The following is a 57,671-nucleotide window of genomic DNA, read 5'->3' as shown; positions in this document are numbered from 1 at the left end:
GCTCGAACGTGAAGGATTCGCCCTTCTTGGAGTCGCGGCCCACAAGGGTCTTGCGCGCCCTGAGCGGAGCATCGTTGGGATCACTCGGAAGCGTCACGTCCGCCGGGTCGTAGGAGTTGTTGAACTCAGGGGTCTGCCCCTCGGGCAGTGGCTCCTCCTTGTCGCCGTCCACCTTGTAGTAGGAGATGGCAACCTCGACGCGGGCCTGGTCGCCGACACCGTCAAACGTCACCTGGAACTTGGCGCGATAGACCGTCGGGTCGTACGTCATGCCGTTCGCGGTAAAGTTGTTCTCGGCGGTCGCCCCGCGGGGGATGACCTCGCTGATGTCATACGCGTACGTATAGCCCACATGCTCATCACCAAACGTGGCCTGTGCAAGCGGGATCTCCTCGCCCTGGTTCTTCACGAAGAGCACGCCATCGCCATCCGGGTCCGCATCCTCCGGAAGAGGCGCGCCAGGAGTCTTGGACTCGACCTTGAAGGTGAACATATCGCTCTTGAGCGCGGTTCCCTCACCACCGTGATTCGTGTAGCGCTTGTACGCCACCGGTGCGGCACTCGTGGACTTCGCGTTGAACTTGTTGACAAAGACCGCGGTCTTGTTGGAGATCTCCTCAGGCGCGGCAAGGTTGCCGCCCGCATCGTTGGAGACCTTGGTCATCGTGTTGGACGCGACCGTGAGGGTACCATCGCCGTTGTCCTCAACCACAACGGTCACCTTATAGACGGCCTGGCTGTAGGTCACGCCAGGAACCATCGTATCGCCGGCGGGCTTAACCTCGCTGACGGTGTATTCGAACGTGCCAGGGCGGTCGAAGACGATATTGCCAAAGCTGCCGGTGGGGTGCTGCTGGGTCGCAGGCGCGATCTTCACACCGCGGTTATCGGGTCCGTAAATAGAGCCCTTGGGCATGGGATTGCCCGCCTGGACCGCATGAAGCTGGATATCAAAGGCTTCGGCGACCTCCCACTTGTCAAAGACCTTCTGGTACTTCACAAAGTCATCCGACGCAATCGGCTTGGCGGCCACGTCATACGTGTTCTCAAACTTTGCATGGGCAACCTCGTTGGCCGTGATGGTGCCCTTATTGTCCGTAGCGTTCGTCTGGGTAAAGCCCGCCGGAATCTCCTTCTCGGTCACCGTGTACGCGGTATTCGCATCGAGACCGTAGATGGTGAGGGTCTCGTTGTCCTTGAGGGTCTGCTCGCGCTTGCCATCCTTGTTGAACACCATGTCGAAGGCCTCGGAAACAACCTCGCCCTGAGCGTTCTTGACGTCGGCCTTGAGGGTCTTGCCCGCGGCGGAGGGAATGCTGATCTCAAATTTGAACTGCTTGCCCTCGAGCACGCTGGGATCGATGTTCTTGCCAGGCGTGATACGAGCGTCTTTGGTGATGGACAGGGTACCGGGCATCTCAACGGAGAGCTTGCCGTTGTTGCCAAGGTTAACGTTGATTTCGTAGGGGTTGTTGATGTTATCCCAACGCGGGTTGATAACCTCGGTGGCCGTGCCGGTGAGGTTCTCCTCTTTGCCGAGCGTCAGGGCGTCGATGCGCGTCAGGCGCGGGGAGCCGGCCTTGATGAAGTAAGTGCCGTCGGGAGCCTTGCCCCAATACGTCGTAAGCGCATCAAAGTTCGCGCCCTTGAACTGAGTGATCGCCCAGTCCTTTGTGGCGGTCTTGCCGTCCGCGTTCTGCTTGTAGTACGCACGCTTGTAATAGTAGGTCTTGCCCGACTCGGGCTTTTCGCGGAGAGGATTCGCGCACGCGTCGTCGGTGTAGAGCGTCGTGTCCTCGGTGAAGTAGTAGAAGCTGTTGACCTTGGAGGGCACAAAGGTGGCAGTCGTGTTGCCGAGGAGCTTATTGCCTTCGACGTTGGCGCCGTCATAGAGGTTGGAGTAGAAGGCGGTCTTACCACCCTCGTCGCTGTTGTTCTTGATGTATGCGCGCAGTGCGTCATCTGCCGTGCCACTGAGGACCGCGTTACGCACGCCAGGCTTGATGCTCACGCCGTAGAAGATGCGCAGAGGGTAAGCCTCGTCAATCCCCATGTTCGCCGCACCGTCGTTGGACTCAACCTTAAAGTTGCGCAAGGGAATGAGGGACGCGGGGATCTTGACCGTCACGATATCGCCCTTGGCAAGGTCGTTGCTGCGCTTGACCTGGACGACGATGTCCTTCACGTTGCCATCGGGATAAAGGGCGTTGCCGCCCGTTCCCTCGTAGGCATAGGTGTCGACGAAGCCATCGGTCGTCTTCGACTGCAGACTAAACTCCTTATCTGCGAAGATGAGCGTTTTGAATCCGTCCACCTGCATGTACGCGCCAAGCTCATCGGTAAAGGTGATGTAGCCGGACTTGTTGGCCATACCATCGATCGTCTCGGTCGGGGTGCCGGTGCCGCTGTTAATCTCGTTCGAAATCTCCTGGAAGATGCTGTTCAACTCGTCCGCATCTGTTGCGGCCTTGTAGTAGTCGGAGTTTTCGGCGCGGGCACCGAGGTTGTTCCACTTCGTGGCCTTGGGGTAGTTGCTCGACATGGCGTGCATGTAGGCGTTGAAGCAGTTGTTGGTGGTCGCCTCGTCCTTAGACGGGTCGGCTCCTTCGAAAATGCCAATGGAATAAACGGTTGCACCGTCATCCTTCAGCCTCTTGGATCCTGTCACGCCACTGTTCGCCAAATCAGCGTTGAAGTCATCTGTTCCAGCGGGCGCCGGGTTGCCGTCTGTAAAAAAGACCACAACCTTGCGGGCGTCAGTTCGAGGCGCGGCTCTAAATGCAGTGGCAGCCTTCTCCATTGCCTTTCCGGGATAGGTGTCTCCACCCCTGTTCAGCCGCCCCACTGCCTGCTTGATGCCATCCTTAGTGCCGTCGGTACAGGCGGTTAACGACTGCACAATGCTCGCATCGCTTGAGAACGATACGATTGAAACTCGATGCTGCTTTTCGGGGTTCGAAATTGCGCCGTTCGCCTTCGCGGTCGAATCGATAAAACCATATGCGGCATTCTTGAGAGCCGCAAGTCGAGTGGTCCTAGACACTGTCGCGGTGTAGAACTGAATACGACCGGGAGTCGCATCCGATGCGCTCTCCAACGGAGCGACCTTTGCGCCATCAAGCTCCCAATGGTCGAAAGTCTCGATAATGAAACCTGTTGTCTTTCGATCTATTTTTTTGAACTTGCCGTTGGGGAGCTTGGCGTAATAAGTCTTGAAGCCGCTCGTATTGATGCTGTACGTTGGCTCGTACGTCGTAGACGTAATGTTCTCTCCCATCGAACCCGAGACGTCGAGGACGAGGACGATATCGAGCGGCTGCGCCGAAGTCGTGGTCGTGATTGTGTTGGAGGTCGACGAGAGGGCAGACAAGCCGACCAGGAAGTCGGAGTCGTCCTTCTTGATGACAGACTCGATACCGCCGAGAAGCTCCACATCCTCATTGAAGACGCTCTTATCCGTCCAGATGCGGCCGACGTTGGCGGTGTCGTCCTTGGCGACGCCCTCCCACGTCGTAATCGTAGGCTCATCGACGACCACAGTCTTATCGCCCGCAGCCCACGGCGTGGGCTCGGCATCAGCCGGAGCTGCCTTCGCGGCAGGAGCCACCGCCGTCAATGCAAGCGCTGCGCCCAGCATGGCCGAGGGCAGCACCCTGGCCAGGCGCCTTACCGCTGAACGCATGGTACCCCCCCCGTTACACGAGAGCAGCGCTCCGCCGTCATGCGATTCCGCTCACACAACATTCGATCCCCCAATTCACTCGCAACAACAGCTCGTTGGCTACACACAACCGACTCCCATAGGAGTGGCTTTATAAATGTAATGATACTCCATATATTTTGAGCGTGCGCAATTTAAGACACTATTTTGATTGCCATTTGGCGCTTCCCGATGGCGAGGACAGTTAATCAGCTATGTATTTACATTGTGATATGGCCTAATACCTGGAACTTTGCGTTACCTGCCGTCTATATTGATGGGTTTTTAATAACCTGAACAATTTGTAAAGAGTTCGTAAGGATTCGGCGTATGCAAAAAGCCCGGAGGCGAGTGCCCCCGGGCTCCTAAAAATCGGCGATCCGCGCCCGCGCCCCTACAGCGCGCAGGCCGCCTGGCAGCCAGCCTCGATGGCGTCGCGCGATATCGAGGCAGCCTCGCGTCCGTCAGGTGCCATGGGCGGATAAGCCATGCCGGTTTACGCCCAATACGGGATATAGCGCCGGTATTTATCTCCGGCATCCTCGTCTTCGTCCTTGATGAGCCCCTCGTCGCAGCACTCCTTGATCAGACGCGAGATCGCAACGGTATCCTTGCGCGAGTCGCTCAACCCAAAACGCTCACGAAGCGATTGATTGCCCATCGAATCATCGCGCGCATACATGAGGCACGCGTGCCAATACACGGCCTCCCTGCGCTCAGCTTTCTTCATGCGCGAATAGGAGTCGCCAGAATACAACGTCACGCTCGTCCCAAGACCCTCGTCGCTCTCCACCTTGGGGGCGGCCATATGGAATGCCTCGCACGACGCAACCACGATATCCCAGCCACTGCCCTGCTCCTCACACAGGTGCATCTGGCGCAGCAAGCCCGCGAGCGCCGAGTTCCTGCTCTTCAACCAGCAGTGCGCCGAGATTCAAAATGGAATATCGACCATTATCTTGCTTGCGAATGAGATCCTGCTCCTCGAGAAACGGCAAGGCGTCCTCAAGGGCCGTCGGCCTGCGAAGTCCGAGCAGACCGAAATACGCATCGATGTCCAGTTTCGACGGCAGCTCGTCGAACTCCACGTCTCGCTCCGCAACCTTTAGCTCAAAATCCCCCGCCTGCAGGTGCTCCCACAAGCGAGCTTCTTTTGCCGATCCGGGCTGCAGTCGGACCGCGTTACTCCCCTCGCGTATAAACGGGGTCTTGTCAAAACAGACGGGCTGACCCACTGCGGCATCGACCTCAAGAACGACAAACCTCAGGCCATTGCGTTCTATGCAGCGAAACTCGTAGCTGGCGCGCAGCGACAGAAAGAGGCGAAGCCAAATTTGCAGATCTTGATTGCCCTTTCACTTTGCATGGTAAGGGTCGAATTGTATGCCGACGAGCGCATGGGCGTCATCCTCAGCACCCCAGATCTTATAGGCGCGCGGACGGCCCAGATACGCCGCGAGGTTCGCCAGCGCGGAAATATCCCGGCCGATTCTCTCGGGGTCGCTGTTGCGCTCCTTGAATTCAATTCACTCAGTCTCGTTTGGATAACCAATAAGCGAGTAGATAAGTTCCATATCATCCGCTTCGCCCACATCGACCCCCGTTCAGACGATTTGATAACTAGAAGGCAACTAAGAGGCAACTAAAAACGTTACACCAGAATCACAAAACCGCAGGTAGATAACACGGCAGTTTTGCCGCCCACCGCGATTTGTGATTCTGGCGCAACTAAAACTCCCAACGAAGGAGCGATATCAATGAGGTCTGAACCCGACTGGACCAAAAATCAAGCGGCCTCGCCGCAGGAGCAACCAGTGTCCCGAGTGAAACGGATGACCCTTACAGCTCGCAAGCCGCCTTGTAACCGGCCTCGATGGCGTCGCGTAGGTTGCCGCACTGCTTTGAATCACCCAGCACGTGGCAGGCAAAACCCGCCTCGGCCAGTGCGTCGGCGAGCGCGGTGTTGGGACGGTAGCCCAACGCGAGCACCAGGGTGTCGGCGCCCTCGATCACGTGCTCCTCGCCGTCCTTCTCGTAGGAGATGGTGTCCTCGGTCACGCCCGTGAGCTTGGCCTCGGTGAGCACATGGACGCCCTTGTCCAGGATGTGGGTCACGAGCACCGCGCGACCGGCACCGCCCTCGTTGGCGGCGAGCGTCTTGGTCATCTCGATGAGGGTAACGTCGCGGTTGGACGGTGCAAGGTCATTGACCAGCGGGGCCAGGTAGTCGGCCGTCTCGCAGCCCACGGAGCCGCCGCCCACGATGACGATCTTCTTGCCCGGGAACGCGCGGCCGGCCAGCAGGTCGTCGGCGGTCATGACCTGCTTAAAGCCCGTCATAAAGCCGGGGACGATGGGCTCGGCACCATAGGCCAGGACAACCTCGTAGCCCGCGAAGTCGCGCTGGATGTCCTCGGCCGTGAGCTCGACGCCCGTGCGCACGTCCACGCCCGCCTCGGCCAGACGGCTGAACTGGTACTTGATCACGCGGGTAAGCTCCTGCTTCGCCGGCGGGACCGCCGCGATGCGCAGCTGGCCGCCGGGCTGGTCCTGCTTATCCACGAGCACCACGTGGTGACCGCGGCGCGCGGCGATGTAGGCGGCCTCCATGCCGGTGGGGCCGGCGCCAACGACCAGCACGTCCTTCTTCTCAGCGGCCGGCTCGAAGCCCGCCTCGTCGTGCTCGACGTCCGGGTTGACCGTGCAGGAGATGGGCTTGCCGAACATGATGCCGTTCAGGCAGCGCAGACAGCCGATGCAGGGGCGGACCTCCTCGGCGCGGCCCGCGGCGGCCTTGTTGCAGAACTCGGCGTCGCACAGATTGGCGCGGCCCATCATGCAGATGTCGGCGGCGCCGTCCTCGATGAGCTCCTCGGCGATCCAGGCCTCGTTGATACGGCCCACGGTGGCCACGGGGATTTTCACATGCTTCTTGATCTCGCGCGAGAGGGCGGCGTGGCTGGCCTGCTTGGTGCCCGCGGCGGGGATGGCCGAACCGCGCTTGATGGTGGTACCGCCGGAAACATGGATCATGTCGACGCCGGCCTTCTCCAGGCGGCGGGACACGTATATCATGTCGTTGAGCGTGAGGCCGCCATCGGTGTACTCGTCACCGGAGATGCGCACGTCGATGATGAAGTCCCTGCCGCAGCGCTCGCGGACCTCGGCGATGACCTCCAGCAGGAAGCGCATGCGTGCGTCCAGGCTGCCGCCGTACTCGTCGGTGCGCTTGTTGTACTGAGGCGAGAGGAAGCCGCCGAGCATACCGTGGGCGTGCGCCGCGTGGACCTCGACGCCGTCGACGCCGGCTTTCTGCATGCGCTCGGCCGCATCGCCGAACTGGCGGGTGAGTTCGTGGATCTCGTCGATGGTGATGGGACGCGGCGCCTCGCGGGCATAGGACGGGCCCACGAAGGACGGGGCGATGAGGCGCGGCGTGCCGGGCACGTTGAACGCCATGTAGGCGGGGTGGAACAGCTGCGGCATGATCTTGGCGCCGTACTGGTGGACGGCGGCGGCCAGCTTCTCCCAGCCGGGGATGAAGGTGTCGTCATAGCAGCACATGTCGCCGGGCAGGTAGGTATAGGTGGGCTCCACGGTCACGACCTCGGTAATGATGAGGCCCACGCCGCCCTTGGCACGCGCCGTGTAATGGTCGACGAGCGCGTCGGTCACATAGCCGTGATCGGCAAGGTTGGTGGACACGGGCGGCATGAACACGCGGTTCTTGACCTCCTGCGTGCCGACCTTGATGGGGCTGAACAGCATTGGGTAAGCCTGGGATTCCATGAATCTCCCCCTCTTTCGCAAAGAGAAAACAACAAATGTGCGTTTACTGCCGCAAATACTGTAGCGCAAAAGAGGGAGGACGTAGACGGTCCTCCCTCCCGGATGGCTGGGCTTGCACGGCCGAGGCGGCCTGATTTGCGGTTCTGGCGCAACTAAAGAAGTGCGGCATTACTGCGACAAGGGTGCGACATTACTGCGAAATAGGTGCGAAATAGGTGCGAAATAGGTGCGAAGCCTATCGCATAGAATAGTACTGCCCCGGATCGTTGACAGCCGAGCCGTGCCACTCGAGCGGACCGGAAGGACCCGAAATTCCTTTGAGAACGTTCCCGGCCGTGCGGCGAGTGCGCCCGATGTGGTCGGCGAGCTCCCTGGCGGTCACTTTGCCATTCGTAAACGCGAGCCGAACCGCGGCCAACTCGTATTCGTCGAGGGAAGCCAGTCTCTCAGCTGAAAGCTTGTCCTCGAGCGCTTCGCTCCTCCTGACGGTCCGCGCCACGATGTTGTTCTCAAGCGTCAGCTGAACCCTCGTCCCGCCGGGCTCCGTGTATACCGGGTCGTTGAGCAGGGAGTCCTGCATCTCGGTATAGATGCGCTTGACGCCCTCGTTCAACTCTCGAACCCATCCGAATTCGACCAACGTGCGCGCGATGCGCGGGTTGCGCGAGTAGCGGGTGGTCCTCATGTTGTCGAGCGTCACGATGTTCGGGAGCGCCCCCGGGCTGACGATCTCAAGGCGGTCATCAAACATCGAGACCCGGATGTAATCGCCCCGGAACGAGTAGTCGCGATGGGTCACCGCGTTGACGAGCCCCTCAAACCAGGCAAACTCCGGATATTCGGGCACAGTTTGGAATTTCCCGTCGGGCCCCAGGAACTGGAACTCGCGGAGCATGCTCGAGATGAGCTCGTAGGCGCCCTGGATGACCTTGGGCAGCGGCCCGCAGAAGCTTCGTTCCTTCGTGATGTTGAGATGCTCGCCCGTCTCCATCTTGATGCCGTCGTAGCGCAGGACACGGACCCGGGCCTGCGGCATCATCACGGAGGGGTCCTGCGCGAAGAGCAGCGCGCCGGCCACGGTTAGCCTTCCATCGCGCATGAAGCGGCGGCTCCTGAGGACCTGCTCGTCGGGGGCATCGGTTCCCAATATTTCCTTGTACCGGTCAAGCACCTCATGGTCCACGTCGTCCAGAGAGGAATCCTCGATGACCTCGTCCTCGAAGACCCTCTGCCCCTTGTCGTATTCCAGGGCGAGGACCTGTTCACGATTGAGCCTCACGCTCCTATCGTTCTGCCGCAAGAACACCTCGTCATCGCTCGTGCGAGACACGACGCGATTGGTAGACGCCTCGATATCTAGAACTAGGATCGCATCGTCTTCACCAGAGGAATTAACAACAGCGACGCGGCTCCTGTGAACTATTGGACTCGGAGAACACGTTGTCAGCGCAGCGCGCTCAAAATTCTCAATGTCTCGCGCACCGTTTCGCCTGAAGCCCGATATCTCACCATCATCTTCGATTCCAATAACCAACTTGCCGCCACCCGCATTGGCAAATGCGCTGATGTGTTTGGCTATCTCCTTGTCGTCCTTTCGGGCGCTCTTACGGTCAAAGTATTGGCTCTCGGCAAGCACGGAAAAAAGGCTTGGGTCGTTAGCTGCTATCGGCTGCTGCATCGGAATCCCCCATCACCGTTCCAACTAGACTACCTCATACCAATCAAAATACTTTGGATATGAAAAAACCCGGAAGCTTTCAACTTCCGGGTTGCAGTTTCTTGGTCGCGGGGGCAGGATTTGAACCTACGACCTCCGGGTTATGAGCCCGGCGAGCTACCAGACTGCTCCACCCCGCAATGTCTGGACGCACCGTGTGCGCAAGGAGTTATATTACGCAGGCACCCATGCATCTGCAAGGCCGGCGGCGCCTCTCCACAATTCCATCACGCAAACTACTCGACGCACAACCTGCATCGCCGGGCTCATAACCCGGAGGTCGTAGGTTCAGCTCACCCAAAGCCACCAGGCACGCCCGAAGCTGCCATAATACTAAGGTCAATACATTCGCATTGCGCCGACGCTAGGAGACCCATGGCGAACACGTCTCTCACCACGCACGACACGCCCCAGCACGAGTTTTACGCGAGCTGCCCCGAGGGCTTCGAAACCGCACTCGCAGACGAGCTCCGTGGCATGGGGCTGCGCCAGGTCCGCCCGCTCAAGGGCCGCGTGGCGTTTGTCGGCTCCCCCGCCGACGCCGAGCGCGCATGTCTGTGGTCCCGCCTTGCCAGCCGCATCTTTGTGGTGCTCGGCCGCTTCGCCTGCACCGACGCCGAAGACCTGTACGAAGCAACTCGCTCCATAGCCTGGGAACGTATCCTGCGCGCAGGCGCCACTATCGCCGTAACCGCGCGCGGCACCAATGACGAGCTGCGCAATTCCCACTTTGCCGCGCTCCGCGTAAAGGACGCGCTATGCGACCGCATGCTCGAGGTCGAGGGCCGTCGCCCCAACGTCGACACGGACGACCCCGACGCGCGCATCTCCCTCACCCTGCGTGGCAACCGCGCGAGCATCCAGCTCGATCTCTCCGGCGACCCGCTGTTCAAGCGCCTTCCGCGCGAGGCCACGCGAACGCACGCCGCACACGTCCTGCGCCCCGACTACGCGGCGCTCACCTGCGCCCAGGGCAATTGGCAAGAGATCTGCTCGGCCGCACTCACTAATACTAAAGACGCGATGCGCGATGGGGATACCGCCGCGTCGGCCGACGGCAGCGTTCCGGCCAACGGCAGCGCTCTGGCCGGCTCCACCGTCGAGCGCCCCACCCCCACGCTCCCCGTCCTGATCGACGCCTGCTGCGCGGGCGGCGGCGTGGTACTCGAGGCGGCCTCGATCCTGGCCGACCGCGCGCCCGGCCTCGAGCGCCGGAACTGGGGCTTCCAGAGCTGGTCTGAGCACGACGCTGCCACATGGCGCGAACTCATCAACGAGGCCGATCGCCGCGCCGAACTCGCAAAAGGCCGCGTCGCCCGCATCGTCGCCACCGACCCGTCCGGGGACGCCGTCGCCTGCGCGCGCCGCATCCTCAAAGCCGCCGGCCTCGCCGACCGCGTGATCTTTGCCCAACCCGACCTCGACAAGATCTCCCGCAAGCTCATGATGCCCGCATGCTGCGGCGGAGAGCCGCGCGGCTTCGTCTTCCTCGACACCACCGAGACCGCCATTTCCAAGATGTCCCGCGTGCTCGACCTCGCCACGAGCCTGCACGCCGGCGCCTGTGGGGCCGACCCCGTCCGCGCCATGCTGAGCATCATGCCCACCGTGGCCCTCACCCGCGATGACCTGCTCATCCGCACCCTCGGCGAGCCCGCGCGCTCCCTGCGCGTCATGCCGAACAATGAAGAAGCCGAGCTCGCCGTCTTTTCGGCCGCGAACGGCGCAATCACCGCCGGAGAGGGCAACGTGGCCGCCGAGGACTCCGCTCCCGCGGAAGACGCCGTCGAATCCGACGTCGCCCCCTCCCCCGCCACCACCCTCATCGACCTGGGCGACGGCAAGCCCTGCCCCGTCCTCATCCCCGAGTCCGAGCAGTTTGCCCGTCGCCTGCGCAAGGTCGCCAAGCTGCGCCGCAAGTGGGCGCAGCGCGAAGGCGTGACCTGCTACCGCGTCTACGACGCGGACCTGCCCGACTACTCCGCGGCCATCGACCTGTACGAGGGCAGCGCCGCCACCCCGGGCCGCTGGCTCGTCATCGCCGAATACGCCGCACCTCGCGAGGTCGATCCCGCCCTGGCCGAGGCGCGCCTGCTCGACATCCTCACACTCGCCCCACGCATCCTGCAGGTCGACCCCGACAACGTCTTTGCCAAGGCGCGCATCCGCTCGCGTGGCGGCTCTCAGTACGGCAAGCAGGCCGGCGGCTCCAACCCCGGCAAGGGAGGCAAGCCCCGCGGCGGACGCGGCGGCTCGGCATCCAACCGCCCCGGCCAGGGCGCGGGCTCGGGCACCCCGAGCGATATCCGCACCCACAGGCTCCCCCTCATCGAGGAGGGCGGCCTCACCTTCGCCGTCAACTTCAACGATTACCTGGACACCGGCATCTTCCTCGACCACCGCATCACCCGCGGCCTCGTGCGCGAGCACGCCCGCGGCAAGCGCTTCTTCCTCAACCTGTTCGCCTACACCGGCACCGCGACCTGCTATGCGGCCGATGCCGGCGTGGAGGAGACCGTCACCGTCGACCTCTCCAACACCTACCTGGACTGGGCCGAGCGCAACATGGAGCAAAACGGCTTTGTCGGCCCCGACCATCACTACGTGCGCGCCGACGTCATGAGCTGGATCCGCGACATGAGGCAGACCCGCAACCGCTGGGACCTGATTTTCTGCGACCCGCCCACCTTCTCCAACTCCAGCAAGATGGGACACCGTACCTGGGACGTCCAGCGCGACCACGTCGAGCTGCTCGTCGGTTTGTCGCGCCTGCTCTCCCGCGAGGGCGAGGCGATCTTCTCGTGCAACCTGCGCACGTTCCGCCCCGATATCGAGGAGCTTGCGCGCGCCGGCGTGGTCCTCACCGACATCACGGACGAGACCATCCCCGAGGACTTTGCCCGCAACAAGAAGATCCACCATTGCTACTTGGTCAAGCGCTACACGTCCGAGGAGGCCATGCGCCGAATCGGCATGAGCGAGGATGCGATTCGCGAGCGCACGCGCGAGTTGCGCGAGGTCTCCGCGCGAAAACCTGCCGACACAAAGCGTTTTCGCAGGTAGAGGCATATAGCATACGCCCTGCGTACAGCCTATAATGGCTGGAACGTTAGATGGCATGCATATGCCTCTCGGCGCGCTGGGGGAAGGCCGGCGCCGGGTCATCTTCGCCAAGGAGCAATACCGCAATGGCACACTCAACTGAATCATCCGAGCACGGGCACGGTTCTGCCGCGATCCCGGTAAGCATCGGCGCGATGCTCGTCACCCTGGGCGTCGTGTACGGCGACATCGGCACGTCGCCCATGTACGTCACCAAGGCGCTGCTTGCGGGCCAGGGCGGCATCATGACCGTGACCGAGGAGTTCATCCTCGGCGCGCTCTCGCTCGTCATCTGGACGGTCACGTTGCTGACCACCGTCAAGTACGTGCTCGTCTCCCTCAAGGCCGACAACCACGGCGAGGGCGGCATCTTCGCGCTCTACAGCATCGTGCGCAAATACGGCAAATGGCTGATCGTGCCCGCCATGCTCGGCGGCGCCGCGCTTCTGGCCGACGGCATCCTCACCCCTGCGGTGACCATCACCACGGCCATCGAGGGCCTGCGCACCATCCCCGCCGTGCACGACATCATGGGCGACAACCAGATGAACGTCGTGGTCATCACGCTCATCATCGTGTGCCTGCTGTTCGCGGTGCAGCGCGTGGGCACTTCCAAGATCGGCCATGCCTTCGGCCCGGTCATGACGTTTTGGTTCCTGTTCCTCGGCGGCGCGGGTCTCATCTACGTGCTCGGCAACCCTGTTGTCCTACTCGCGTTCAACCCGCTGCGCGGCATCAGCTTCCTGCTGTCTCCCAACAACCATGCCGGCATCATGATCTTGGGTAGCTGCTTCCTCGCCACCACCGGTGCCGAGGCCCTCTACTCCGACATGGGCCACGTCGGCCGCGGCAACATCTACGCCACTTGGCCCTTCGTCAAAATCTGCCTCATCCTGTCCTACCTCGGCCAGGGCGCTTGGCTGCTCGCCAACGCCGGCAACCCCGAGCTCGCCCTCATCGAGGACCTCAACCCGTTCTTCCAGATGCTGCCCGAGATGGTCCGTCCGTTCGGCGTCATCCTCTCCACCTGCGCCGCGATCATCGCAAGCCAGGCGCTCGTGACCGGCGCGTTCTCGCTCGTGTCCGAGGCCAGCCGCCTCGACCTCATGCCCCACATGCAGATCTTCTACCCCGCCGAGACCAAGGGCCAGCTCTACATCCCCATGGTCAACAACGTCATGTGGGTCGGCTGCGTTGTCGTCGTGCTGCTGTTCCAGAGCTCCGCTCACATGGAGGCCGCCTACGGCCTAGCCATCACCATCACGATGATCTGCACCTCCGTGCTGCTCTTCTTCTACCTGCACGGCGTGCGCAAGATGAAGGTCTTCCCCTGGGCCTTCGTCATCTTCTTCGTCGCGCTTGAGGGCTTCTTCTTTGTGTCCTCCCTCACCAAGTTCTTCCATGGCGGCTACTTCACCATCCTGATGGCCGCGCTCATCATGGGCATCATGGTCAGCTGGTACAACGGCAGCCGTGTCGAGCGCCGCCAGTACACGATGCTCCCCGTGCGCAAGTACATCGACCAGCTCGATCGCCTGCGCAACGACTCGCACTACGAGACGCTCTGCGACAACCTGGTCTACCTCACCAACAGCACGTCGACCGACATGCTCGACCGCGACATCCTGTACTCGATCTTCGATAAGCACCCCAAGCGCGCCCGCGCCTACTGGTTCCTGAACGTCGAGGTCACCGATGAGCCGCACACCTTCGAGTACTCCGTCGAGAACTACGGCACCGACTTTGTGTACCGCGTGCACCTCTACCTGGGCTACAAGGTCAACCAGCGCGTGAACGCCTACCTACGCCAGATCGTTTCCGACCTGTCCGCGTCCGGCGAGCTGCCGCCGCAGGTGCACGATTACTCCGTGTACGACAAGCCCGGCGTGATCGGCTCCTTCCGCTTCTGCCTGATCCGCAAGACGCTTGCGCCCGAGTCCGACGTCGAGCAGCGTGAGCGCCACGCCATCGCGATGAAGTACGCGATCCGCCGCTTCGCCGGTTCTCCGGTGCAGTGGTTCGGCCTGGAGAACTCCAGCGTGTTCTACGAGTACGTGCCGCTGTTCACCAAGTTCAAGCCGGTCGACCGCATCGCGCGCGTCGCCGTGGAGGAGCGCTGCTAACGAGCGCCTCCGTTATCGCGCTGAATGCCAAATGGGCCCATCCAATCGGATGGGCCCATTTTGTTTGCACATGCAGATGTCACGCACACCGCCGCCCTTAAGCATCGGTTACGCTTCTTGGCCCATTCTATGGAAACGACGGATACCTGCAGCTTATCGACTAAATCTCGACAATCCGTGGGTAGTATGTTCCCTTGTCGCCTTCCGCGCGTAGCACATGTTTATCAAGGCCGGGTAAGCGCTGTCCAGGATTTGGGTACGCAGCCCGCTTCAACATCCGTTGAGCGAAGAAGAGGTTGTCGTATGTTCACTGCCATCGTATCCATCGCGGGGCTTGTCGCCTCCGCCTACTTGGGCCGTCGGGAGCTCGCCCGTCGCAAGGAATCGGGTGATCGCTCCGGCATGGGCTGGGGCATCACGTTCTGCATCATGCAGGCCATTGCCGTCGCTCTGGGCTTTCTCGGCATGGCGCCCGACGACATCCTCTCCCCCATCATCCTGAACGCCGTGCTCACTGCCTGCGCTTGGGCCTCTTTCGCACGCGACATCACCTGGGCGCATATCGAATCCTACATGCGTTTCGGCGACGAACTTGCCGCCCGCACCTTCCGACCCGACTGCGGCGCATGCGGCAAGTACGATGCGTGTGCGCATCGCATCACCCGCGACGAGGACCTCTCCCGCATCGGTCGCCTGGGCCGCAAGCTGCGCGGCCGCGCGCGCGAGCTCCGCATCGCGCTGCACCGCCCCACCGCGGTCTGCGTGATGCTGCTCTTGCTCGCCGGCCTGTTCGCCCTGCTCGGGCTCGAGATCCCCTCCAACCATGACCTCACCTGGTGCTACCCGCTGTGCATCCTGCTTGAGTGGGCGCTCATCACCGCCGTCATGGTCGGCCTGTTCTATCTGTTCCAGCGTCGCGGCGGCGCCCCGGCGTTCACCGCCTTCCTGTGCTGGGGCATCGGCATGGCGCAGTTCTTCGTCATCACGTTCAAGTCCATGCCCATCCAGCCCGCCGACCTCTCCGCCCTGGGCACCGCTGCCGCAGTGAGCGGCGGCTTCACTTACATCTTTAGCGCGTTCGGCCTGTACGGCATGGCCTTCCTGGCCATCTCCATGCTGCTGTGCTCGCTCGCCGGCGTCTTCCGCCCCGAGCCCGCCAAGCGCAACCGCCGCCTCTTCCTCACCAACCTGCTGATCGGCGCCCTGTGCCTCGTTGGCGTTGGCGCCCACGTCACGCTCATCGACTACTACAACACCCTCAACATCACCGTGTACACCTGGCGCCCGCTCGAGAGCTACTACCGCCAGGGCTTCATCCCCACGTTCATCTCCTCAGCGCAGACCATCAAGCCGCCCGTACCCGAGGACTACGACATGGCCAAGGCCGAGAAGCTCGAGAAGAAGCTCGCCGGCGAGTACGACGAGACCACCGGCAAGACCTGGCAGCGCACCGATGCCGAGACCCAATTCGCCGAGGAAAAGCCCACGGTCATCGCCATCATGAACGAGACGTTCTCGGACCTCTCCATCTACCAGAACATGCATGCCGGCTATAACGGCCCGCAGTTCTTCAAGAACCTCCCCGACGCCCTCTCGCGCGGCACCCTCTACGTGAGCGCGTACGGCGGCGGCACCTGCAACACCGAGTTCGAGTTCCTCACCGGCAACTCCATGTCCTACCTGGGGTCGGGCGTGTACCCCTACACGATCTACGACCTGCTCGACACCAAGAATCTCGCCGAGCAGTTCAAGGACCTGGGCTACACCACCACGGCCATGCACCCCAACCACGGCACCAACTGGAACCGCGAGAACGTCTACTCCGCCTTCGGCTTCGATCGCTTCATGACGATCAGCGACTTCCAAAATGCCGAGAAGCTCCGCGGCATGGTTTCCGACGCCGCCACCTACGACAAGATCCTCGAGATGCTTGAGTCCGATTCCGCGCCTCAGTTCATCTTCGACGTGACCATGCAGAACCACTCCGGCTATGACACCGGCCTGCTCCCGCCCGACAAGCTGAACAACTACCTGATCGACGGCGCGGTAAACAACGAGGTCAACGAGTATCTGTCGCTCATTGAGGAATCCGACCGCGCGCTCAAGGAGTTCGTTGGCAAGCTGCGCAAGCTCGACCGCCCCGTCGTGCTCGTGTTCTTTGGCGACCACCAGCCGTTCTTCCCCGACAAGTACAACAACCGCTGGTTCACCAATGAGGACAAGGCCGAGCACAACATGCGCCTGTGGACCACCGACTACCTCATCTGGGCGAACTACGATGTTGCGGGCAACGACCAGGACAGCCATGTGGACAACCTCTCCACCAACTACCTGGGCACCGAGATGATGAACATCATCGGCGCGCCGCTCAACGACTACCAGAAGGCCCAGCTCACCCTGCGCAGCGCGCTGCCCGCCATCAACACCACCGGCTACCTTGACGCCACCGGCACCATCTACCTGACCAGCGTCAAGGAGGATGAGAACGGCGGGGATGCGCAGACTTCGCTGCAAAAGGCGCTGCAGGCGCGCTCCGAGTACGCCACGATTCAGTACTACGAGCTCTTCGGCGACGGCAAGGATGTGTACACCAAGCTCCGCCAGAGCGCCGCGAACGAGACCGACCCGAACCTCGCGCCCGGTACGACGCAAATCAAGTAACCCGGGCGGAAGGTCGAAAGGCAAGCGCTCGACCCGCTTCTGCATATCATGTCGTCAAAACCCCTGCATGTGATCAAAACATGCAGGGGTTTTGCATACGATTGCCGTCACCGTTTTTCACTTGAGGGACTTTTGGTAATTACTTTCCGACCTTGCCCGGTAGACAGCCCCAACGCCAAAACAAATCCGCAGGTCGGGCTCCCAACTTCTCACCCGCTGCTTCTTGGATTCGATTTCTAATTACCAAAAGTCCCATTCATGAACTTTCCGACGCACCGTACCCCCGCGAAGCGATCAACCAAACCTCAGCCGATGCGCAATCCGATCGAGCACGGCAACGGGCACCTCGGCATGACCCTCCAGATACTCCCGGACCGTTCCGTAGCGCTCGTGCAGATGCTCAAGCGTCAACTCCATCTCAGCGGGAATCGCCTCGAACAGACAACGAGGAGCTCGACGGCACAAAAGTGCCGAAACAGCCACGCGCTGAGCGCGCAACCCCCGCCCGAGATACCGCTGCGTAGCAGCATAGTCCGCAACGATGTCCTCATCCGAGACCCCGGCGAGCCCCAGCAGCAACATCGCCACAACGCCCGTCCGGTCTTTGCCCGCCCGACAATGAAACAGCGTGCAGCCATCCTGCCCAAAGGCGTCAATCGACTCCATCACGCGTCGGATGCTCGAAGCGTGATTGTCAAGTAACCCCTTGTACACCGTCGACATGCGATCCGGCAGTGCGTCGCGAAACTTTCCCGAATTGAGCTGGTCGAGCATCTGAACATGCACGTACGTCACACCGTCTCGGCCGCAGGCATAAGGATCGGGCCAATGACCAACCTCAAAATCGCTGCGCAAATCGACAACACACTTCAGACCCTCTCCGTACTCCCGCAGATATTCATAGTCTCCAGGCGTCAATTTGCGAAGAGACGGACCGCGAAGAAAGATGCCATATGCTGTTTCCCCTTGCGAGCCGTCCTCCGCCCTATACGCATACCCGCCCAAATCGCGCACGTTCCTCACGCGGGCAAGCGGAAGCTGCTGGGGGCCGGCGGAATGAACTGCGGCATCGCGCCGCTCAGTTGCAATTACCATATGCGCCAATCCACCTTGCGAATCGAGGCTCTCATACACTGGATATTGCCATACGGTTTGTACACTACATCGTATCGCTCGGTGTTCGCCACTTGTTTACGCAACGCTTACGGCATCCCGCTCCGCTTCGGGATGCCCGAATAGCCAAAACAAAGGGGCGGATGCCTTTGCACCTGCCCCGCTCTCTCAAGTTGCAGATAGTCCCCAAACTGAAGCCGTTTGGCGTTGGGGACAGTCCCCGAATTGAAGCCGTTTGGCATTGCGCACCCTTACAGGTCGCGCGCTTTGTACACCCGCAAAGAGACCAGCGCGCTCACGACATAGCACGCCACGCCAAAAATCAAAGCTCCCACGGCAAACGACGTCAGGCCCTCAGGCGTTTCCGCGAACGAAAGCGCCTGCTGCATGGCCATAATGGCATCCTCGCCCATAAAGCCGACCACCATGAACGGCGCAACTCCCAAGAACATCATGATGAAGGGCAGCCATTGCGTCGCCTTGGTCTGACCGAATTTGAAGAACACCGGCATGGATACCGATGCAATCACAAACCCCATGGCACTGCAGAACGCAAGGGTGAACACCCCTGTCTGAATCATATCCGCATCGAGGCACACCGCGTTGGCGACCAGCTCGGGAAGCAGTGAAGCCTCGCCCATCCAGGACAGCAGGCACACCACTACGGCAACGAGCAGCGACACGGCCAGCGCAACCGCCACCACGAACAAGTAGCGACCCAGCACCACGTCCCTGCGTGACACAGGCATGGTCAACCTAAACGCAGCCCAATCGTTTTGCTCGTCATAATGACTCGCGCTATTTGACAGGCTGAACATCCCCATCATGAAAATGATGCCCGGCAACGCGGAAGTGCTGCCCTTGCCTGCCGTGAAACACACCGCCATGAACAGGATGGTGAGCGCCAGCTGCCTGAGATATTGCCCGAACACCGCGAGCTCCATCTTGAGCATGCGCATCATCGCGCATCACCGCCTCCCTGGGCGCGGGCACGCGGATGCAGAACCGCGCCCTTGAGGACGAGCGCCATGTAGTCGTCGATCGACACGCGGTCGCATGGGATCTGCGGGAACGCGCGCATGAACTCAAAACGATCGGGAACAAGCACGTCCACACCGTAGTCGTGGTGCAAGACGCGCACTTGCGAAGGAGCCTGGTCGCTCGCCAGCACCTGCTCGACCTCCGTCGCACGGCACCTCGCCACTCCCATGAGATCGCAGATTTCGTCCTTGTCGCAGGCAAACACGATGCGCCCGTCATCGATGCACACCACCGTGTCGGCGATCTTGTCGAGGTCACTCGTAATATGGCTGCTCATCAGAATCGCATGCTGCGGGTTTCCCGCGGCATCCTCCACCGCCACAAACTCGCGCAGCATGTCGAGCACCTCATCGCGCGCCATAGGGTCGAACCCGGCGGTTGCCTCGTCCAAGATGAGCACCTGCGGGTCGTGCGCCAGGGCGCAGGCCAGGCTCAACTTCATGCCCATACCGCGAGACAGCTCTTTGATCGCCTTCTTCGGATCGAGTTTGAACCGATGAAGACACCCTTCGAACACGCGCGCATCCCAATTCCGATACGCGCGCTCCATAAGCTTTCCGACCTCGGCGATCTTGATGTGCGGCGGCATCGAAACGGTGTCGAACACCACGCCGATGCGCTCCTTCACCGCGGTGTCGGCTCCGGACAGCCCGCGCGCGTCGACGCCCAAGATCCGGGCATCTCCCGCATCGATGCCGATGATGCCGAGCAGAGCCTTGATGGTTGTTGATTTACCCGCACCGTTCTGTCCGATAAAGCCCACGATTTGCCCCGGTTCCACCGTGAGGGATACACCCTGCAGCGTGAAGCCGTCGTAATGCTTGGTGATGTTGCGAGCCTCGATAAGAGGTACGCTCACCCGTGATGATGTCATTGCTAGTCGTCACTCTCCAAAAGGGTCCTCATCATCTCAATGAGCTCCTCATCGCCCAAATCGAGCGCCCTACCAGCTTCGATGGCCTGAAGCATGCGCTCTTCAATCTCGCGCAGGCGTTCCTCGCGCAGCATCTCGGCGTTGGCGTCGGCGACGAAACTTCCCTTGCCCTGCACCGTCTCGATAAAGCCTTGCGCCTCCAAGTCCGCGTAGGCGCGCTTGGTGGTGATGGCGCTCACGCGCAGGCTGTTCGCAAGCGCGCGAATCGAGGGGAGCTGCTCGCCCGCCGACAGGTCGCCAGCCATGATCTGACTCTTGACCTGTCGGACGATCTGCTCGTAAATGGGCTGGTTGCTCGAATTCGAAATGATGATTTCCACGAATCACTATCCCTTTCCCGTTTGCGCCTTGGGCGTCCCCGCGGCGCCAAGGTCGCCCCAGACGTCATGGCGCGACCAGACCGAGCATACTGTGTATACTCGATAGGTACAGTATATACACACTTATACACAGTGCAAGATATTTCAGGCCTCAATGAGAGAGGGCGGCAAGACACCCGTCTTGCCGCCCTCCCAGGCAACGCCGTGCGCAACCCGCACTGCTATGTGTAATTTGCACCCGTCCCCAATTGCACACTAAGACAGACGCAAGCCAACCTCCTTGGCGGCGGCGGGCTTATCGAAGTTGCCGTTCGTCGCGGCAGTGAGAGCACCCATCACGCGACCCATGTCCTTCTTGGACGTGGCACCCAGCTCGGCGATCGTCTTCTCGACCAGCGCCACGAGCTCATCGCCGGAAACCTGCTGCGGAAGCAGGCTCTCGAGCACCGCCACCTGCTCGCGCAGATTCTCGGTACGCTCGGCGTTGTTGCCGGCCTTCTCGGACATCTCGAGCGTCTCGCTCGTCTGCTTGAGCGTGCGCTTGATCTGGGCGGTCACCTCTTCCTCGGTGATCTCGTGCGCGCCGCCGCGGGAGGCGGCGTTCTTCAGCTCACCCAGCACCAGGCGCGCAACGCCCAGGCGGACCTTGTCCTTTGCCTTCATGGCGGCGACCATCTCGGCATGCAGCTCTTCGTACGTCATGGGATGCCTCCTCGCATCCGCCTACTTGGCGGAATCGTCCTTCTTCTCAGATGCCTTCTTCATGTCCACGTTGTAGGGCACGTTCTCGGGCATGGGGTTGATCTTGATCTCGGCCTTCTCGGTGTAGTCGGTCAGCCACTCGCCATAGGCCGTGGCCACCGCCTGGGACTCGAGCATGTCGGAAACATATGTGCGAATGCCCTCGGGCACCTCGTCGAGAGAGGTCACGGTCTGGACCTCGAACAGCTCCGTGCACTTGATGATGTGGTAGCCATAGGTGGTCTTCACCAGCCCGCTGACCTGGTCGACGCCGAGCTTGGAAAGGGCGTCCTGATACTCGGGCACAAACGTGGTGAGCTTGTCCCAACCCACATCGCCACCCTTGTCGGCGGAAGAATCCTCAGAGTACTTCTTTGCGGCCTTGGCGAACTCAAGCTCGCCCGCGTTGATCTGGTCGAGCACCTTCTGGGCCTCGGCCTCGACCTTTGCGCGCTCCTCATCGGTAGCGTCCTCGGCGAGCTTGAACAGGATGTGCGAGGAACGGCGGGCGCCGTTGTAGGTGGAGAGGTTCTCGTTGAGGTAGGTAACGACCTCCTCGTCCGAGGGCTTCTCGGCGGGCGCGACCTCGTCCTTGAGCTTCTGCTGGGCCAAGGAGCTCTTGATGTTCTCCAGGTACGTATCCTTGGTAAAACCAACCTGCTCGATCATCTCGACGAAGGCCTTCTCGTCGCCGCCGTAGTTCTTCACGGCGTCCTTCCAGGCTTTGTCGAGGTCCTCCTGGGAGACGGTGATCCCGTACTCCTTCTCGGCCTCGACCAGCAGGTACTGGCGGGCGATACCGTCGATGACGTTCTCGCGATATGACTCGGGCGTAAGGCCCTGGCTCGCGAGATAGGCGGCCCAATCGGCGTCCTTGTCGTAGGAGCCCTTGCGCAGGCTCATGATCTGGTTGGTAACGGTGTCCTCCTTGATGTTGACGCCGTTCACCGTGGCGGCCACACCGCCGGTGAGCTCGTAGGGCTCTTCCTTGTTGACCTCGTTGAGCACGCCGGAGCACGCCATGGCGGTCACAGACAGGAGCATGGCGAGGATGCCGATGACCACGAGCACGATCTTGGCGGTTTTAGAGAGCTTCTCCTTGCGCGCCTCCTTCACCTGGCGCTTTGTGGGAGCCGCCTCGGACTCGGGCTTCTCGCGCTTGATTTTGGCGCTCTTCCTATTCACTGCCATAACGAGGGCCTTCCTTCACTTGTGACGGGCCGCGCGGAGCGGCTCTTGTACACGCATATCGTTGTATTGTCTCACACCGCATCGCCAGGCGCCTCTGCATCGAGTCGGTTTTTGGCATATGAGTGCCGTTCGAACACGCCTGTTTCATGCGAGGACGCCGAGGCCATGAACGAACCATGGCCCCGGCGTCCATCATCGATTGCCTCGACAAGAAGCGCCCGCGCACCCCAAGGGCACGCGGGCGACCTCTCGCTAGACGATGCTACTTGCCGGAGCGGCGGCGCAGCGAAACGAGCTGCAAGGCGCAATGCGAAACGCATTGTGCTCGGCCCGCTACGCGAGCGAACGCACCTCGACCGTGAGGTTCTCGCGCACATGCACACGCCCGTCGGCCAGCATCTGCATGACCTCCGGATACAGTACGTGCTCGATGGCGTGGATGTGCTCCTCGAGCGTGTCCACATCCCAATCCTCCTCGACCACGAGGGCGCGCTGGGCGATGATCGGCCCCATGTCGTACACCGCGTTGGCGATATGCACGGTCACGCCGGTCACCTTGACGCCGCGGTCGAACGCATCCTGGATGCCATGGGCACCTTGGAAGCTCGGCAGCAGCGCGGGATGGATATTGATCACGCGATTGGGGAACGTGGCGAGCAGCGGAGCATGAACCATGCGCATGTAACCGGCCATAACCACATACTCGCAGCCTGCCGCAAGCAGCTCATGGGCAATGACCTCATCCGCCTGGATCGGATCGGCGTAGATCTCCTTGGACAACGTGAGCGTCTGGATGCCCGCCGCCTCGGCGCGCTTAAGGCCAAAGGCAGAGGGACGGCTACCCACAACGAGCTTGATCTCGGCATTGAGCGTACCGGCGTCGATGGCGTCGATGAGCGCCTGCAGGTTGGTGCCGGAACCAGAGAGCAACACGCCGATGGGCAGCGGTGCGCGGTCCTCGCGAGCAAGGGCTGCGCGGACGTCCTGCAGCTCGTTGATATCGGGCATGCCGGAAACACGGGCAGCCGCCGCGACCTCTGCCACGGCGGCGTCCAGGGACTGCTCGTCCTTACTGCTCATCGGTGTACTTCACCTCGCCGGAGCCCGCGATGCAGGTGCCCACGCGGAACGGCTTCTCGCCCATGGCGACGAGGGCCTCGGTCACGGCGGACTCGTCCTCGGCGGAAACGATCAGCATCAGGCCGACACCCATGTTGAAGGTCTTGCAGGCCTCGTTGGGCGTGAGCTCGGCATTCTCGGACACATAGGTAATGACGGCGGGAACATCCCAACCCATCTTGGAGCCATCGCGCTCCACAAGTGCGTCGACATTCGCGGGCAGGGCGCGGTTGAGATTCTCGGTGATGCCGCCACCGGTGATGTGGGCAATGGCGTGAACGTGCTTGCCAGCCTCGCCGCGGAGCAGCTCGAGGATGGGCTTCACGTAGATGCGGGTCGGGGCAAGCAGGCCGTCGGCCAGGGACAGACCAGGCGTGAGCTCGATGGACTCGAGCTCGGCCTTCTTGGCCTCGGCCTCGGGGGTGCCTGGAACGATGCCGTCGACACCGATGACCTTGCGGACCAGCGAGTAGCCGTTGGAGTGGACGCCGGTGGAAGGCAGACCGATGATGACGTCGCCCTCACGCACGTTGGCGGGGTCGATCATCTTGGGGCGATCGACAACACCCACGGTGAAGCCGGCCAGATCGTAGTCGTCCGGACGCATGACGCCGGGATGCTCGGCCATCTCGCCGCCCACGAGCGCACAGCCCGCGAGCTTGCAGCCGTCGGCCACGCCCTTGACGATCTTGGCCATGTGCTCGGCCTCGATATGGCCGATGGCAACGTAATCGAGGAAGAACAGCGGCTCGGCGCCGGAGGCGAGGATGTCGTTCACGCACATGGCAACGAGATCCTGGCCGACCGTCTCGTGGCGGTCGAGAATCTGAGCGAGCACGAGCTTGGTGCCCACGCCGTCAGTTCCGGAGATGAGGATCGGGTCCTCCATGTCTTTGAGCGCGGCGGCGGAGAACAGGCCACCGAAGCCACCGATGCCGCCGATGACCTCGGGGCGGTTGGTCTCCTTGACCATCTGCTTGATCGCGTCGACCGCGCGGCCACCCTCGGCGGTATCGACGCCGGCGTCCTCGTACGTTACGTGCTTGCTCTCGGCCATGTGAGGTTCCTTTCGACCCAGGGAATTCCTAGTACAGCATGATAGCAGGGCCAACGTCTCATTTGGGGGCAGGTACAAATTGAGACGCCGGCGCAGCGCCGCCCCGCCACCCCGGCACGAAAAACGCCCCCGGCGCCGAAGCGCCGAGGGCAGACAAATCGCATGTTGGAACGCGGCTACTCGCCGTGAGCCTCTTCCCAGCTACGGTCCTCGGCCTTGTCGGCAACGCAGTGACCGGTGATGGGCTCGGGTTTGCTGAGGTTGCGCGGCACATAGCCCTCGATGAACTTCTCGCGGCCGAAGCTCTCCGGAATCGCAACCGGGTACTCGCCGGTGAAGCACGCGGTGCAGTAGCCGCCCTTGGGAACGCACTCGAGCAGCGCATCCACGGACAGGAACGCGAGCGTGTCGGCGCCGATGAACTCGCAAACCTCCTCGACGGATTTGGTCGCAGAAATGAGCTGGCTCTGCTCGCCGGTGTCCACGCCGTAGAAGCACGGCCAGATATCCTCCGGGCAGTTGATGCGGATGTGAATCTCCTTGGCGCCGGCCTGACGCAGCATTCGCACGAGCTGGACCATGGTGGTGCCGCGCACGATGGAGTCGTCCACGACCACGATGCGCTTGCCCTCGATCACATCCTTGAGCGGGTTGAGCTTGAGGCGCACGCCCATGGCGCGCAGCTCCTGCGTGGGCTCGATGAAGGTACGGGCCACATAGCGGTTCTTGATGAGGCCGGTACCGTAGGGGATACCGCTCTCAAAGGCGTAACCCTCGGCCGAAGGCAGACCGGAGTCGGGCGTGCCGATGACCATGTCGGCCTCGACCGGGCACTCGAGTGCCAGCTTGCGGCCCATGTCGTAACGGCAGGCGTAGATGGACTTGCCGTCCACGATGGAGTCGGGACGAGCGAAGTAGACCTGCTCGAAGATGCAGTGCGCGCTCTTCTCGGCGGCGGGCACGCCCTGCTCGGACACGAGGCCCTCGGCGCTGATGCGCAGGATCTCGCCGGGGCGGATATCGCGCACATACTCGGCGCCGATGATGTCGAGCGCGCAGGTTTCGGAGGCAACGACCCAACCGGCGGTGGAGGCCACGACCGCGTCGCCCACGAGGTCCTCGGCGGAGGCGGCGTCGCTGGGCATGGCGGAAGCTGCCGCGGCGGCGTCGGCGGCGGCCACGCCCTCGTCGTTGGTCAAGCGGCCGAGCACGAGCGGACGGACGCCGTGCGGATCGCGGAAGGCGTACAGCGCCTCCTCGTTGATGAGTGCCATGGCGTAACCACCGCGGATGAGCTCCATCGTCTTGCGAATGCCCTCGCGCAGATGATGCGTCTCCTGGGTGAAGTAGCCGATGAGCTTGACGGCGACCTCGGAATCGGAGTTCGAGTTGAAGGGCACGCCGAGCTCGATCAGCTGGCGGCGCAGCTCATCGGTGTTCACCAGGGTGCCGTTGTGCGCGAGGGCCACGATGACCTCGCCGATGGTGGAAAGGTGGGGCTGGGACTCCTCCCAGCTCTTGGCGCCGGCGGTGCCGTAACGCACATGGCCGACGGCCAGCTGGCCCTGCAGGGCGTTGATGTCGGCGTTGGAGAACACACGGCTCACCAGGCCGAGGTCCTTGCGGACCATGACCGTGCCGCCGTCGCCCACGGCGATGCCGGCAGACTCCTGGCCACGATGCTGCAGCGCGCGCAGGCCGAAGTAGGTCAGGCGAGCGACGTCGCGATCGGGCGCCCAAACGCCGAACACGCCGCACTCGTCATGCGGGTGGTCGGTGTCGGAATCGAACGCGGTGAATTCGGACAGATCGGCGTCAAAAGACATGCGAGTTCCCCTCTTGGTTGCCATGCACGGCCATACGGTGGAAATTATACGCGCGCAACGTGCGTACCAAATGCACACGCTGAATCGACACGGCTTTGCAATGAAACGCACCCCGGTCTCAACTCGGAGACCTCAATTCAGAGACAGTCCCCAAATTGAGGCCCCAGCGCACCGTGCCGCCGCGAGCAACTTCAAATAGGGCCTCTCCCCAAATCGAGGCTTGGCTGGGCATGGCGGAGTGGTGAAGAGGGCGCGCTTTCGGCGCAAAGCCGTGCACACAAGGCAGACGTTGACCATACAATTGCGTTATCGAACCCGCTATTCAACGAGGTGTTCATGGACGAGCAGACATCCCAGCCGCGCCCCGTCATCGGAGGGACGCGCAAGCACATGGGGGTCGCCACGAGCGACCCGACCTACCTGCCGCCCGTGGATAACCCCAACGCACCCGCATCGGACCGCAAGGCGCGCGTCCCCGTGCGCAAGGTTTCGTACGGCAGCGGGGGCTCCGCCCAAAACGGCATCCCCTCGAGCCAATCGCCCTCGCGCATCCCGGTCACCAGCCCAACGCTGCAGGTCCGCACGCACGAAGGTGGCGGCAATATTTCCCCGAGGCGCAACTACATCTCAACGCCCAAAAAAGGACGCGCCATCTTCACTTCCCGCCAGGACCGTCAACGTAGGCGAATCAAGATCGCCCTCGGAATCATGATCGTTGCCGCAATCGCCCTCGCCCTGTTCTGGTTCTTCGTCCTGCGCTAAGAGATTCGACCATCGCCCATGACCGACATCATGCCCTACATCTATGCCGACAACGCGGCCACCACGCCGCTCTCGCCTCGCGCGCTCGAGGCCATGACGCCCTATCTCACCCACTCGTTCGGCAACCCGAGCGGAATCCACCGCATGGCGCGCGAAGCTGCCGTCGCGCTCGGGGAGGCGCGTGGCACCATGGCCCGCCTCCTTGGCGCCGAGCATGCCGACGAGATTTACTTCACCAGCGGCGGCTCGGAATCCGACAACTGGATCCTGCGCGGAGCCGCACGCCGTTTCCGCGACGCATATGGCGACCGCGCCGTCCCCCACATCGTGACCAGCGCAATCGAGCACCACGCCATCCTGCACTGCTGCCAGGACCTTGAGGCCGAAGGCGTTCGCGTCACATATCTGTCGGTCGACGCGCAAGGCCGCGTTCACCCCTCCGAGCTTGAACGCGCACTTGCAGAGCATGACGCACGCGAGGCGGGAGCCGGCACGAACGCCCCTGCGGCACTCGTTTCAATCATGCTCGCCAACAACGAGGTCGGTACCATCGAACCCGTTCGCAAGCTCGCCGCCATCGCCCACGCGCACGGCGCGCCCTTCCACACCGACGCGGTGCAGGCCGTGGGCCACATCCCCGTCGATGTGCGCGAACTCGACGTCGACGCGCTCTCGCTCTCCGGCCACAAGTTTCATGGGCCGCGCGGCATTGGCGCCCTATACCTGCGCGAAGGCTTTTCCATCCCGCCGCTCATCGCCGGCGGCGCCCAGGAGCGCGGTGAGCGGGCGGGCACCGAGAACCTCGCCGGCATCGTTGGCATGGCAGCGGCACTCGAGGAGGCGTGCGAGCACCTCACGGCCGACATGACACGCATTTCCACCTTGCGCGACGCGCTCATCGGCCATCTCGTGGAGCACGTCGACGGCATCCGGCTCACCGGCGCGCCCATCCCCGCGGGCCTCGACGACCGCCTTCCTTCAATTGCATCCTTCACGTGCGACGACGTCGACGGCGAACTGCTTGTGGTCTTGCTTGACCGAGCAGGCGTTGCGGCCGCCACGGGCTCGGCCTGCTCAACCGGCTCCACCGAACCATCGCACGTCCTCACCGCCATGGGCATCCCCGCCCCAACGGCACGCGGCGCCCTGCGCCTTTCCCTTGCAAGCAACGTCACCGCCGAAGATATCGCCCTGCTCAGCGAGCGCGTTCCCACTTGCATCCGCAAGGCGCGCCTCATCAGCGGAATGCAGTAGGAGCCTCCGCGCCATCAGGCGACGCCATGCCATAAATCGACGCTTGCATAAGGCCATGTGCGCCTTTTCAAGCGATTCTTCCGCCGTTCGACCCCTCCTGGCACACGGGGAGAACACGCCCGTTTTTCGCACAAAAAAGCGGGTCGCCCGCAGATGCAGACGACCCGGCTTCAGTCCCGGCGGATGCGCAAAACGCACCCGTCCCCAATTACACACGGCTGCCTTGCTCCGTGGACCTCAATTTAGGGACAGTCCCTAAATTGAGGCTGGAACGCTAGGACAGCAGCTTGCGGCCATCCTCCTCGATGGCGTCGATGAGCGCATCGGCGGCAGCCGCGTCCTCGCCCTTGGCAAAGATGTACAGCTTGATCTTGGGCTCGGTGCCGGAAGGACGCACGATGGCCTTGTTCCCACCCTCAAGATCGAACTCGATAACGTCGGCCTTGGGCAGACCGTTCACGCATGTGGCGTAATCCACCACGGCCTCGACCTTGGCGCCGGCGATCTCGGCAGGGGCCTCGGCGCGCAGGCCGGCCATGATGCCGGCCATCTTGGCGGCACCATCGGCGCCGGGGTAGCTCAGCGAGACGGTCTTGTTGTGATAGAAGCCGTGCTTCTCGTACAGGGCGCGCATGGCCTGGACCAGGTTCTTGCCCTGCAGCTTGTAGTACTGAGCCATCTGGCAGATGAGCATGGAGGCGTTGACGGCGTCCTTGTCGCGCACATGGTCGCCGGAGAGGTAGCCGTAGCTCTCCTCAAAGCCAAAGATGAAGCGGTCGACCTCGCCGGCGTCGGACAGACCGGTGATGATATCGCCGATGTACTTGAAGCCCGTGAGGCAGCGACGCAGCTCGAACCCGTACTCCTCGGCCAGGGCATCCACCATGGCGGAGGACACGATGGTGGTGACGGCAACCTTGTTGGACAGGTCCTCCCCGCGCTCGGCGCGCATCTTGCAGATGTAGTCGAGCAGCAGAACGCCCATCTCGTTACCGGTCAGCAGCGTGTAATCGTCGCCGTCGGCGCAGGCAACGCCCACGCGGTCGGCATCCGGGTCGGTCGCGAGCAGCAGGTCGGGCTTGACCTCCTGGCACAGGTCGATGCCCTTCTGCATGGCCTCGCGGATCTCGGGGTTGGGATACGGGCAGGTCGGGAAGTCGCCATCCGGGTCGCGCTGCTCGGGAACCACGGTGATGTCGGTCACGCCCACCTTGTTGAGGACGGTGGTGACCGGGATCAAACCGGTGCCGTTGAGCGGGGTGTAGACGAGCTTGAGCGGAGCGTTGGCGATCTGCTCGTCGGTGAGGTTGTTCACCGACTTATCGGCCACGGCGTCGTAATAGGCGTCGAGGACCTCGTCGCCGATCCACTTGACCAGGCCCTGCTCCACAGCCTCATCGAAATCCATGGTCTTGACGTCGTGGAACGGGTCGCAGGCGTTCATGGCCGCGGAGATGGCATCGGCCGCCTCGCTCGTGATCTGGCAGCCATCCGGGCCGTATGCCTTGTAGCCGTTATAAGCAGCCGGATTGTGGCTCGCGGTCATGCAGATACCGCCGGAGCACTCGAGGTAGCGCGTGGCCCACGAGAGCGTAGGCACGGGGGAGATCTTGGGATACACGTACGAAGTCACGCCGTTGGCAGCCAGGATCGCCGCAGTGGTCTTGACGAACAGCTCGCCGTTGTTGCGGCTGTCGCGCGCGATGGCCACGGTGGGGTTCTCGAAGTTCTTCACCAGGTAATCGGCGAAGCCCTGCGTAGCGCGACCGACGGTGTAGATGTTCATGCGGTTGGTACCGGCGCCGAGCGTACCGCGCAGACCGGCGGTGCCGAACGCGAGCTCCTGGAAGAACGCGTCGGTGATCGCCTCCTCGTCGCCCGCCTCCTTCATGGCCTTGAGCTCCGCAAGGAGCTCCTCATCTTTCACATTCTCGATCCAGACGGAGAGAAGCTCGTGCACATCTGCCATGGTGAAACCCTTCCCGATGTTGGTTACGGTGCGGGAGCGCCGCCAGCGCACGAGCGCCCCGCACCTGCATAATACGCCCTCGAGCGGCCTTCGCGACCAAATTCCCGTCTCAACTCAGGATTATTCGGCGAGGGGTCAGAAAGTCTCAATTGGGAACAGGCACCAATTGCAACACTTCGCCCATCGATCCGCCGGCGTCCAGCACCGCCAGCGGCCCCACGCCCGCACACAGGCACAATTTGTGTCTGTCCCCAATTGCGCAATCGCACACGCCGCAACCAGTGCTACCCTGTACCCGTACGCTGGTCCATAAGTCCGCGGAAAGGAAACCGAATCATGACCAAGCTTTATCAGCGCGAAGGCGCGTACATCCCGCGCGTCGCGGCCGTCCACGACATGTGCGGCTACGGCAAATGCTCCCTCGGCGTGGCAATCCCCGTCCTCAGCGCCGCCGGCGTGGACGTCTGCCCCGTCCCCACGGCCCTCTTCAGCGCCCACACCAAATTCCCCGTCTTCCACATGCACGACACCACTTGCATGCTCGAGGCTTACCTCGACGCTTGGCGTGAGGAGAACGTCGATCTCGACGGCGTCTATTCCGGCTTCCTCGGTTCGGCCGAACAGGTCGCCGTCATCCAGCGCCTCTATCGCGAATACCCGAGCGCCCTCCGCATCGTCGACCCCGTCATGGGCGACGGCGGTGTGAAGTATCCCACCTACACCGACGAGCTGTGCGAGGCCATGGCGGCCCTCGTCGACGGCGCCGACGTGCTCACCCCCAATCTCACCGAGGCCTCCATCCTCACCGGCATCCCCTACGAGGGCCAGGACGTCTCCGTCGAATTCGTCCAGAAGAACGCCAGCGCCCTGCTCGACATGGGCGCCAAGACGGTCGTCATCAAGGGCATCGTCCACGGCGATGAGCCCATCATCCGCAACTATCTCGCCAGCGCCACCGAAGGTGACCAGGTCGAGGAAATCTCCAGCGAGCTGCTCCCCTACATGTTGCACGGCACGGGCGACCTGTTCGCCAGCGCCCTCACCGCCGCGATCTACACCGGCCGCACCACGCGCGAAGCGGTTGATTTTGCCGGCGAACTCGTGCGCGACGCCATGCGCATCACCCGTGAGCAGCCTGATTTCGAGATGCGCGGCGTATCCTTCGAGCCCACGCTCGGCAAGGTTGCCGCACTGCTGGCGTAAGCCACGCGGGACGCACGGCCTTCCCATTTCCCCGAACGTAAAAAGGGCATCGACCTTGAGTCGATGCCCTTTCTCATAATCTGCGCGGCAGCCCGGCTATTCAAAGAACAGCGCGGCCTCCTCTTCACGCAAGCGCAGGTCTTCGTCGATCTCGGCCTGCGTGGCGCCCGGGTCCTCGGCCAGCGAGCTTACCGAGTTCACCTGCTTTTGAATCGCCTCGGCCAGATCGTCATCCATGCCGATGATCTTGAGCTCCCAATCGATGTTGGACGGCGTGGCGGACTGCGTCTTGGTCCACACGAAGGTGAGCATCGCTCGACGGGCACCGCGCGCCGGCAAGAAGCCGAACAGGCTATCGTGCTGGAACGCGCCGCTGTCGTCCACAAGGGCGTACACGTTGTAGACCACTCGATTGATCTTCTCGTTGAGCAGGGCGTTCGTCGCCAAAGCCGAGGCCTGGATCTGCGAGTTGGACAGAAGCTCGAGCTCGTTGCGCGAATCGGCATCAACCACGGAAACCTCGATCGTCCCCGTCTTCTCGCTCGCCTCGTTCACCGTGAACTCGCGCGGGAACTGCGTGAAACCGTTGCCCCACTCCACACCGGAGTCCATCGCGTGCGACACCGTCTCGGCGTTCGCGCGGTCGGACAGGTTGGCGGTGTTGAGGCGGCGACTCACCCCGTAGACGATCTGCATGCCGAGAACGAACACGAACACGCCCATGATCACCAGCACGGCCGTGCGAGAGATGGTCTTGCTCACCTGCGAGCCCGAAGGGTCGTCATCGGAAAGCGGGTCGATCGCAGCGCGCTGCGCCTCTTTCTTCGCCGCCCTCTTCTTCGCCCTGCGACTGCCAAAGATGCCGCGAGAGGATTGTTCGCACCCGGGGGCATCGTCGGGATCGAGCACGCCCGATGCGTCGAGCTCGGCGAACAGGTCGCGCGCCTCTTCCGGTGTCATTTCGTGCTTTTTGCCCATCGCCTACCTCACGTCACGCGCTCGCGCGCCTTCGAACTGCATTCGATAGTACCGAGCATACGTGCCGCCACGAGCGAGAAGCTCCTCATGGGTGCCGCGCTCCACAACGCGACCACGCTCCACCGTCGCGATCTCATCCGCGTTTTTGATGGTCGAGAGCCTGTGGGCGATGATGATCGTGGTGCGATCGGCGGCGAGGCGCTCGAGCGATTCCTGCACCGCCTCCTCGCTCTCGTTGTCCAGAGCCGAGGTGGCCTCGTCCAGGATCAAGATCGCCGGATCCTTGAGGAAGACGCGGGCGATTGCCACGCGCTGCTTTTGTCCACCGGACAGGCGGCTGCCGCGCTCGCCCACCACGGTGTCGTAGCCTTCGGGCAAGCTCGCGATGAAGTCGTGGATGTTCGCCTTGCGGGCGGCGTCTTCGATCTCGGCGTTCGTAGCCCCCGGACGGCCGTAGGCGATGTTGTCGCGCAAGGTACCGTCGAACAGGTAAACATCCTGCTGCACCAGACCGATCGCGCTGCGCAGGCTGTGCTGCGTGACATCGCGCACATCCTGACCGTCGATGGTGATCGAGCCGCTCGCAATATCGTAGAAGCGCGGGAGCAGCGCGCAGGTCGTCGACTTGCCGCCACCGGAGGGACCCACCAGTGCGATCGTCTCACCGGGTTTGATGGAGAGGTTCATATGGTCGATCACCGGATGCACCTCGGCACCCGCCTCGGCCGCCTCGCCCTGCTCGTAAGAAAAGCACACGTCGCGATACTCGATCGCGCCCTCCGTCACTTCGAGCGCGCGTGCGCCGGGCTTGTCCTGAACGTCGGGCGCAGTGGCAAGCACCTCGTCCATGCGGCGGAATCCCGCAATGGCCTTTTGGAACATCTCCGTTGAGTTCACAAGCGTCTCGATGGGCCCGGTGAACAGGCTGATGTACAGGGCGAACGTGGCCATATCGACGGCCGTCATCTGACCTTGCGCCACCAGGTACCCGCCGAAGAGCACGATAGTGATGTAGTGCATCGCCGTCATGACGGCGCTGGTCGCCTGATAGCTACCCATCACCTTGTACTGCGCGACCTTCGAATCGAGGTATCGGTCGTTCGCCACGCGGAACTTCGCACGCTCGGTCTCCTCGTTCGCGAAGGACTTCACCACGCGCATGCCCGCCAGGGAGTCCTGAAGCTGCGAATTCACCTCGGAGATCTTGGCGCGGTTATCGGCAAACACGCTGCGCATGTGCAGGTTCTGGCGAACCATGAGCGCCACGAACACAACCGTGACCAGCGTGAGAGCGCCCGCGAGCTCAGGCGAGATGGTGAAGAGGATGGCCAGGGCGCCGATGATCTTGATGCCGCAGATGATAATCCACTCGGGCAGGTGATGCGCGCCCTCGCAGATGTCGAAGAGGTCGTTGACCACGCGACTCATCATGTCGCCCGAGTTATGGGCGTCGAAGTAGGCGAAGCTAAAGCGCTCGTACTGGTCGAACAGGTCCTCGCGCATGCGCGACTCCATACGCGCGCCCATGATGTGCCCCTGTGCGGAGACGAAATAAATGCATGCCGTACGGACGATATACAGTCCCACGAGCCCGAGCCCCAGGAACAGAAGACCGTCCATGATGGCCGCCGCGCCCTCGGTGAACAACCCACCCGTCAGCGCGCGCAGGATAATCGGAAACGCCAGGTCGATCCCCGCATACGTCAACGCGCAGACCGTGTCGGCGATAAACAGCCCCTTCTCGGGCCCGTAATACGAAATGAAGCGTTTGAACATAGGCATCTTTCCTGCAACAGAATTCATTTGCGAGCATATCGGCTCATGTGAGGTAGGCCCCGAGAGGGGTCAAGGGTTTGGGCGATTCCGCGGGAACGAGGACCAGCCCAAACCCTCGACCCCTCTCGGGGCCGGCGGGACGAATTAGAGCCTATGCGAGATCGCATCGCAGGCAAGCGCGCCCACAACGGTCTTGGCGTCCTCGATTTTGCCGTCGAGCACCGCATCAATCAGCTCTGCCAGCGGCACCAGATCCACATTCACGAACTCATCGTCATCGGGATTCGCGCCGCTGAAGGTGAGACCCGTTGCCATGTAGATATGGATGACCTCGTCGCAAAAACCGGGAGTCGTGGCGATGGTGGTGAGGTACTGGATGCGGCCGGCGGAGAACCCGGTCTCCTCGAGCAGCTCGCGCTTGGCGCAATCGAGCGGATCCTCGCCCGGATCGAGCTTGCCCGCGGGAATTTCCACGGTCACGCGGTCGATCGCGGTGCGGTACTGACGCACAAGGACGATCTTGCCCGTCTCCGTCAGCGCGACCACGGCGGCAGCACCGGGGTGGCGCACCAGGTCGCGGCCCGTCACGCGGCCGTTCGGCAGCTCGACCTGCGCGCTGCGTACATCGAGGAACTTGCCGTGCCATGCCTGCTCTTCCGAGATGATGCGCTCGTGGAGCCCGGCGTCGCGCGGGTCGTCGTCACCCAAGATGAGCGTCTTCTCGGCCTCCTCGACTGGCTGCTCCCCCTCGATGACCTCGGCCTCCCCCACGGGTCGCCCGTTCTCGATGACCTCGGCCTCGAATTCCTCGTTATCCATGGCTCTCTCCCTGCCCGCGCATACATGCGCTTTGAAATATGGGGTAGGAACGTCAAAAAACCCGCTGGAAAATCCAAGCGCCTTTCGACATTCCTACCCTCTAAACCAGCATTCGCACAGTCCCCGGCTTCGGCGCGTGAAACCTTTGCGCGGGCGCGGCGCAATCGCGTTTTATGCGTCCCAAGCGTCGCGGCCGCGAAGGGCGCGCAGGCCGATATCGCGGCGAAGGGTCTTGCCCTCAAAGGCGATCTTCTCGCAGGCGGCATACGCCAGGTCGCGGGCAGCCTCGAAGGTCTCGCCGAGCGCGGTCACGTCGAGCACGCGGCCGCCGGAGGTGACAAGCTCGCCATCCTCGTTCACGGCGGTGCCGGCGTGGTACACGGTCACGTTCTCCATGGCCGCGGCATCCTCGATACCGGTGATGACCTTGCCCTTCTCGTACGAACCCGGGTAACCGGCGCTCGTGAGGACCACGGACACGGCCCACTCGTCGCACCACTCGAGCTCGACCTCGTCCAGGCGCTGCTCGGCGCAGGCGAGCATGACCTCGACCAGGTCGCTCTTGAGGCGAGGCATCAGCACCTCGGTCTCGGGGTCGCCAAAGCGGGCGTTGTACTCGATGACCTTGGGGCCCTCAGGCGTGAGCATGAAGCCGCCGTACAGGCAGCCGCGGAAATCGATGCCCTCGCGATTGGCGGCGGCGATGGTCTCGTCCAGGATGCGGCACATCTCTGCGTGCTCCTCGTCTGTGACGATCGGCACGGGGCTGTACACGCCCATGCCACCCGTGTTGGGACCGAGGTCGCCCTCGAGGGCGCGCTTGTGGTCCTGAGAGGTCGCCATGGGACGGACGGTCTTGCCGTCCGTGAAGGCGAGCAGCGTGCACTCGGGACCGGTCAGCATCTCCTCGATGACGACGGTGCTGCCCGCAGCGCCAAACGCACCGTCAAAGCACTCGTGCACGGCCTGCAGGGCCTCGTCGAGAGTAAGGGCCACCACAACGCCCTTGCCGGCGGCCAGGCCATCGGCCTTCACAACCACGGGGGCACCCTGCTCGCGAACGTAAGCGAGGGCGGACTCCTCGTCGGTGAAGGAACCGTAGGCGGCGGTGGGAATGCCAGCGCGGGCCATGAGCTCCTTGGAGAAGCGCTTGGAACCCTCGAGCTGCGCACCCGCGGCACCCGGGCCAAAGCAGGCGATACCGGCCTCGCGCACGGCGTCGGCCACGCCCTTCACGAGCGGGGCCTCGGGGCCGATCACAACCAGGCCGCAACCGGTCTCACGGGCAAAATCCGCAACCGCAGACGGATCCTCGGCGTCGAGGGCGACGTTCTCGCCCAACTCGAGCGTGCCGCCGTTGCCCGGGGCGATGTAGAGCGTGCCGCAGCGCGGGGACTCGGCGAGCTTGGCAGCCAGGGCGTGCTCGCGACCGCCGCTACCCAGCAGCAGGATGTCGATGGTGTTCTCGGTTGCGCTCATGCGTCCTCCTCTAGAGCAAGGCGCCGCCCAACCGGACGGCGCGCTGACTTGGCTGAATTACTTATTCCAGTCGCGAACGATCGTCTGCTCGCGGTCAGGGCCCACGGCCACGAAGCTCACCTTGCAGCCCGCCAGGTTTTCCACGTAGGTCACGTAGTCCTGGGCGGCCTGGGGCAGCTCCTCGAACGTGCGGCACCCAGTGATGTCGCACTTCCAGCCGGGCAGCTCCTCGTACACGGGCACCGCATGGGCGAACGCCGCGGTGTGCTCGGGCACGCTGGTGTAGCGCACGCCGTCGCAGTCGTAGGCGACGCACACCTTGATGGTGTCGAACTCGGAAAGCACGTCGAGCTTGGTGAGCGCGATGTCGGTCAGGCCGTTCACGCGGGTGGCGTAGCGGGCGATCACGCCGTCGAACCAACCGCAACGGCGACGACGGCCGGTGGTCACGCCGTACTCGTGGCCGACCTCGGTGAGGGTGCGGCCCTCGTCGCTCGTCTCATAGTCGAGCTCGGTCGGCATGGGGCCGGAGCCCACGCGCGTGATGTAGGCCTTCATGATGCCCAGCACACGATCGATGTTCTTCATGCCCACGCCGGAACCGGTCACGGCGCCGCCGGCAGTGCAGTTGGAAGAGGTCACGAACGGGTAGGTGCCATGGTCGATGTCGAGCAGTGTCGCCTGGGCGCCCTCGAACAGGATCTCCTTGCCCTCCTCCACGAGGTTGTTGAGCAAAAGGCCCGTCTCGCAGATATAGGGGCGCAGGCGCTCGGCCATGGGCAGATAGGTCTCGCAGATCTGGTCCACGGTGTAAGCAGGCATATCGAAGATGCGCTCGAGCTGCGGGTTCACGCGGGCGAGGGCGATCTCGAGCTTCTCGCGGAAGGTTGCCTCATCCATGAGGTCCTGCATGCGGATGCCGATGCGGGCCATCTTGTCCTGATAGCAAGGGCCGATGCCGCGCTTGGTGGTGCCGATGTTGTTCTTGCCGAGCAGCTCCTCGTACGCGCCGTCGAGATCGACGTGGTAAGGCATGATCACATGGGCGTTGCCGGAGACCTTGAGGTTGGCGGTGGAGATGCCGTCGCCCTCGAACATGTCGATCTCCTCGAGCAGGACAGCGGGATTGACCACGCAGCCGTTGCCGATCACCGACACGCAGTCGGGGTACATGATGCCCGAGGGGACCTGGTGCAGGCCGTACTTCTTATCGCCCACCACGATGGTATGCCCGGCGTTGTTACCGCCCTGGTAGCGGACGACGCAGTCGAACTCGGGTGCGATCAGGTCGCAGATTTTGCCCTTGCCCTCGTCGCCCCACTGGGTACCCACCAACACTGTTGACGGCATGGCCACTCCTCAATTCAATCGCCCGGGCACATCGACCCGGACAGGTCTTCGAACATATCGGACGAGCGTCCGACCGCGGGGTCAAACGACCCAGCCCTCACATTATAGGCGCGAAGCGCCTACCTCGCATTACTCAACCGCGTGTTCGTCAATCTCATAGAACTTGGTCGAGGCGGGCAGGAACATCAGGTCCACGTCGCCAACCGGGCCCGAACGGTTCTTGGCGAGGATCACGCGCGTGATGCCAAAGTCCGGTCGGTCATCGCGCTCGGCCTCCGCCTCGGTGCTCGAGCGGTCGAGCAGCATGATGATGTCGGCGTCCTGCTCGATGGAGCCCGATTCGCGCAGGTCGCTCATCTGCGGGCGCTTGCCGGTACGGCCCTCGAGAGAACGGTTCAGCTGGGAGAGCATGATGACCGGCACGCCGAGCTCCTTGGCCATGATCTTGAGGCCACGGCTCATCTCAGAAACCTCGACGGCGCGGTTGCCGTTGTAGTTCTTACCCGCAGGCGGGTTCACGAGCTGCAGGTAGTCGAGGATGATGACGGCTTTTTCCTTATTGTGGAGCATGCGGCGCGCCTTGGCGCGGATCTCGGTGACCGTCGTACCTGGGGTGTCGTCGATCAAGATGTCCAGACGCCCCAGCTCGTTGATGGCCTCGTTAATGTTGGCCCACTCCTCGGGCGAGATGCGGCCCGTACGGAAGTTGGACATATTCACCATGGCCTGGGCGCAGATGAAGCGCTGCGCGATTTCCTTGCCGGACATCTCCAGAGAGAAGAAGCCCACCGTGTACCCATCCGCGGCGGCGTTGAGGGCCAGGTTCAAAGCGAACGAAGTCTTACCAACGGCAGGACGAGCGCCGATAACGACAAGCTGGCCCTCGCGCAGGCCCATGAGCATGCGATCGAGCGTCGGATAGCCCGTGGGCGCACCATGGACGTCGCCGCCGGCGCGCGCGACCTCCTCGGCCTCCTGATACGCCTCGGCCATAAAGTCGCCGAGTTCGCGATAAGAGCTCTTCACCTCTCGCGCCGTGACGGAAAGCAGCATGGACTCGGCGCGCTCGATTACCTCTTTCGTGTCGATCGGAGCGTCATAGGCCAAAGCGCTGATCTGATTGGTCGCCCCGATGATCTCACGCAGCATGGCGTCACGACGGACGATGCCGGCATGATGCTGCCAGTTGGCGAGCGCGAGCGTGTTTCCCATGAGCTCGAGGACATATGCCTCCCCGCCCACGGCCTCGAGCTTGTCGATGGAGTTCAGATAGTCGATGAGGGAGATGGAGTCGATCGGAATCGAGCTCTCGTACATCGCGCTCATAGCGACGAAAATCGTCTTGTGTGACGGGCGGTAGAAGTCATCGGGCATGAACTCGACGAGGGCCTCCTCGACAACCTCGCCCGAGAGCAGCATGGCGGATAGAACCTTTGCCTCGGCATCGATGTTGTTGGGCAGCCCCTTCAGGGCACCGCGGTCAATCGAGGCAGAGGGCTCCCACCCAAAATCGTCAGCTCCGCTCATCGCACTCCTTTCCTAGCCTCATGGCACACGCGCGCTGCATGGCGCGTCCACCGGGTCCTGGGACACACAATGGTAGGGCATCTGAGACCGAGTTCCCAGCGTCACGACCCCAGGTAGACCGTTTTATCGACGAGAGGCCCAACCCGCTCCAGCTGTTGATAACTCACCGTCTTGAGCTGGGGACAATACGGTTATCAACGTTTTCAACAATGTGAATGACTCGTGAGATTGGAGTTATCCACAGAGATGGGCGTGACCTGCAGGTTTGCAGTGAACGTCCAGCGCTTACTTTTTCTTAATACAGTGTTTACTTGCATGTTTGTTATTTTCGCAGGTAGATGCCTATGTAAAGATCGAACGTCATGTCCTGGGAAATTTCGGGGCAAAGCTGAAGTCACCTGCCTTTCGGCTCGGACAAACTCGCTTATCTGGGTTTTCGACTGTTATCGCAATCGCAGTCTGTGGATTTCTCAATATCTGCCGACATGCACCCAACCCCACCACCAACGTTTCCTGCGAAACCCCCGCGCCGCCCCCTTCTCGAACATAAAATGCACTTTAGCCCAGAACAAGCAAATCCACCCCCTCCAACCAGCAGAAACTGATTCCGATCCTCCTCGCAGCATCACCTCAGGTTTAATCTGTCACTGATGCCCAAATATGCCGCGCGGGCGCCGGACGCGCATTCGAACCTCTCGCCACGTGCTGCGCAGTGGACCTTCTACCGCGCGCGGCTTTCCGTATGGTCTTTCGGTGGCCATGCCCACTTCGTTTACAGGCAGAGCGCCATCTGCTTGTGCCCACAGCCGCTGGCCGCGCGAAAGAACGCCTTTCGACGGATTCCCAACTCTCGGAAACAACGATGATCTTTGAGCGTCTTGCAGCGTAACCCCATCGCTCAACCGCCCATGTCTCCAACTGTGCGCAAATACGACGCCACTTCCTCCCAGCACCTCATCGAAGTCAGAAGAAGCGAACCGCCGGACGAACCGCCCCCTCTAAACGCACGACGGCCCTGCGCAAGCCGAAACTAAACCTCACCTTCAGGTTACGGGACATAGAAAACCTCCCATTTCCTGATGTCCAGAAAATGGGAGGCGATTCACCCATGAGAGGTGCATCCGTTTAAACTGGGAAACCTGGGCGGAATTTAGAAGATGCCCACGATGCAACCGAGAACGCTCAGCGCGAAAATTCCCAAGACAATATAAATGGTCTTCACATTCTTATTGAACAGCCACACGCAGACAAACGTCGCAGCAAGAGGAAGCAGGCCTGGGAAAATCTGGTCGAAAATTGACTGCAGCGCCGTCTCGGTGCCACCCAGGGTAAAGGTAAGCGTGGTGGACAAAGAAACCATGGTTGCAATCATAGCGCCAATCACGGTCATGCCCAAAATGGATGCGCCATACGACAGACGCTCCATCAAGTGCTCCTCTTCTGACTTCTCCAAAAACTGCGCGCCCAGCTTGTAGCCGAACTTGCCAGCAAGAATCTTCGTGATGAAGTGAATAGCGGTGTAGAGAGCAAAGTACAAAAGACTGCCCATAATATTGCCGGTTGAGGCAAGGCTGATGCCAATGCCTGCCGCGATTACCCGAAAGGTCCCCCAGAAGAACGAGTCACCTATACCCGAGAGGGGCCCCATAAGACCGACCTTCAGGTTATTTATGGCCTTAACATCGAAATTGGGATTCGCCGCCGCCTCCTCTTCCATGGCAACCGCAAGAGTCATTACAAACGGAGAGACGTGCGGGGTGATGTTGAACGTCTCGGTATGCCGCTCGAGGGCGGCATAGAAATCGTCATCATTGGGATAAATGCGGCGAAGCGGCTTTTCCAGCGCGTACGCAAAGCCATAGGCCATCATCTTATCAAACGACCAAGACCCCTGAATCGTAAATGAGCGCCAGAAAATGCTGCGATATTCTGCAGGCGTCATGCCGCAGGCCGGCTTCTTCTCCTCAGCGGATGGGTCCATCGCTCGAGTCAACTCTTCGGTCATTAGAAGTCCTCCTCTTCATCAAACTTCATGTTAGAGACCGCGATGAGGGCAAAGCACAAACCCGCAACCGCCACACCGATAACGTCCATCTGAAGGTAAACGACAGCAATGAACCCTAGGAACAGATAGGGCAAGATCTTGTTGTTGGACATGATCTTGATAAGCAGGGCAAGGCCGACACACGACAGAACACCCGCAGCAACATTGAAGCCGTCTAGCACGACCTGCGGAATTGCGTTGAGAGCAGAATTTATTCCGTCGGCTCCGAAGTAGAGCGAAGCAAACACAAGAAGCGCGGAGGGAAGGCCGAGAGAAAGCGGCACCACTGCCAGGTGGAGCAAGTTGGCCTTTTTGAGATTGCGGGCCTCAATTGCGGCCTGAATCTGCGCTCCAGCCCAGCTGCCCGGAACTGCATAGCAGAAGTTGCGCCACATTTGAAGGAACACAGACAGGGGCAGCGCCAGGGCAACAGCAGAGCCTGCGCCCGTGCCCGCATTGATGGCAATCGCGATGCTCAGCGTGCTCGATGCGTAAACCTCAGGCGGCACCGCGCTGCCGACCATAATCGATCCCATGAACATTGCTTCAAGGGCAGCACCCACTGTAACACCGGTGGCCACATCACCCATGATGGCACCAACCAGCATGCCGGTAAACAACGGGCGCGCCATCATACTGGCGCCGAACAACTGCTCGTCTACCGACGCGAGAAACGCGACAATTGCCACGAGGGTAGCTTGGATAAGCATAAAAGTCACCTCTTGCAGTAAAACATTACGTACATTGCTAGATGAGCGTCTCTACAGGGACATTCGCTTCGGTGGGAACTGCCTGACATCCCACTTCCACACCGCGAGCAAGCAGCTCCTTAATCGCCGCAATCTCCTCATCACTTGCATATACCGAGGGCGTGAGCTGACGCCTACCCTCGAGATTCTTCATGTTGCCCAAGTTCACGCTCTCAACAACCGACGACCCTTCTGCAATGCGGAGAGCATCGACAACGCTATCCACCACAACGAGCATTTTGTACTTATCGGTTTTGCCGGAGTTCAGCGCATCAATGGCGTCTTCCACATTTTTCGAAACAAACTTCACGCCCGCAGGCACAGCCATCTTTAACGTGGTGAGGCGGAGCTTATCGTTGCGCACCGCGTCGTTGACAACAAAAATGCAATCGGCGTTAAGGGAGTTCGTCCACGCGAGCGCGACCTGACCGTGAACCAGACGCTCATCAACTCGAAGAAGCTTGATCATTAGTACTCAACCACCCGATAATAGCGGCGGATATCGAGATCGTGGTCACGCACGATCGAGAAGTGGGTGCTCACGCGCTCCAACATTGCCGACATAACGAGCGGCGAGACGAGCGGGCGAATCTTCGGGTCAATGCCATCGAGCTCAAAGGCCTTAGTATCCCAAACCTGCACCTTATCGGTGTGCTGGCGCACAAAGCGCTCCACACGATCGACCAACGAACGGGTCTCGTCCTCGCTCTTAAAAAGCATGAAGCTCATATCCGGATCGGTCATCTCAATGGTGCCGTGGAAGAACTCTGCAGCATGGATGGACTTCGTTGCGATCCATTGCATCTCCTCGAGCACGCACATGGCGAAACAGTACGTCTCGCCCCAAACGTTACCGGAGCCGACACACATGTGAAATGGCGTGTCCTTATGAGCAGTAGCGAAGGCGAGCGCCGTCTCATCTTGCTGCTCGCGCACGGCCTGAAGCACTTCCGGCATCTTGCGAAGCGCCGAGACAAACTCATCGTACTCCGGGAACTCACCGTTATTCCTCATGAAGCGAGCTGCGATGGCGAAATACTGAATGTAGATTTCCTCAACGAGGTTATCATTCGATGCATTGGGGTTCTCAAATACATAGTCAGCGCATTCGGCAAGCGGGCACCCATCTTCACCCACCAGAGCGATAACCTTTGCACCTACAGACTGTGCGTACCGTGCGGCCTCAATAGTCTCGGTAGTAGTTCCAGAAAGCGATGCAGTGATCACCACCGAGTCGGCATTGAGCGACAGCGGCTTGGCCTTGATGAGCTCGGCAGCAATCTCCCAATTCCACGGGATGGTGGAGTGCGTTTTGAGCAGATAGGTCACAGGGCTCGCCATAGAATACGTGCCGCCAGAACCCATAAGATAAAGATTCTTGTATCCCTGATCACAAATTTCATCCACTGCCTTGTTGATTTCTTCAATATTCGAAACGGCCTTTCCCAGCACCTCTCGATAGACAGCCTCGTCGTAACCGACCATGATTCTTCCTTCCTCTCGCCCTTCCTTATGGGCACCAACAGTCTCGTGTTGCAACCACTTGGTAGTATAGATATACCTATTTACATCTCAATGCAACCACTTAGTTGTTTTGGAATACCACTTCTGCCGTGAACGGTCGCTTTCCTTCGGCATTTGGTATATTCATAATGTCAAGTGGTCGAGATGAATGGCACTTCGATGAAACTTACCCACCAAATCGCCCGTAAAGTCCAAAACCGAATCGCTTCCGGGGAATACCCCTGCGGTTCACGCATCCCCTCCGAGCGAATCCTTGCTGATGAGTTCGGCGTCAACCGCGCCACCGTCCACGCCGCCATTGAGCTTCTCGTTTCATCCGGGGGGCTTAAACGCGTTCAGGGCAAAGGAACCTTCGTCATGAACACCGATGTGGATGATGCATCCATCCACTTCAAAGGCATGAGCGAACTGTTACAACGAGCTGGATATGAGCCTTCTTCAAACATCCTGCGCACCCAAATTCGGCCCTCCGGCTACCGGCTTTCCCGCATCTTCGGCATCGACGAGAATGCTGAGGTGTTCCAAATCACTCGCCTGCGCTCCGGCAACTCTCGGCCCATCTCAGTTGAGAACACCTTCACTCTCCCCTCCCTAATCAACGACATTGAACAGGTCGATTTCCAGGTTTATTCGCTATATGATGCTTTCCGTATGAACCACGTTTCGATTACACGTATCGATCAGAAGCTTTCAAGCTCTCGCGCGCGCCAGAGCATTGCGCGCGCCCTGGACACCGAAGACGGATCAGCGATTATGCTCATTCAGATTACCGCCCACAATCAAAACGATCGCGTTGTCGAATTTACTGACGTCACGGTGCTTCCTGATTTTTGCAGATACTACACCGACGCCATCATCAACAACGGCGTATATTCTATTAACTTCCAGGGCGTCTAGGAGCACGCATGCCCAAATTGTTCAATCTGCTCTCAAGTGATGTAGAGGAATACGTTCTTCAATACATCGACGAGCATCATTTAGAAGCGGGTGATCGGCTTCCAACCGAGCGCGCACTTGCGGAAGAGCTCGGCATCACCCGCTCATCACTGCGAAGCGGGCTCCAAGCCCTAGTTGACCAAGGGGTTATCTTCAGTAAACAGGGAAGCGGTTCGTACCTCTGCCAACCGAAGGCAATTCGAACGTTAGCAACTTACTGCTTTCCTCACGCAGACAAGGCACTTGCAAACGCATGTTATACCGCCAGAGCGCTCCGAGATCTCCCTGTCGATTTGCGCTGGCTAACTGACCACCTGTCACTTGGCATTGAGAGCGACGTGGCAAAAACGGATTTGTTTCTGGAGAGCATCAACAACAATATCGTCTCGCTCACCGCAAACGTGCTATCGACACATGCGTGCATGCTGTATTCTGACCTATTCAAATCGACCCATGTTCCACGAGAGCTTACACAGACTCAAAAGGTTCGCATATTCGACAGGCCGAGTGAGTCCATCTCGCATTTACTCAAAACGCATGCATCGGACACGTTGCTCGTTTTGCAGAACAAAATTTACCTTGGGGAACGAAAGATCGCACTCTCATACTCAATATGCGTGGGCACAAGAGTGTCGCTCGTATCCACCACCGCATTACCGGAATAACAAGTGAATTGACCAAAAGTTGGGATAGCCCCCATTAAAGAAACATCACTCTTTAGTCTGAAATCACCTGTACAACGTCCTCAATTCAAGCCAATCCCCTTCCTTTTATCGGAAATAAGAATAAAGGCTTTCCAGACGACCCGATGAGCTGAGGGCATCCCTCAGACGCGCCAAACGTCTGCCCGAAGCGGGGCCACCTTCCAAGGTAGCCATCGTAGCGATTATGCGCCGAAATCTAGAAATCCCAAGCTATCCCAACAGCGTACTGGATGAAGATTCGCCACAAAGCCGGGGCGAACGCTACCGGCCCCAAACAGAACGAATGACAGACGCGGAGTCTGCACCCGAATCCCGATACGAACCGGCAGCACCCGTAAATCGGATAACCCTACGTCCAAAGAAGACCAAGGTTGCAACGCGGATCGTATTCAGGGAGGGATGCCTCATGTCGACAGCCGCACGGCCAGACAGACAATCATCGCCCGAAGACGGCCTTGTTCACAAACGGGCTCATCCGAACTTCCAAACGATCGGAAGGTGCCCGTCCGCCCACTTCAACCCCTGGAATCAAAGAAGCATCACAAATAAAGGGACTGACCCCGGGAGATTCCGGAATCAGCCCCCATAATCAGCCGATTCAAGAACCCCGGCGTTACTCAAATGGCACGGGGCTCATGAGTCGCGTAACTCGAAGCGAGCAAGCTACTCGGCAGCAGCCTCGGTCTCGACCTCGGCGGTCTCCTCAGCGGCGACCTCCTCAGCCTCGACGGTCTCCTCGGCCTGCTCCTCGACGCCCACCAGGACGACGATGGAGGCCTTGATCTCACGGTAGATGGAGATCTCCACCTCGTGGGAACCGGCGACCTTGATCGGCTTGCCAAGCTCAACGCGCTTGCGGTCGATCTCAACGTCGAGCTCGGCCTTGATCGCGTCGGCGATCATGGCAGCGGTGACGGAGCCGAAGAGGACGCCCTCCTCGCCGACCTTGGCGTCGACGGCGACCTTCTGGCCGTCGAGCTTAGCCTTGAGAGCGTTGGCGTCGGCCAGGCGGACAGCCTCACGCTTCTCGATGTTGTTGCGACGCTCCTCGAGCTGCTTCAGGTTGCCCTTGGTAGCAGCAACGGCGAGCTTCTGCGGAATCAGGTAGTTCTCGGCGTAACCCTGAGCGACGTCGATGACGTCACCCTCGCCGCCCTTGCCCTTGATCTCACCAAGCAGAACAACTTTCATGGGTACCCTCCCTACTTCTTCTCGCGAGGACCGCGGGTGGACACCACGGGCACGGCGTACGGCAGAAGAGCCATCTCGCGGGCGCGCTTGATAGCGTTCGCGATGTCGTGCTGATGCTGCGTGCAGGCGCCAGTGACGCGGCGCGGCTTGATCTTGCCGCGATCGGTCATGTACTTGCGAAGGAGCTGAGTATCCTTGTAGTCGATGAACTCAGTGTTCTCCTTGCAGAACTGGCAGTACTTGCGACGCGGCTGACGGGCAGAATAATCATTAGCCATGTCTCAATACCTTTCGTGACGACGGTTCGAGCGAACTCTCACCGTCAATTACACATCCCTTAGAACGGGATGTCCTCATCGTAGACGTCGACCGCAGGGGGAACCGGAGCCGCCATGGGCGCCGGAGCCTGCTGCGGAGCGGGCGCGGGGGCGTAGCCGCCCTGCTGGCCGTAGGACGGGGCGGGGGCGTAACCGCCTGCCTCACCCTGCTGGCCGCGGGACATGAACTCGATCTCATCGACGATGACCTCGAGCTTGCTGCGGCGCTGGCCGTCACGCTCCCAGGAGCTATAACGGAGCTTGCCCTCGATAGCGACCTTCGACCCCTTCGAGAGATAGCGGCTCACGGCCTCCGCACGGGTGCCGAACATCGTGCAGTCCACGAAGTTCGGGTAGTCCTCCCACTCGCCCGTCTGAGGATTGCGACGACGGTCGTTGACCGCCACGCCGAAGCTCAGGACCTGGGTGCCGCTCGCAGTGGCGCGCAGCTCGGGATCGCGGGTGAGATTACCGGAAATGTTGACTCGATTGATGCTCATACGTGTTCACTACCTCTCACGCGGCGTTAATGGGCCGCATCCATACAAATGACCTACTCCTGGTCGTCGCGACGGACGATCATGTGGCGGATCACGGCGTCGGTAATACGAAGCACGCGATCGAGCTCCGCGATGGAAGCCGGGTCTGCATGGAAGTTGATGAGGGTGTAGTCACCTTCGGTGAGCTTGTCGATCTCGTAAGCGAGCTTGCGCTTGCCCCACTCGTCGACGTTGTCGACCTTACCATTGCCCTCGGCGATCGTGTTGTCGATGCGCTTCATCACGGCGAGACGAGTCTCGGGATCGAGGTTGGGGTCAACGAAGAACAGCAGTTCATAAGCCTTCATGTGGTCACCTCCTCTGGACAAACGGCTTCGGGTCGTGAAGGTGCGCCCGAAGCAGGAAAAGACGTGCTAACTATAGCCGAATCTGCACATCTTGCAAGGTGTCCGCTGCCGCACCCCATGACCTCCACATTTTCGAGCACTTCTGCCAGAAGCCCAAACATGTGATCCGCCACGTGATAAGCATGCCACGCCGCCCAGACACAAATCCACTCTCCATCGCACCACGTCTTCTTCGATATCTCGCCTCCGTCCTCCCTCACCTGAAAGACGCAGCGTGCGGGCAACGCGGCCGAAAAGCAAAATGTGCCCCAGCTGCATTTCTCACAAACAAGAAACGCAACTGGGGCACTATGGAAAACGAAGGCTATCCCGAACCTATTCCGTGATGGGGCCGCCGTCCTCATCGCCGGGAGCATCCTCGGTGCTGATCGGCCCGAGCGGAATGGGCTTCTTCTCAACAACCGGAGTGGCGTCGACCTGGGTCTCCTCAACAGCCTCAACTTGAGCCGTCTCGGAAGTCTTCACCTCAGCCTCAGCGGAATCGGTGGGCTCGATAGGCTCGACGGGATCGGAAGAAGCAGCGGAGTCGACGGGCTCAACCGATTCGGAAGAAGCGGCGGAGTCGACGGGCTGGGCGGCATCGGCGGGGGCAGAGGCTACGGAATCGGGCTCTCCAGCCGGCGAGGCCATAGGATCCATCGGTGCGGAGGCGTAAGCCGTGCGAGCACCGTGATGGGGAACATCGTCGGGCAGGGGAGCAGACGAGACACCCCAGCGGTTCACGTCAAAACGTGCGAACCACTGCCCCATCGCATTCACACTCACCAGATTCATCGCCGTCGAGATCACATTGCCCACGAACAGCAGGGCCATCAAAAGCAGCACGAAGAGCAAAACCGGGCCGGCGCCCATGCGCAGGAGCTGGTCGGCCAGGAAGTGCCAGCCGGTCATATAGCCATCCGAAAGCCCAATCACGGCAGTGGCGCTCAGCAGGCCGCCCATCAGCACGAGCATGGCCACCATCGCCACAACGAGCGCGTAGACCGAGGACGCCACGGCCCCGATGAGGGTCACCAGCAGGACCTTGCAAAAGCCGCCGAAGTCGCGAACGACCATCTGGAACAGTCGGTCGAGGCGCCATCCGGCGGAATAGCTGTCGTACAGCGTTCCGCGCAGCGCCGCCGCCTGCAAAAACGTACCGGCGAACACCATGATAACGAGGTCGAGCAAGAAGAACGTCGCCCCGGAAGCCAGGATGACCGAGTTCGCAAGACCGCTGCCGCCCGTGGTCATCGCCATCAGCGCGGCAAGCGAACCAGGAAACAGAATCTGCAGGACCAGGCCGCAGACAAAAGCAAGGGAAATCGTGATGAGGAAAGCGCGGGCACCCGTGGAGATAACCTTGCCATAGTCAACGCCGCGCTGCTTGGGAGCAGATTCCACGCCCCAGGCAGTGAGCCGCGCCCACTCGAGGCCATAGCCGAGCACGGCGATCTGACCCAATATCGGAATCCAGCTGACCAATGTCAGGACGAGCAGCGGTTTAACCCATCCCTTGTCGCGCGTGAGCATCCGCCACGACGACATGAAACCAACTTCACCAGTTTGCATGCGTGCCCCAATTCCTCAGTCTTCGCCATTTGCATGATTGAAGTGTATCCCGATGGGCGAGACATTTTCACCTGCGCGTGCCATCATTAAGCACAGCTTAAGCCGCTCGCAAGAACCCCCTAAGGCGCATGCGCCCCGCACTGGCAGAGTCCGGATTGCCGGGCAAAAGAAGCGCGCCGATAAAACACCCGGCGCCAAGCGCGCCCTCGCGGGTTATGGCCCATGGCCGATATACAAAAAACGAGCCAACCGGGCTCGTTAACGCAATGCATGATGGCGGAGGAGGAGGGATTCGAACCCTCGTACGGGGAGTACCCGTAAACGGTTTTCGAGACCGCCGCATTCAACCACTCTGCCACTCCTCCGTAGGATGTGAAAACGGCACGCGATCCAATTGGATGCGTGCCGCTGAAAGTTCTGGCGGAGAGTCAGGGATTTGAACCCTGGAGACGCTTTTGGCGCCTACACGATTTCCAATCGTGCTCCTTCGGCCACTCGGACAACTCTCCGTGAATGCAGGGGCTATTGTACCGTAAGTTGGGTGGGATGCAACAGTAATTCTTGGAAAAGGGGCCAAAATTGCTCTACTCCCTCCACAACTGCCTCCGCTAAGATGGTTGAGCCAGTTCATTTTCCCAGGGAGGCACCGTGTTTCCGGCCGTACTCGCAGTCACGCAAAGCGCCGTCTCGGCTTCCGTCATCGCATCCGAAAGCGTCGCGATCCCGCTCGCGTTCGAGCTGTTCGCCGTCGTCGTTGCAGCGGCGACGGGCGCACTCACGGCTCGCGAGAACAAGCTCGACCTCGTCGGCGCTATCGGGCTGGCGGTGCTCGTCTCGCTCGGCGGCGGTCTCATCCGTGACGTGATCTTGCAAGAGGGCAACGTCTACATCCTCCGCCAGCCGCTCGCCCTGCCCGTCGCCGTCGCAACGGCCGCGGCGGTGTTCACGTTCCCCGTCATGGTCGAAAAACCCGACCGCCTCGTGGCGGTGCTCGACATCTTCTCCGTCGGCCTGTTCGCCGTCATGGGCGCAGATAAGACGATGCTCTACGGCTACCCCGCCATCACCTGCGTCATGATGGGCTTTTTCACTGCCGTCGGAGGCGGCCTGCTGCGCGACGTCTGCCTTGCCCGCGTGCCCTATATCTTCCAACGCAGCAACCTGTACGCGATCGCGGCGATCGCAGGCGCACTCACCTACATCGTTCTCGTGCAATACCTCGACATTTGGAACATCGCCGCGGCCGTGATAAGCGTCGCCGTCACCATGGCCGTCCGTTGGTGGTCCATCCGCTACAACATCATGAGCCCCACCGAAGTCGATCTGCACAAGCTGCCCGAACCGGTCAAAAAGGTCGCTCGCCCGGTGGTTCGCCCCGTGCGCAAGGCGGCCCAGCACGTGAGCACCAAGACAAGCCGGGCGGCGGAGCAGGCCCGCCTGCGCAAAATCGAGCGTCAGCACAAGCGCGATCGCCAGCGGGAGACCCGTCGCCATCGACGCTAGCCCGACTGGGACCGCCGACGTTAGAACGATCGACCGCCATCATCGGCAGCATGGATGTATCATCGATTTTAGACGCGGTTATCTTTGCCACGGTTTTCTAAGAAGAAGCGGGTCCGTCAACTTCATTTTTGAGCCAGCCGACATACAGCGTGATATCGCCCGCAATTACGCTCTTCTCAGTGCCGAACGGCGCCTGAACGGCATCGGCGAGAAACCAGCCGACAAAGCCAAGACACCACCAATCAGAGAGGCGGCTCTAAGGGGCACTAGATTGCCGTTGAGGCAGCTCGTGTCCTGTTTTTACGCCGCCACCAATCAGCGCCAGCTTAGAACGGGCAGACGGCATCGTCTACATCAAACAACAAACGGGGAACCCGATTCCACCAAGATCTATTTCGACCTTCCCCGCATCTTGACCACGATGCCGGCAACGACGGCAATAACTCCGATCACACCCATGATCACGACCGGAATAGCGGAGTCGTCACCCGTCTTCGGCAGCAGATTCAACGGCGCCAGAACACCCTGCTGGACGGCGGGAGGCGTCGGCTGCATCGGGACGGCCGGCGTGGGCGCCTCAAGCTTCGGCAGCACCGTGTCGGCCTTCTCAATCACCTGCGCGAGGCCGGCATCGGCAAACACGAGGCCGCAGCGATCGCACTCCCAGTACTCGGTATTTCCCTCCGCCTGGGCAGTCGGCTCCACCGCGGGCATATGCTTGACCAGGTGCCCAGGATGCAAAATCACCTGCTCACTCGGCCTGATCGTGTTGCGGCCCTCGGGATCGGCAAAGGACAGCCCACAGCCGTCGCAATGCCAGTACTCGGGACGCCCGTCCACCATGCAGGTCGCCGGCACCTCGGGCACAAAGGAAAGCGCATGTTTGTGCGCGTCCATGCCGCCCAAGACTTCTCCCTCGATCTTGGCCTCGTCGTGCACGACGAACGTTCCTCCGTTTTGGATGACGGGGGTTGTAACGCCCTCCGCGCCTTTCACCGACCCACTCTCCAGCACGACAGACGCTCCGGGTTCGATCACGAGTGCGGGGGCGTCGGGGGTCGGGGCAAAAAGCACGGCCGAATCGGTCGCCGAACCCTCAATGGTGAGCTTGGCGCCCGACTTGACGGTAATCGCCGGCTTGCCCGCCGTACCGCTCAGCCTATGGGCGTACAAATCGATCGACAGCTCCTTACCCGCCGGAACTGTAATCGACTCCTCGACATTGTCTATCAGCACCGCGGTCCGGCCCTTTACCTCAGGATCGCTGCCAATGGCGTCGACGGCCTCCTGCAGCGTATTGAAATTCCAGCCCGAAACCATGATGGGCCCAAGTTCAAAATCGGGGAAGAAATGCGTATCTTCGAGTGCCTGGGGTTCAGCACTGGGCCCAGTCTGCCCGCCATCGGCATAGGCCGGCGAGGGAAACACAGCCGGAACGCACAGCACACCGGCGAGGAGCACGGACGCCATCATCCGCGTCATTCTCGAAAACCTCAAGCTCGACTCCTTCTCTTTCTATCTCTTAGAAGCTCAGCTGCTCAAGACGATCGAACAGGGCGTCGCGGCGGGTGAGGAAGTCCCACGGGTCGAAGATTTCATCAAGCGTCTCGGGCGTTACGGTGCACTCGGGATCGGCCTCCAGGCGAGCACGCAGGTCCGGACCATCCACGGCGGCGTGAACGTCATCCCACACGGCCATGGAGTTGCGCTGCACGATCTTATACGCATCCTCGCGCGAAATACCCGTATCGACCAGGGCGAGCAGCACCTTGGAGGAGTAGATCAGGCCGCGCGTGAGGTCGAGATTGGCCTTCATGCGGGCGGGATACAGGATGAGACCGTCCACAATGCGGATGAGGCAGGTAAGCATGTGATCGAGCGCCATGAAGCTATCCGCCTGGGCAACGCGCTCGGCGGAGCTGTGCGAGATGTCGCGTTCATGCCACAGGGCAACGTTCTCAAACGCCACCTGGGCGTTGGACTTCACCAGGCGAGAGAGGCCGCACACCTTCTCGAGCGTGATGGGATTGCGCTTGTGCGGCATGGCCGAGCTGCCCTTCTGGCCCTTGCGGAACGGCTCCTCCACCTCGAGGGTGTCGGTCTTCTGGAGGCTGCGGATCTCGGTCGCGATGCGGTCACAGGTCGCAGCGGTGGTGGCGAGCACGCCGGCCAGGTAGGCATGGTGATCACGCGAGATGACCTGAGTGGACAGCGGATCGTGCGCCAGACCGAGACGCTCGCAGACATACTCCTCGACGAACGGGTCGATGGAGCTGTAGGTTCCGACCGCTCCGGAGATGGCGCCGACGGCCATGTTCTTGCGCGCATCGACAAGGCGATCAAGGTCGCGCTTAAGCTCCCAGGCCCAGCTGCCGAACTTCATACCGAAGGTCATGGGCTCGGCGTGAACGCCGTGGGTACGGCCGACGCAAAGGGTGTCGCGCTCCTCGAGGGCGCGGCGACGGCAAATCTCTCCCAGTTTGCGAACATCCTCAATAATGAGGTCGCAGGCCTGGGTGAGCATGTAGCACAGAGCGGTGTCACCCAAATCGGAGCTGGTCATGCCGTAGTGGACCCAACGACTGGGCTTGGGCTCGCCCTCGGGGACCTCGGCGTCCACGTGCTCACCCATGTTGGTAAGAAACGCGATGACGTCATGATGGGTGACCGCCTCGATGGCGTCGACCTCGGCCTTATCGAACCCGGCGTGCTCACGAATCCAGACAGCATCCTCCTTGGTGATGCCGCACTGGCCGAGTTCGGCCTGGGCCTCACAGGCGAGCACCTCGATCTCCTGCCAAACGGCGTACTTGTTCTCGAGCGAGAAGATGTGGGCCATCTCAGGACGGGTGTAGCGATCGATCATGACGAGGGCTCCTTTCATGAAAAGAGCCCGACACCTCCACGGTACCGGGCTCTTATGGCTCTCAATGGAGCGGGTAACGGGACTCGAACCCGCGAATGTCAGCTTGGGAAGCTGATGCCTTACCACTTGGCGATACCCGCGTGCGGTTAATCCTACCACGCGCACTCCCGCACAGGCAACCGACGTCTTTGCGCTCTTTCTTTGAATGAAAACGGGCAAAAACGAAGGCCCTGTGAACTGCTCGCCGCATGGCGTCGTCTTGAACTGGGAGACGGCACGAATGGTCAGTTTTTCTCAGCTTCTTACCAACGCGACGACAGACGAATCGAGATGCTCTCGGGATTTCGCATCGTAGCATCGCCCCACGGGCAACGCACCACAAACACAGCCGCCCGCGTTCAACCACGAGACCACGGGAGGGCACGATGATCGACAAGAGGAAGAAACCGACACGCGGGCCGATCGGAGGTGGAAACGCCAAAAGGGGTCGTACGGCAACCGATGGAACCGCGGCGCGGCGGACGCGCGGGCGGCGGACTCATCCCCTACCGGGCGCGACATTCAACGCTAAGGCTCGTACCATTCTCATATTCATCCTCATATCTGCAGCCTTTTGCGCACTCTCGGGTCTCGTGGGACCCTGGTCGCGCAGCGCGTTCGCCGCAGATGGCTACACGCACACATTCCCCAACGGAAATACGGTTGAGGTGCATCCCGACGGGACGGTCACGGGCACTTGCGTGATGTCGGGCAACGCCGTTGTGGGAGGCAAATTCAGCGGAAATGTCACCATGCCGGACGGCGCGAGGTACCCCGCACTCTGTTACGAATTGGTCATCGGGGTGCCGAATCACAGCCTGTACCCGGGCCCCTGCGACGGCTCATATCCTTTTGAGGCAAAGCGAAACCCCAACGGCACGTACTTCGTATTGATCAAAAGCCAAAACGCAGCAGCGGGTGCACCGGGCACTGTGCCAAGCACCTATCCTTACCAGCGCTGCTGCACCAGAGAATGGAAGCTCGTACTCGATGTGGACGTCGAATTCGCCAAGCGCTCCAAAGCGCCGAGCCTGACTGACGGCAACTCAGCATACACGCTGGGCGGGGCTTCCTTCGACATATACGACGTCGCGGATGAGCGCAAGATCACCTCCATCACCATGGATGCCGGCGGCAAGGCCCGCTGCAAGCTCGCCCCTAACAAGAACTATTACGCCGTGGAAACCAAGGCGCCCCAGGGCTACAAGCTGCATCAGGGCCGCATCCCGTTCCACGTGGACCCCAAGGGGGCCACGATCGTATTCGAGGACACACCGGGAACCGTCTCCCTCACCGTTCGCAAACAAGATGCCGCCACCGGCGGCGGAGCACAGAAGGGCCTCTCCCTAAAGGGCGCCCAGTACGAAGTGACTTCCCTGTCGACCCAGGGATGGAAAACGCATATGACAACGGATGAACGCGGCGTCGCCACGGCGACGGGCATCCCCCTGGGCCGCATCTCCGTGGTCGAGACAAAGGCGCCCGAAGGCTATCGGCTCGATCCGACCGTGCACACCTACGAGGTGAACGACGGCCAGCTTGGGACATCGGGCGTGTTTGAACTCTCACCCAAAGATGGCTACGGCGAATTACCCCAGGCATTCGATATCGAAGTGGTGAAATACCTCGAAAGCGGCAACGAGGGCTCCGGATTGCAGAAACCGGGTGCCAAAGTACGCTTTGACATCATCTCAAACTCGACCGGCAAAACCGTCGGCTCCATCACGACCGACGACCGCGGAAGAGCGTCGAGCGCCGGCAGGTGGTTCGGCGAGGGATCGCGCATCGACGGCATCAAGGGCGCCATCCCTTACGACCGAAAAGGATATACCGTCCACGAGGACCCCGGCAGCACGCCCGCGGGCTATCAACCATGCCCCGACTGGGTCATTGGGACCGACCAGATGGCTGACGGAAGCACGTTGCACTACATCGTCGACAATGACTTTGTTGGATCGCGGGTGCAAATCGTGAAATGCGACGCCGCCAACGGTCAGCCCATCCCACTCGAGGGATTCACGTTTCAGGTGCTCGACAAGCATAAGAAACCGATATCCCAGGAGGTTTGGCATCCCAATCATGCGGTGATGAACACTTTCACCACCGACGCCACGGGATGCGTCACGTTGCCCGAGCCACTCGAACCGGGAACCTACTACATCCGGGAAACGAAGGCCGTGAAACCCTATCTGACCAACGGGGACGAAATCGAATTCGATATTGCCGACGACACCGAAACGCAACCGCTGACCGTCGTGCGCATCTCAGACGAACGAGCAACGGGATCGGCGTCAATCGTTAAGCGCTGCTCCGATGACACCTGCCCATGGTGCGAGGAGGGAAACGCAATCGAAGGCGCGCACTTTATCGTGGTCGCCATGGAAGACATCGTGAACCCGAGTGGCTCCGTCGATATGCCCAAGGGTGCGACGGTCGAGCTCGACCCCACCGACGAGAGCGGCGTGGCACGCATCGATGGGCTGCCACTCGGCAGCGGGAGCGCTCGATATGCGTTCATCGAGGTTGAGGCAGCGCCGGGACACACTCTCGACCCCACCCCCATACCCTTCACCCTGAGTTGGGTCGACGCGGAAACACCTGTGGTCGACATCGAAGTGACGCATCAGAACACCCCCACCGAAACCGTCATACATAAGACTGATGCGTCGACGGGGGCGCCCTTGGCCGGAGCATCATTCGATGTCTGGCCTCGGGAACTTGAATTCAAGGAGCAGGTTGAGCCCGAGCGGATGGCCGACGATGGGAATCTGGGGTCGCTGCTGATCACGAACTGCATCGGCGCTCGCGACTGGAAGAATGTCGAGATCCGGCTTGACCAAAAGGTTGACTACGCGCTTGCCAGGGCATCGATCCCCGTCGGCTACTCCTTGCATCTCACCCGAATTTCCGAGAACGGCGAAAAAGAGGTTGAGACTCCTGAAGCCGATGTGACGCGGAGCGCCGAGCGCATAACGCTCGGCGATACGGACGACATGCTGGCGCCCGGCACGTATCGAATCGAGCTGCTTGATGCAGATGGGACGACCGTACACGCCGACTACGAAAAGGAGCTCCGCATCGAAGCGGGCACGTCGCACCTCATCGCCTACACTCCGGGCATACTCGGCATGAAGGGCAGGGTTTCTGTCGAAACGAGGGATATCGAACTCGAATCATATGAGACCGACGACTTTGATCTGGATGGCGATTTGGCCATCATCAGAGACGTTAAACCGGGATCGTATCGGCTAAGCACAACGTCAACCAGCGATGAGAGGCTGAACGCAAAAACGGATGTGGAACTTGTTTTTGGCGAACCGGCGCATGTGCAATGGCGTGAGTCCCAGCTCTATCGCACGGATCACACGCTCGTGCCATATGCCAAGAAATATCTGGATGCGGCGTTTTCCCGTGCAGGCATATCAACGGTGACGGACGAACACGGAGACATGGTCCTAACGCACCTTCCGATGCTGCCGCATGAACTCGACGCGCTCTTCAACCTGATTGCGCTCGAAGAGCAGCAGGATCAGCCCCGGTATATGGTTGGACCGAGCACTCGTGAGGCCGACGAGGAACCGTTGACCTGGTGTGTTCAGGAAATGCATGCGCCCGCCGGATACGTTGTCAACAGAGAGGTTCACACATACGCGACCCAAGTCCTGCCGAACGATGAGGGGGTCACTTCCCCGCGCATCAACATTGCCAACGACTACACCAAAGTCGAAATCACGAAGCGGGCATCTGAAACCGAGGAGCCGCTTGCGGGCGCGCTGCTCGAACTCACGG

Annotated in this window: 42 protein-coding genes, 4 tRNA genes and 1 pseudogene (2 of these 47 cut by a window edge); 10 read left to right on the top strand and 37 right to left on the bottom strand. The window is 61.1% G+C overall.

Translation table 11 applies throughout. The features are described 5' to 3' along the window. From FY258_RS00475 to FY258_RS00445, 7 genes and pseudogenes are all read right to left on the bottom strand, one after another. A protein-coding gene (locus tag FY258_RS00475) for a Spy0128 family protein (protein ID WP_118102373.1) crosses the window boundary here: on the bottom strand, positions 1 to 3,682 show its 5' end (the start). Its footprint begins 7,898 nt before the window's first position; the window shows 3,682 of its 11,580 coding nt (coding positions 1-3,682); the start codon lies at positions 3,680 to 3,682; its stop codon lies beyond the left edge, outside the window. A gap of 514 nt (positions 3,683 to 4,196) precedes the next feature. Continuing rightward, a complete protein-coding gene (locus tag FY258_RS00470; RefSeq protein WP_259324377.1) occupies positions 4,197 to 4,508 on the bottom strand; it encodes a hypothetical protein in 312 nt (103 codons plus the stop codon). A 12-nt stretch (positions 4,509 to 4,520) separates the two neighbouring features. Continuing rightward, positions 4,521 to 4,574 (bottom strand): annotated as a pseudogene (locus tag FY258_RS00465) (hypothetical protein); the annotation flags it as partial. Next, positions 4,561 to 4,788 carry a hypothetical protein gene (locus FY258_RS00460; RefSeq protein WP_147350702.1) on the bottom strand — a complete coding sequence of 76 codons (228 nt, stop codon included), beginning with the start codon at positions 4,786 to 4,788 and terminating at the stop codon, positions 4,561 to 4,563. The gene FY258_RS00460 and the pseudogene FY258_RS00465, both read right to left, overlap by 14 nt. A gap of 751 nt (positions 4,789 to 5,539) precedes the next feature. Next, positions 5,540 to 7,489 carry an NAD(P)/FAD-dependent oxidoreductase gene (locus FY258_RS00455; protein WP_118102369.1) on the bottom strand — a complete coding sequence of 650 codons (1,950 nt, stop codon included), beginning with the start codon at positions 7,487 to 7,489 and terminating at the stop codon, positions 5,540 to 5,542. A gap of 235 nt (positions 7,490 to 7,724) precedes the next feature. Continuing rightward, on the bottom strand, positions 7,725 to 9,167 hold the full coding sequence (locus FY258_RS00450; protein ID WP_118102368.1) for an ATP-binding protein: 1,443 nt from the start codon (positions 9,165 to 9,167) through the stop codon (positions 7,725 to 7,727). A gap of 102 nt (positions 9,168 to 9,269) precedes the next feature. Further along, positions 9,270 to 9,346 (bottom strand) — tRNA-Met (locus FY258_RS00445). 235 nt (positions 9,347 to 9,581) lie between these two features. Between FY258_RS00445 and FY258_RS00440 the strand changes: the two genes are divergently transcribed. From FY258_RS00440 to FY258_RS00430, 3 genes are all read left to right on the top strand, one after another. After that, positions 9,582 to 12,269: a THUMP domain-containing protein gene (locus FY258_RS00440; RefSeq protein WP_220396003.1), complete on the top strand. Its 2,688-nt coding sequence runs from the start codon at positions 9,582 to 9,584 to the stop codon at positions 12,267 to 12,269. A 125-nt stretch (positions 12,270 to 12,394) separates the two neighbouring features. After that, positions 12,395 to 14,431 (top strand): KUP/HAK/KT family potassium transporter, encoded by a 2,037-nt coding sequence (locus FY258_RS00435; RefSeq protein ID WP_259324376.1) that lies wholly within the window; start codon positions 12,395 to 12,397, stop codon positions 14,429 to 14,431. A 303-nt stretch (positions 14,432 to 14,734) separates the two neighbouring features. Beyond that, positions 14,735 to 17,092, top strand: coding sequence for an LTA synthase family protein (locus FY258_RS00430; RefSeq protein ID WP_118102367.1), 2,358 nt, complete (start codon positions 14,735 to 14,737; stop codon positions 17,090 to 17,092). 294 nt (positions 17,093 to 17,386) lie between these two features. Here the strand turns inward: FY258_RS00430 and FY258_RS00425 are convergent, their stop codons facing one another. From FY258_RS00425 to FY258_RS00385, 9 genes are all read right to left on the bottom strand, one after another. Then, positions 17,387 to 18,187, bottom strand: a complete 801-nt coding sequence (locus tag FY258_RS00425; RefSeq protein WP_118102366.1) for a tyrosine-protein phosphatase — start codon at positions 18,185 to 18,187, stop codon at positions 17,387 to 17,389. A 269-nt stretch (positions 18,188 to 18,456) separates the two neighbouring features. Further along, positions 18,457 to 19,167: an ABC-2 transporter permease gene (locus tag FY258_RS00420; RefSeq protein ID WP_118102365.1), complete on the bottom strand. Its 711-nt coding sequence runs from the start codon at positions 19,165 to 19,167 to the stop codon at positions 18,457 to 18,459. Next, positions 19,164 to 20,105, bottom strand: a complete 942-nt coding sequence (locus FY258_RS00415; RefSeq protein WP_259324375.1) for an ABC transporter ATP-binding protein — start codon at positions 20,103 to 20,105, stop codon at positions 19,164 to 19,166. The genes FY258_RS00420 and FY258_RS00415 overlap by 4 nt, the downstream gene beginning before the upstream one ends. A 17-nt stretch (positions 20,106 to 20,122) precedes the next feature. After that, positions 20,123 to 20,500 (bottom strand): GntR family transcriptional regulator, encoded by a 378-nt coding sequence (locus FY258_RS00410; RefSeq protein ID WP_118102363.1) that lies wholly within the window; start codon positions 20,498 to 20,500, stop codon positions 20,123 to 20,125. A 255-nt stretch (positions 20,501 to 20,755) separates the two neighbouring features. Next, entirely contained in the window at positions 20,756 to 21,202 is a 447-nt protein-coding gene (locus FY258_RS00405; RefSeq protein ID WP_118102362.1) for a GatB/YqeY domain-containing protein, read from the bottom strand. Positions 21,203 to 21,223: 21 nt separating this feature from the next. Continuing rightward, positions 21,224 to 22,432 carry a peptidylprolyl isomerase gene (locus FY258_RS00400; protein ID WP_118102361.1) on the bottom strand — a complete coding sequence of 403 codons (1,209 nt, stop codon included), beginning with the start codon at positions 22,430 to 22,432 and terminating at the stop codon, positions 21,224 to 21,226. A 333-nt stretch (positions 22,433 to 22,765) separates the two neighbouring features. Continuing rightward, the gene (purN, locus tag FY258_RS00395) at positions 22,766 to 23,512 is read right to left on the bottom strand and encodes a phosphoribosylglycinamide formyltransferase (protein ID WP_118102360.1); all 747 of its coding nucleotides are present in this window, start codon (positions 23,510 to 23,512) and stop codon (positions 22,766 to 22,768) included. Then, on the bottom strand, positions 23,502 to 24,608 hold the full coding sequence (gene purM, locus FY258_RS00390) for a phosphoribosylformylglycinamidine cyclo-ligase (protein WP_118102359.1): 1,107 nt from the start codon (positions 24,606 to 24,608) through the stop codon (positions 23,502 to 23,504). The genes purN and purM overlap by 11 nt, the downstream gene beginning before the upstream one ends. Positions 24,609 to 24,784: 176 nt before the next feature. Continuing rightward, the gene (locus FY258_RS00385) at positions 24,785 to 26,434 is read right to left on the bottom strand and encodes an amidophosphoribosyltransferase (RefSeq protein ID WP_118102358.1); all 1,650 of its coding nucleotides are present in this window, start codon (positions 26,432 to 26,434) and stop codon (positions 24,785 to 24,787) included. Positions 26,435 to 26,770: 336 nt separating this feature from the next. On the opposite strand from FY258_RS00385, the gene FY258_RS00380 reads away from it, so the two are divergent. Next, positions 26,771 to 27,196, top strand: a complete 426-nt coding sequence (locus FY258_RS00380) for a hypothetical protein (protein WP_259324374.1) — start codon at positions 26,771 to 26,773, stop codon at positions 27,194 to 27,196. 18 nt (positions 27,197 to 27,214) lie between these two features. Next, positions 27,215 to 28,450, top strand: coding sequence for a cysteine desulfurase family protein (locus FY258_RS00375; RefSeq protein WP_220396002.1), 1,236 nt, complete (start codon positions 27,215 to 27,217; stop codon positions 28,448 to 28,450). Positions 28,451 to 28,724: 274 nt separating this feature from the next. Here the strand turns inward: FY258_RS00375 and FY258_RS00370 are convergent, their stop codons facing one another. Continuing rightward, the gene (locus tag FY258_RS00370; protein ID WP_118102357.1) at positions 28,725 to 30,419 is read right to left on the bottom strand and encodes a phospho-sugar mutase; all 1,695 of its coding nucleotides are present in this window, start codon (positions 30,417 to 30,419) and stop codon (positions 28,725 to 28,727) included. Positions 30,420 to 30,755: 336 nt separating this feature from the next. Here FY258_RS00370 and FY258_RS00365 point away from each other — a divergent pair, with 336 nt between their 5' ends. Further along, positions 30,756 to 31,622: a PfkB family carbohydrate kinase gene (locus tag FY258_RS00365; protein WP_118102356.1), complete on the top strand. Its 867-nt coding sequence runs from the start codon at positions 30,756 to 30,758 to the stop codon at positions 31,620 to 31,622. 96 nt (positions 31,623 to 31,718) lie between these two features. Here the strand turns inward: FY258_RS00365 and FY258_RS00360 are convergent, their stop codons facing one another. From FY258_RS00360 to FY258_RS00315, 10 genes are all read right to left on the bottom strand, one after another. Further along, positions 31,719 to 32,582 carry a hypothetical protein gene (locus tag FY258_RS00360; RefSeq protein ID WP_259324373.1) on the bottom strand — a complete coding sequence of 288 codons (864 nt, stop codon included), beginning with the start codon at positions 32,580 to 32,582 and terminating at the stop codon, positions 31,719 to 31,721. Positions 32,583 to 32,603: 21 nt separating this feature from the next. Beyond that, positions 32,604 to 34,376: an ABC transporter ATP-binding protein gene (locus FY258_RS00355; protein ID WP_118102354.1), complete on the bottom strand. Its 1,773-nt coding sequence runs from the start codon at positions 34,374 to 34,376 to the stop codon at positions 32,604 to 32,606. 144 nt (positions 34,377 to 34,520) lie between these two features. After that, a complete protein-coding gene (locus FY258_RS00350; protein WP_118102353.1) occupies positions 34,521 to 35,195 on the bottom strand; it encodes an NUDIX domain-containing protein in 675 nt (224 codons plus the stop codon). A gap of 171 nt (positions 35,196 to 35,366) precedes the next feature. Beyond that, positions 35,367 to 36,674 (bottom strand): phosphoribosylamine--glycine ligase, encoded by a 1,308-nt coding sequence (gene purD, locus FY258_RS00345; RefSeq protein WP_118102352.1) that lies wholly within the window; start codon positions 36,672 to 36,674, stop codon positions 35,367 to 35,369. Positions 36,675 to 36,731: 57 nt separating this feature from the next. Then, positions 36,732 to 38,024, bottom strand: a complete 1,293-nt coding sequence (locus FY258_RS00340) for an adenylosuccinate synthase (protein ID WP_118102351.1) — start codon at positions 38,022 to 38,024, stop codon at positions 36,732 to 36,734. 129 nt (positions 38,025 to 38,153) lie between these two features. After that, positions 38,154 to 39,551 (bottom strand): replicative DNA helicase, encoded by a 1,398-nt coding sequence (gene dnaB, locus FY258_RS00335; protein WP_118102350.1) that lies wholly within the window; start codon positions 39,549 to 39,551, stop codon positions 38,154 to 38,156. 1,150 nt (positions 39,552 to 40,701) lie between these two features. Then, the gene (locus tag FY258_RS00330) at positions 40,702 to 41,556 is read right to left on the bottom strand and encodes a PTS system mannose/fructose/sorbose family transporter subunit IID (RefSeq protein WP_259324372.1); all 855 of its coding nucleotides are present in this window, start codon (positions 41,554 to 41,556) and stop codon (positions 40,702 to 40,704) included. After that, on the bottom strand, positions 41,556 to 42,305 hold the full coding sequence (locus tag FY258_RS00325) for a PTS mannose/fructose/sorbose/N-acetylgalactosamine transporter subunit IIC (protein ID WP_006723458.1): 750 nt from the start codon (positions 42,303 to 42,305) through the stop codon (positions 41,556 to 41,558). The genes FY258_RS00330 and FY258_RS00325 overlap by 1 nt, the downstream gene beginning before the upstream one ends. Positions 42,306 to 42,342: 37 nt before the next feature. Then, positions 42,343 to 42,813 (bottom strand): PTS sugar transporter subunit IIB, encoded by a 471-nt coding sequence (locus tag FY258_RS00320; protein ID WP_006723459.1) that lies wholly within the window; start codon positions 42,811 to 42,813, stop codon positions 42,343 to 42,345. Next, entirely contained in the window at positions 42,813 to 43,829 is a 1,017-nt protein-coding gene (locus FY258_RS00315) for an SIS domain-containing protein (protein ID WP_118102349.1), read from the bottom strand. Before FY258_RS00315 ends, FY258_RS00320 begins: the two co-directional genes overlap by 1 nt. A gap of 198 nt (positions 43,830 to 44,027) precedes the next feature. Between FY258_RS00315 and FY258_RS00310 the strand changes: the two genes are divergently transcribed. Together FY258_RS00310 and FY258_RS00305 are read left to right on the top strand one after the other, a co-directional pair. Further along, positions 44,028 to 44,765, top strand: a complete 738-nt coding sequence (locus FY258_RS00310) for a GntR family transcriptional regulator (RefSeq protein WP_259324371.1) — start codon at positions 44,028 to 44,030, stop codon at positions 44,763 to 44,765. Between the two features lie 8 nt (positions 44,766 to 44,773). Next, positions 44,774 to 45,469, top strand: a complete 696-nt coding sequence (locus FY258_RS00305) for a GntR family transcriptional regulator (protein ID WP_118102347.1) — start codon at positions 44,774 to 44,776, stop codon at positions 45,467 to 45,469. A 702-nt stretch (positions 45,470 to 46,171) separates the two neighbouring features. Here FY258_RS00305 and rplI read toward each other — a convergent pair. The 7 genes from rplI to FY258_RS00270 all read right to left on the bottom strand — a co-directional run bounded on the left by rplI (position 46,172) and on the right by FY258_RS00270 (position 49,983). Then, on the bottom strand, positions 46,172 to 46,699 hold the full coding sequence (gene rplI, locus FY258_RS00300; RefSeq protein ID WP_118102346.1) for a 50S ribosomal protein L9: 528 nt from the start codon (positions 46,697 to 46,699) through the stop codon (positions 46,172 to 46,174). 11 nt (positions 46,700 to 46,710) lie between these two features. Beyond that, positions 46,711 to 46,977 carry a 30S ribosomal protein S18 gene (gene rpsR / locus FY258_RS00295; protein WP_006723464.1) on the bottom strand — a complete coding sequence of 89 codons (267 nt, stop codon included), beginning with the start codon at positions 46,975 to 46,977 and terminating at the stop codon, positions 46,711 to 46,713. A 59-nt stretch (positions 46,978 to 47,036) separates the two neighbouring features. Further along, a complete protein-coding gene (locus FY258_RS00290; protein ID WP_006723465.1) occupies positions 47,037 to 47,516 on the bottom strand; it encodes a single-stranded DNA-binding protein in 480 nt (159 codons plus the stop codon). 53 nt (positions 47,517 to 47,569) lie between these two features. Then, positions 47,570 to 47,863, bottom strand: coding sequence for a 30S ribosomal protein S6 (rpsF, locus tag FY258_RS00285; protein ID WP_118102345.1), 294 nt, complete (start codon positions 47,861 to 47,863; stop codon positions 47,570 to 47,572). A gap of 375 nt (positions 47,864 to 48,238) precedes the next feature. After that, entirely contained in the window at positions 48,239 to 49,474 is a 1,236-nt protein-coding gene (locus FY258_RS00280) for a DUF4013 domain-containing protein (RefSeq protein ID WP_118102344.1), read from the bottom strand. Positions 49,475 to 49,748: 274 nt separating this feature from the next. Continuing rightward, a tRNA-Ser gene (locus FY258_RS00275) sits at positions 49,749 to 49,839 on the bottom strand. A gap of 53 nt (positions 49,840 to 49,892) precedes the next feature. Continuing rightward, positions 49,893 to 49,983: transfer RNA gene (locus tag FY258_RS00270), tRNA-Ser, on the bottom strand. 139 nt (positions 49,984 to 50,122) lie between these two features. Here FY258_RS00270 and FY258_RS00265 point away from each other — a divergent pair. Then, positions 50,123 to 50,977, top strand: a complete 855-nt coding sequence (locus tag FY258_RS00265; RefSeq protein ID WP_118102343.1) for a trimeric intracellular cation channel family protein — start codon at positions 50,123 to 50,125, stop codon at positions 50,975 to 50,977. Positions 50,978 to 51,367: 390 nt separating this feature from the next. On the opposite strand, the gene FY258_RS00260 is transcribed toward FY258_RS00265, so the two are convergent. From FY258_RS00260 to FY258_RS00250, 3 genes are all read right to left on the bottom strand, one after another. After that, positions 51,368 to 52,474, bottom strand: coding sequence for an LPXTG cell wall anchor domain-containing protein (locus tag FY258_RS00260; RefSeq protein ID WP_147350701.1), 1,107 nt, complete (start codon positions 52,472 to 52,474; stop codon positions 51,368 to 51,370). Positions 52,475 to 52,499: 25 nt separating this feature from the next. After that, positions 52,500 to 53,843: an adenylosuccinate lyase gene (gene purB / locus FY258_RS00255; RefSeq protein WP_118102341.1), complete on the bottom strand. Its 1,344-nt coding sequence runs from the start codon at positions 53,841 to 53,843 to the stop codon at positions 52,500 to 52,502. Positions 53,844 to 53,908: 65 nt separating this feature from the next. After that, positions 53,909 to 53,983: transfer RNA gene (locus FY258_RS00250), tRNA-Gly, on the bottom strand. A gap of 891 nt (positions 53,984 to 54,874) precedes the next feature. On the opposite strand from FY258_RS00250, the gene FY258_RS00245 reads away from it, so the two are divergent. Beyond that, positions 54,875 to 57,671: the 5' portion of an MSCRAMM family protein gene (locus tag FY258_RS00245; protein ID WP_182279347.1), read on the top strand. Its footprint extends 1,229 nt past the window's final position; 2,797 of the gene's 4,026 nt are visible here — the first part of the coding sequence; the start codon lies at positions 54,875 to 54,877; its stop codon lies beyond the right edge, outside the window.

It is taken from the genome of Collinsella intestinalis (assembly GCF_902364775.2).
Classification (GTDB): Bacteria; Actinomycetota; Coriobacteriia; order Coriobacteriales; family Coriobacteriaceae; genus Collinsella.
Note: the sequence above shows the minus strand (reverse complement) of the source record. Positions and strands in the feature narration are given on the sequence as shown.

Coding starts and splice junctions, on each gene's coding strand:
- FY258_RS00470 (WP_259324377.1), bottom strand. CDS start 4,508: ATGGCCGCCCCCAAGGTGGAGAGCGACGAGGGTCTTGGGACGAGCGTG.
- FY258_RS00455 (WP_118102369.1), bottom strand. CDS start 7,489: ATGGAATCCCAGGCTTACCCAATGCTGTTCAGCCCCATCAAGGTCGGC.
- FY258_RS00450 (WP_118102368.1), bottom strand. CDS start 9,167: ATGCAGCAGCCGATAGCAGCTAACGACCCAAGCCTTTTTTCCGTGCTT.
- FY258_RS00440 (WP_220396003.1), top strand. CDS start 9,582: ATGGCGAACACGTCTCTCACCACGCACGACACGCCCCAGCACGAGTTT.
- FY258_RS00435 (WP_259324376.1), top strand. CDS start 12,395: ATGGCACACTCAACTGAATCATCCGAGCACGGGCACGGTTCTGCCGCG.
- FY258_RS00430 (WP_118102367.1), top strand. CDS start 14,735: ATGTTCACTGCCATCGTATCCATCGCGGGGCTTGTCGCCTCCGCCTAC.
- FY258_RS00425 (WP_118102366.1), bottom strand. CDS start 18,187: ATGGTAATTGCAACTGAGCGGCGCGATGCCGCAGTTCATTCCGCCGGC.
- FY258_RS00420 (WP_118102365.1), bottom strand. CDS start 19,167: ATGATGCGCATGCTCAAGATGGAGCTCGCGGTGTTCGGGCAATATCTC.
- FY258_RS00405 (WP_118102362.1), bottom strand. CDS start 21,202: ATGACGTACGAAGAGCTGCATGCCGAGATGGTCGCCGCCATGAAGGCA.
- FY258_RS00400 (WP_118102361.1), bottom strand. CDS start 22,432: ATGGCAGTGAATAGGAAGAGCGCCAAAATCAAGCGCGAGAAGCCCGAG.
- purN (WP_118102360.1), bottom strand. CDS start 23,512: ATGAGCAGTAAGGACGAGCAGTCCCTGGACGCCGCCGTGGCAGAGGTC.
- purM (WP_118102359.1), bottom strand. CDS start 24,608: ATGGCCGAGAGCAAGCACGTAACGTACGAGGACGCCGGCGTCGATACC.
- FY258_RS00385 (WP_118102358.1), bottom strand. CDS start 26,434: ATGTCTTTTGACGCCGATCTGTCCGAATTCACCGCGTTCGATTCCGAC.
- FY258_RS00380 (WP_259324374.1), top strand. CDS start 26,771: ATGGACGAGCAGACATCCCAGCCGCGCCCCGTCATCGGAGGGACGCGC.
- FY258_RS00375 (WP_220396002.1), top strand. CDS start 27,215: ATGACCGACATCATGCCCTACATCTATGCCGACAACGCGGCCACCACG.
- FY258_RS00370 (WP_118102357.1), bottom strand. CDS start 30,419: ATGGCAGATGTGCACGAGCTTCTCTCCGTCTGGATCGAGAATGTGAAA.
- FY258_RS00365 (WP_118102356.1), top strand. CDS start 30,756: ATGACCAAGCTTTATCAGCGCGAAGGCGCGTACATCCCGCGCGTCGCG.
- FY258_RS00360 (WP_259324373.1), bottom strand. CDS start 32,582: ATGACACCGGAAGAGGCGCGCGACCTGTTCGCCGAGCTCGACGCATCG.
- FY258_RS00355 (WP_118102354.1), bottom strand. CDS start 34,376: ATGTTCAAACGCTTCATTTCGTATTACGGGCCCGAGAAGGGGCTGTTT.
- FY258_RS00350 (WP_118102353.1), bottom strand. CDS start 35,195: ATGGATAACGAGGAATTCGAGGCCGAGGTCATCGAGAACGGGCGACCC.
- purD (WP_118102352.1), bottom strand. CDS start 36,674: ATGAGCGCAACCGAGAACACCATCGACATCCTGCTGCTGGGTAGCGGC.
- FY258_RS00340 (WP_118102351.1), bottom strand. CDS start 38,024: ATGCCGTCAACAGTGTTGGTGGGTACCCAGTGGGGCGACGAGGGCAAG.
- dnaB (WP_118102350.1), bottom strand. CDS start 39,551: ATGAGCGGAGCTGACGATTTTGGGTGGGAGCCCTCTGCCTCGATTGAC.
- FY258_RS00330 (WP_259324372.1), bottom strand. CDS start 41,556: ATGACCGAAGAGTTGACTCGAGCGATGGACCCATCCGCTGAGGAGAAG.
- FY258_RS00325 (WP_006723458.1), bottom strand. CDS start 42,305: ATGCTTATCCAAGCTACCCTCGTGGCAATTGTCGCGTTTCTCGCGTCG.
- FY258_RS00320 (WP_006723459.1), bottom strand. CDS start 42,813: ATGATCAAGCTTCTTCGAGTTGATGAGCGTCTGGTTCACGGTCAGGTC.
- FY258_RS00315 (WP_118102349.1), bottom strand. CDS start 43,829: ATGGTCGGTTACGACGAGGCTGTCTATCGAGAGGTGCTGGGAAAGGCC.
- FY258_RS00310 (WP_259324371.1), top strand. CDS start 44,028: ATGAAACTTACCCACCAAATCGCCCGTAAAGTCCAAAACCGAATCGCT.
- FY258_RS00305 (WP_118102347.1), top strand. CDS start 44,774: ATGCCCAAATTGTTCAATCTGCTCTCAAGTGATGTAGAGGAATACGTT.
- rplI (WP_118102346.1), bottom strand. CDS start 46,699: ATGAAAGTTGTTCTGCTTGGTGAGATCAAGGGCAAGGGCGGCGAGGGT.
- rpsR (WP_006723464.1), bottom strand. CDS start 46,977: ATGGCTAATGATTATTCTGCCCGTCAGCCGCGTCGCAAGTACTGCCAG.
- FY258_RS00290 (WP_006723465.1), bottom strand. CDS start 47,516: ATGAGCATCAATCGAGTCAACATTTCCGGTAATCTCACCCGCGATCCC.
- rpsF (WP_118102345.1), bottom strand. CDS start 47,863: ATGAAGGCTTATGAACTGCTGTTCTTCGTTGACCCCAACCTCGATCCC.
- FY258_RS00280 (WP_118102344.1), bottom strand. CDS start 49,474: ATGCAAACTGGTGAAGTTGGTTTCATGTCGTCGTGGCGGATGCTCACG.
- purB (WP_118102341.1), bottom strand. CDS start 53,843: ATGATCGATCGCTACACCCGTCCTGAGATGGCCCACATCTTCTCGCTC.